This window comes from Helicobacter cinaedi PAGU611, from assembly GCF_000284635.1.
In the GTDB taxonomy this organism is placed as follows: Bacteria; Campylobacterota; Campylobacteria; order Campylobacterales; family Helicobacteraceae; genus Helicobacter_C; species Helicobacter_C cinaedi.
On the sequence record NC_017761.1, the window covers coordinates 57,672 to 115,342 of the forward strand.

At 38.9% G+C, this 57,671-nt stretch carries 48 protein-coding genes and 1 pseudogene (2 of these 49 cut by a window edge); 35 read left to right on the forward strand and 14 right to left on the reverse strand.

Translation table 11 applies throughout. The features are described from left to right. Positions 1-1,837, reverse strand: partial view of a dynamin family protein gene (locus HCN_RS00290; protein WP_002956125.1) — the 5' portion only. Its footprint begins 467 nt before the window's first position; the window shows 1,837 of its 2,304 coding nt (coding positions 1-1,837); the start codon lies at positions 1,835-1,837; its stop codon lies off the left edge, out of view. Between the two features lie 230 nt (positions 1,838-2,067). Between HCN_RS00290 and HCN_RS00295 the strand changes: the two genes are divergently transcribed. From HCN_RS00295 to cydB, 3 genes are read left to right on the forward strand one after another with little or no spacing between them, the layout of a single operon-like run. Next, positions 2,068-2,334, forward strand: a complete 267-nt coding sequence (locus HCN_RS00295; protein WP_002956128.1) for a DUF4492 domain-containing protein — start codon at positions 2,068-2,070, stop codon at positions 2,332-2,334. Between the two features lie 15 nt (positions 2,335-2,349). After that, positions 2,350-3,912: a cytochrome ubiquinol oxidase subunit I gene (locus HCN_RS00300; RefSeq protein WP_002956129.1), complete on the forward strand. Its 1,563-nt coding sequence runs from the start codon at positions 2,350-2,352 to the stop codon at positions 3,910-3,912. Then, complete coding sequence (gene cydB, locus HCN_RS00305; RefSeq protein ID WP_014666193.1) at positions 3,912-5,039, forward strand: cytochrome d ubiquinol oxidase subunit II; 1,128 nt, start codon at positions 3,912-3,914, stop codon at positions 5,037-5,039. Before HCN_RS00300 ends, cydB begins: the two co-directional genes overlap by 1 nt. 306 nt (positions 5,040-5,345) lie before the next feature. Here cydB and HCN_RS00310 read toward each other — a convergent pair whose 3' ends face one another. After that, positions 5,346-6,668 (reverse strand): aromatic amino acid transport family protein, encoded by a 1,323-nt coding sequence (locus HCN_RS00310; RefSeq protein ID WP_002956131.1) that lies wholly within the window; start codon positions 6,666-6,668, stop codon positions 5,346-5,348. An 89-nt stretch (positions 6,669-6,757) separates the two neighbouring features. Further along, positions 6,758-7,735: a UDP-3-O-(3-hydroxymyristoyl)glucosamine N-acyltransferase gene (gene lpxD / locus HCN_RS00315; protein WP_002956132.1), complete on the reverse strand. Its 978-nt coding sequence runs from the start codon at positions 7,733-7,735 to the stop codon at positions 6,758-6,760. A 199-nt stretch (positions 7,736-7,934) separates the two neighbouring features. On the opposite strand from lpxD, the gene HCN_RS00320 reads away from it, so the two are divergent. From HCN_RS00320 to HCN_RS12640, 6 genes and pseudogenes are all read left to right on the forward strand, one after another. Then, entirely contained in the window at positions 7,935-9,773 is a 1,839-nt protein-coding gene (locus tag HCN_RS00320; RefSeq protein WP_014666194.1) for a saccharopine dehydrogenase family protein, read from the forward strand. Between the two features lie 98 nt (positions 9,774-9,871). Next, the gene (locus HCN_RS00325) at positions 9,872-13,009 is read left to right on the forward strand and encodes a site-specific DNA-methyltransferase (protein WP_014667497.1); all 3,138 of its coding nucleotides are present in this window, start codon (positions 9,872-9,874) and stop codon (positions 13,007-13,009) included. Then, complete coding sequence (locus HCN_RS00330; protein WP_014666195.1) at positions 13,009-14,775, forward strand: ATP-binding protein; 1,767 nt, start codon at positions 13,009-13,011, stop codon at positions 14,773-14,775. Before HCN_RS00325 ends, HCN_RS00330 begins: the two co-directional genes overlap by 1 nt. 8 nt (positions 14,776-14,783) lie before the next feature. Next, complete coding sequence (locus tag HCN_RS00335; protein WP_041309575.1) at positions 14,784-15,785, forward strand: virulence RhuM family protein; 1,002 nt, start codon at positions 14,784-14,786, stop codon at positions 15,783-15,785. After that, positions 15,782-18,637, forward strand: coding sequence for a DEAD/DEAH box helicase family protein (locus tag HCN_RS00340; protein ID WP_014666197.1), 2,856 nt, complete (start codon positions 15,782-15,784; stop codon positions 18,635-18,637). Before HCN_RS00335 ends, HCN_RS00340 begins: the two co-directional genes overlap by 4 nt. A gap of 224 nt (positions 18,638-18,861) precedes the next feature. Beyond that, positions 18,862-20,618, forward strand: a pseudogene (locus tag HCN_RS12640) (methyl-accepting chemotaxis protein). Positions 20,619-20,711: 93 nt separating this feature from the next. Here HCN_RS12640 and HCN_RS00350 read toward each other — a convergent pair. The 4 genes from HCN_RS00350 to moaA form a co-directional block, all read right to left on the reverse strand. Then, positions 20,712-21,827: a Cj0069 family protein gene (locus HCN_RS00350; RefSeq protein ID WP_014666200.1), complete on the reverse strand. Its 1,116-nt coding sequence runs from the start codon at positions 21,825-21,827 to the stop codon at positions 20,712-20,714. A gap of 110 nt (positions 21,828-21,937) precedes the next feature. Then, entirely contained in the window at positions 21,938-24,484 is a 2,547-nt protein-coding gene (locus HCN_RS00355) for a heavy metal translocating P-type ATPase (RefSeq protein ID WP_231900481.1), read from the reverse strand. Positions 24,485-24,489: 5 nt separating this feature from the next. After that, complete coding sequence (gene mqnE / locus HCN_RS00360; RefSeq protein ID WP_002956142.1) at positions 24,490-25,578, reverse strand: aminofutalosine synthase MqnE; 1,089 nt, start codon at positions 25,576-25,578, stop codon at positions 24,490-24,492. Between the two features lie 103 nt (positions 25,579-25,681). Then, a complete protein-coding gene (gene moaA / locus HCN_RS00365) occupies positions 25,682-26,656 on the reverse strand; it encodes a GTP 3',8-cyclase MoaA (RefSeq protein ID WP_002956143.1) in 975 nt (324 codons plus the stop codon). Positions 26,657-26,754: 98 nt separating this feature from the next. On the opposite strand from moaA, the gene mobA reads away from it, so the two are divergent. From mobA to HCN_RS00415, 10 genes are all read left to right on the forward strand, one after another. Beyond that, positions 26,755-27,336 (forward strand): molybdenum cofactor guanylyltransferase MobA, encoded by a 582-nt coding sequence (gene mobA / locus HCN_RS00370; protein WP_002956144.1) that lies wholly within the window; start codon positions 26,755-26,757, stop codon positions 27,334-27,336. Between the two features lie 3 nt (positions 27,337-27,339). Next, positions 27,340-28,473, forward strand: a complete 1,134-nt coding sequence (gene flhB / locus HCN_RS00375; RefSeq protein WP_014666202.1) for a flagellar biosynthesis protein FlhB — start codon at positions 27,340-27,342, stop codon at positions 28,471-28,473. A 170-nt stretch (positions 28,474-28,643) separates the two neighbouring features. Next, complete coding sequence (locus HCN_RS00380) at positions 28,644-30,020, forward strand: M23 family metallopeptidase (protein WP_014666203.1); 1,377 nt, start codon at positions 28,644-28,646, stop codon at positions 30,018-30,020. Between the two features lie 29 nt (positions 30,021-30,049). Then, the gene (gene minC / locus HCN_RS00385) at positions 30,050-30,640 is read left to right on the forward strand and encodes a septum site-determining protein MinC (RefSeq protein WP_014666204.1); all 591 of its coding nucleotides are present in this window, start codon (positions 30,050-30,052) and stop codon (positions 30,638-30,640) included. Next, positions 30,637-31,527, forward strand: coding sequence for a UDP-3-O-acyl-N-acetylglucosamine deacetylase (gene lpxC, locus HCN_RS00390; RefSeq protein WP_002956149.1), 891 nt, complete (start codon positions 30,637-30,639; stop codon positions 31,525-31,527). Before minC ends, lpxC begins: the two co-directional genes overlap by 4 nt. A gap of 38 nt (positions 31,528-31,565) precedes the next feature. Then, positions 31,566-32,060, forward strand: a complete 495-nt coding sequence (locus tag HCN_RS00395) for a hypothetical protein (protein WP_002956150.1) — start codon at positions 31,566-31,568, stop codon at positions 32,058-32,060. Between the two features lie 84 nt (positions 32,061-32,144). Further along, positions 32,145-33,083 (forward strand): homoserine kinase, encoded by a 939-nt coding sequence (thrB, locus tag HCN_RS00400; RefSeq protein WP_014666205.1) that lies wholly within the window; start codon positions 32,145-32,147, stop codon positions 33,081-33,083. Between the two features lie 18 nt (positions 33,084-33,101). Further along, the gene (locus tag HCN_RS00405) at positions 33,102-33,359 is read left to right on the forward strand and encodes a DUF448 domain-containing protein (RefSeq protein ID WP_002956152.1); all 258 of its coding nucleotides are present in this window, start codon (positions 33,102-33,104) and stop codon (positions 33,357-33,359) included. Then, positions 33,341-35,992: a translation initiation factor IF-2 gene (infB, locus tag HCN_RS00410; protein WP_014666206.1), complete on the forward strand. Its 2,652-nt coding sequence runs from the start codon at positions 33,341-33,343 to the stop codon at positions 35,990-35,992. Before HCN_RS00405 ends, infB begins: the two co-directional genes overlap by 19 nt. 63 nt (positions 35,993-36,055) lie before the next feature. After that, complete coding sequence (locus HCN_RS00415; RefSeq protein WP_014666207.1) at positions 36,056-36,706, forward strand: hypothetical protein; 651 nt, start codon at positions 36,056-36,058, stop codon at positions 36,704-36,706. Between the two features lie 104 nt (positions 36,707-36,810). On the opposite strand, the gene bcp is transcribed toward HCN_RS00415, so the two are convergent. The 3 genes from bcp to HCN_RS00430 all read right to left on the reverse strand — a co-directional run bounded on the left by bcp (position 36,811) and on the right by HCN_RS00430 (position 39,128). After that, positions 36,811-37,269 carry a thioredoxin-dependent thiol peroxidase gene (gene bcp / locus HCN_RS00420; protein WP_014666208.1) on the reverse strand — a complete coding sequence of 153 codons (459 nt, stop codon included), beginning with the start codon at positions 37,267-37,269 and terminating at the stop codon, positions 36,811-36,813. Positions 37,270-37,350: 81 nt separating this feature from the next. Further along, entirely contained in the window at positions 37,351-38,274 is a 924-nt protein-coding gene (locus HCN_RS00425) for a tetraacyldisaccharide 4'-kinase (RefSeq protein WP_014666209.1), read from the reverse strand. An 8-nt stretch (positions 38,275-38,282) separates the two neighbouring features. Further along, the gene (locus HCN_RS00430; RefSeq protein ID WP_014666210.1) at positions 38,283-39,128 is read right to left on the reverse strand and encodes an NAD+ synthase; all 846 of its coding nucleotides are present in this window, start codon (positions 39,126-39,128) and stop codon (positions 38,283-38,285) included. Positions 39,129-39,295: 167 nt separating this feature from the next. Here HCN_RS00430 and petA point away from each other — a divergent pair, with 167 nt between their 5' ends. Genes petA through HCN_RS00445 form a run of 3 tightly spaced genes read left to right on the forward strand, consistent with a single transcriptional unit; the run spans position 39,296 to position 42,150 of the window. Next, positions 39,296-39,805, forward strand: coding sequence for a ubiquinol-cytochrome c reductase iron-sulfur subunit (petA, locus tag HCN_RS00435; RefSeq protein WP_014667498.1), 510 nt, complete (start codon positions 39,296-39,298; stop codon positions 39,803-39,805). A gap of 9 nt (positions 39,806-39,814) precedes the next feature. Then, positions 39,815-41,044 (forward strand): cytochrome b, encoded by a 1,230-nt coding sequence (locus tag HCN_RS00440; protein ID WP_002956159.1) that lies wholly within the window; start codon positions 39,815-39,817, stop codon positions 41,042-41,044. Then, positions 41,044-42,150, forward strand: coding sequence for a c-type cytochrome (locus tag HCN_RS00445; RefSeq protein WP_014667499.1), 1,107 nt, complete (start codon positions 41,044-41,046; stop codon positions 42,148-42,150). The genes HCN_RS00440 and HCN_RS00445 overlap by 1 nt, the downstream gene beginning before the upstream one ends. A gap of 212 nt (positions 42,151-42,362) precedes the next feature. On the opposite strand, the gene HCN_RS00450 is transcribed toward HCN_RS00445, so the two are convergent. After that, positions 42,363-42,914 (reverse strand): YceI family protein, encoded by a 552-nt coding sequence (locus HCN_RS00450; protein WP_002956161.1) that lies wholly within the window; start codon positions 42,912-42,914, stop codon positions 42,363-42,365. Positions 42,915-43,100: 186 nt separating this feature from the next. Between HCN_RS00450 and HCN_RS00455 the strand changes: the two genes are divergently transcribed. The 5 genes from HCN_RS00455 (at position 43,101) to HCN_RS00475 (ending at position 48,820) form a co-directional block, all read left to right on the forward strand. Further along, a complete protein-coding gene (locus tag HCN_RS00455; protein ID WP_014666211.1) occupies positions 43,101-43,751 on the forward strand; it encodes an ABC transporter ATP-binding protein in 651 nt (216 codons plus the stop codon). A gap of 114 nt (positions 43,752-43,865) precedes the next feature. Continuing rightward, the gene (locus HCN_RS00460; protein ID WP_014666212.1) at positions 43,866-44,438 is read left to right on the forward strand and encodes a DedA family protein; all 573 of its coding nucleotides are present in this window, start codon (positions 43,866-43,868) and stop codon (positions 44,436-44,438) included. A 352-nt stretch (positions 44,439-44,790) separates the two neighbouring features. Then, positions 44,791-46,209 (forward strand): MBOAT family O-acyltransferase, encoded by a 1,419-nt coding sequence (locus HCN_RS00465; RefSeq protein ID WP_014666213.1) that lies wholly within the window; start codon positions 44,791-44,793, stop codon positions 46,207-46,209. Further along, a complete protein-coding gene (locus HCN_RS00470; protein ID WP_014666214.1) occupies positions 46,209-47,582 on the forward strand; it encodes an SGNH/GDSL hydrolase family protein in 1,374 nt (457 codons plus the stop codon). The genes HCN_RS00465 and HCN_RS00470 overlap by 1 nt, the downstream gene beginning before the upstream one ends. Before the next feature lie 14 nt (positions 47,583-47,596). Next, the gene (locus tag HCN_RS00475; protein WP_014666215.1) at positions 47,597-48,820 is read left to right on the forward strand and encodes a GDSL-type esterase/lipase family protein; all 1,224 of its coding nucleotides are present in this window, start codon (positions 47,597-47,599) and stop codon (positions 48,818-48,820) included. A 40-nt stretch (positions 48,821-48,860) separates the two neighbouring features. On the opposite strand, the gene HCN_RS00480 is transcribed toward HCN_RS00475, so the two are convergent. The 3 genes from HCN_RS00480 to flgG form a co-directional block, all read right to left on the reverse strand. Then, positions 48,861-49,040 carry a methyltransferase gene (locus tag HCN_RS00480; RefSeq protein WP_230197855.1) on the reverse strand — a complete coding sequence of 60 codons (180 nt, stop codon included), beginning with the start codon at positions 49,038-49,040 and terminating at the stop codon, positions 48,861-48,863. Positions 49,041-49,047: 7 nt separating this feature from the next. Next, positions 49,048-49,428 carry a methyltransferase domain-containing protein gene (locus tag HCN_RS11525; protein ID WP_162129468.1) on the reverse strand — a complete coding sequence of 127 codons (381 nt, stop codon included), beginning with the start codon at positions 49,426-49,428 and terminating at the stop codon, positions 49,048-49,050. Between the two features lie 252 nt (positions 49,429-49,680). Then, complete coding sequence (gene flgG, locus HCN_RS00490; RefSeq protein ID WP_002956170.1) at positions 49,681-50,469, reverse strand: flagellar basal-body rod protein FlgG; 789 nt, start codon at positions 50,467-50,469, stop codon at positions 49,681-49,683. A gap of 176 nt (positions 50,470-50,645) precedes the next feature. Here flgG and HCN_RS00495 point away from each other — a divergent pair, with 176 nt between their 5' ends. The 8 genes from HCN_RS00495 to rpsB all read left to right on the forward strand — a co-directional run. Then, a complete protein-coding gene (locus HCN_RS00495) occupies positions 50,646-51,296 on the forward strand; it encodes a trimeric intracellular cation channel family protein (RefSeq protein WP_002956171.1) in 651 nt (216 codons plus the stop codon). Positions 51,297-51,361: 65 nt separating this feature from the next. Continuing rightward, complete coding sequence (locus HCN_RS00500; RefSeq protein WP_014666217.1) at positions 51,362-53,050, forward strand: DNA polymerase III subunit gamma/tau; 1,689 nt, start codon at positions 51,362-51,364, stop codon at positions 53,048-53,050. After that, positions 53,016-53,477, forward strand: a complete 462-nt coding sequence (gene tsaE / locus HCN_RS00505) for a tRNA (adenosine(37)-N6)-threonylcarbamoyltransferase complex ATPase subunit type 1 TsaE (protein WP_230197859.1) — start codon at positions 53,016-53,018, stop codon at positions 53,475-53,477. The genes HCN_RS00500 and tsaE overlap by 35 nt, the downstream gene beginning before the upstream one ends. Then, the gene (lptB, locus tag HCN_RS00510) at positions 53,474-54,196 is read left to right on the forward strand and encodes an LPS export ABC transporter ATP-binding protein (protein WP_014666218.1); all 723 of its coding nucleotides are present in this window, start codon (positions 53,474-53,476) and stop codon (positions 54,194-54,196) included. Before tsaE ends, lptB begins: the two co-directional genes overlap by 4 nt. Further along, positions 54,193-55,500, forward strand: coding sequence for an RNA polymerase factor sigma-54 (locus HCN_RS00515; protein WP_014666219.1), 1,308 nt, complete (start codon positions 54,193-54,195; stop codon positions 55,498-55,500). Before lptB ends, HCN_RS00515 begins: the two co-directional genes overlap by 4 nt. A gap of 21 nt (positions 55,501-55,521) precedes the next feature. Further along, the gene (locus HCN_RS00520) at positions 55,522-56,205 is read left to right on the forward strand and encodes a type II restriction endonuclease NlaIII (RefSeq protein WP_014666220.1); all 684 of its coding nucleotides are present in this window, start codon (positions 55,522-55,524) and stop codon (positions 56,203-56,205) included. Between the two features lies 1 nt (position 56,206). Further along, a complete protein-coding gene (locus HCN_RS00525) occupies positions 56,207-57,214 on the forward strand; it encodes a DNA adenine methylase (RefSeq protein WP_014667500.1) in 1,008 nt (335 codons plus the stop codon). 216 nt (positions 57,215-57,430) lie between these two features. Then, on the forward strand, positions 57,431-57,671 hold the beginning of the coding sequence (gene rpsB, locus HCN_RS00530) for a 30S ribosomal protein S2 (protein WP_014666221.1). 548 nt of this gene lie beyond the right edge of the window; 241 of the gene's 789 nt are visible here — the first part of the coding sequence; the start codon lies at positions 57,431-57,433; the stop codon falls past the right edge of the window.

Below are 57,671 nucleotides of genomic sequence, written 5' to 3' on the forward strand. Positions count from 1 at the left end.
TCTTGCGACTAAGCTTATACTTATACTCACGCAAAATATCGGCAAAGCAGTCCTTTAGCCCCTGCTCTATCATCACGCAAAAGGCTTGAGCTTGGGGCTTTGCCCCTCGTTCAAAATCATAGAGAATATCATTTAGCACCTTGTCTTTTATAAGTGTGGCGGATTTTGATAGGGTATTGTGGCTTAGAATCCCAAGTGAGTTAAGAAAGTCCGCTAAATCCGTATTCAGCACGGATAGATGAGATTCAAAGTTTTGAAGTGTATCTAAAAGGGCTTGGTTTTGAGCGGTATATTTGCTAATAAGAGAATCTAGCTCTTCCCCACTCGCACAAAGCAAGGCAGATTCTATTTCTATCAGTTCTTTCTCATCTTGGGCGATTTTTAGCATTGCTTTAAAGGCAAGATAAAGCTTGTCTTTTGCCTTAAGGCTATCCTGCCCTAAAAGCATTGTTTGGAGATAAGATTCAATCTCTAAAATCCCGCTTTCTTCAAGGCTCATTGTGGGCTTATCTTTAGAATCTGCTTTTTGTATGCGATGAAGCAATGCCGCATACCCTGCTAGTGGGATAAAATCAATCCTTTGGATAAGGGATTGTATATCGCCTTTGTATTTGGCATTTTTAAGCTGGGATATAAGGCTTGATTTGGTGTATTCAAGGCTAGATTCTAGCTCCTTTTGTGTCAGCAAATCAATGCGTGTAAGCACCACAAGCAGACGAGAGATATTCTGCTCTAAAAGGGCTTCTAAAATAAAATCAATATCTTTTTGTGTCGCCGCACAGCTAACATTCATAATATGTATAAGCATATCACAATGCTCAATATATTCCCGCGTAATATCCTCTCTTTTTGTGATAGGATCATCAAGCCCGGGCGTATCTACAATCTCTACGCCATTTTCCAAAAATGCTAAGGGCATAAAAAGCTCCACCTTTTCTACGAGATTACAAAACTTGCTTGTGTGATTAGCCGAAGTATAGGCACTAAGATCATTTAGCTCAATGTCTTTGCTGTATTTTGGTGAAGTGATAAAATCTTGTAATGTATCCTTAAAATGCTCTTTACTCTCTTTTACAAATGCTTTAAGATTAGAATCATACGCACTTTGGGATTCTAAATCCTCCCATTGCTCCTTACTCCAAAAATGCACCCTTGCCCTTGGAGTTTCTCCATAACGCAACACACTAAGATTTGCTGTCTCTGGCACGCTTGAAGTCCCTAAAACTTCCTGCCCTAAAAGAGCGTTTAAAAATGTAGATTTCCCCGCACTTAAAACCCCCGTAATGCCTATGCAAAACCGCTGCTCTTCTAATTTAGTAAGATTCTTATCCATTGCCTGAAGCAAGGAATCTTTACTTAAAAGTGGTGTGAGAAGCTCAAAAAGGGCGTGGAATTGCGTGTGAAATGTTTTTAAATACTTTGTTTTGCTTGACTTATTTGTGCTTATGCTTATGTGTGAGGGGGTGGTGTGTTTGAGCAAACTAAAAAGCCGCAGTTGCTCATCATCAATCACCCCTGCGAGATTAAGATTAGCAAAATAAGGCATAAGCTCTTCAAAAATGTGTGGATTTTGCGTAATGATACTTGTCTGCATAGCAAGGATATAATCAAGCGGATTAGAAGTATAACCAAGAGCTAGATTTGATGGAATCTGCCTTGAATCTGGCAGGAGATTCACAAAACTTGGACATTGCATAAAAAGCTCAATATTATTGGCATTGACGCATAAAACAATGCTTAGAGCATTGTTTGAAGAATCTACGATAAAGGGGAGATTTCTCTGCATTGGCGGGGGCAAATGATGAAAGCTATTAAAAAAATGTTGCAAAACAGACATTTGAAAAACTCCATAGAGAATGAATAGAAATTTGATTTGGGAATTTTACCCCAAAATGTAAAAAGTAAAATAAAAGCATAATTATCTTAGAAAATGCAGGGAGTTTTTTGCAAAAAACGCACATTTTACCATTTTCAAAGCCGTATAAAATTTGATACAATCACTCTTGCATTTTGTGCTATGGGGTTACAAAGGCATAAAAAAATGAAGTGTGAAATCTGGAGGTTTGTGTGGGGTTTTTCAAAAAGGCTTTGCTGCTCTATGTCGATGGATTTAAAAATCTAAAAGTCGGCAAGATTCTATGGAAAGTCATTTTTATTAAACTCATTGTGATTTTTGCCGTGCTAAAGGTTTTTGTATATGATAAGAATCTTTCACAAATGGGCGATTTTGAAGAAAAAAGTGCCTTTGTTTTGGATAATCTCACGCAATCACAGAGACCTATACAGAATCTTGCACCTTCACATAACTTCACACAATCCCCCACAAAACCTTAAGGAGTTGTTATGGATATGGTAAATGAACTTGCAAGTGTGGATTGGGCGAGAGCACAGTTTGCTTTGACGGCGTTATATCATTTTTTGTTTGTGCCTTTGACTTTGGGACTTTCTTTTATTGTGGCGATAATGGAGACTATCTATGTCAAAACAGATAATCCACAATGGCGTAAAATCACGCGTTTTTGGCTTACACTTTTTGCGATAAATTTTGCCATTGGCGTGGCTACGGGTATCATTATGGAGTTTGAGTTTGGCACGAATTGGGCGAATTACAGCTGGTTTGTGGGCGATATTTTTGGCGCACCTTTAGCGGTTGAAGGCATTATGGCATTTTTCTTGGAGGCTACTTTCTTTGCCGTAATGTTTTTTGGCTGGGATAAAGTCTCTAAAAAATTCCATTTACTCTCTACTTGGTTTGTAGCTATTGGCAGCAATCTTTCAGCCTTTTGGATTCTTGTGGCAAATGGCTGGATGCAATACCCCATTGGCACGATTTTTAATCCTGATACTGCACGAAATGAAATGAGTAGCTTTGCTGAAGTAGCACTTTCACCCGTGGCTGTTTCAAAGTTTTTACACACTGTGGCAAGTGGCTATGTTATCTCTGCTCTTTTTGTAATGGGGATTTCTGCCTTGTATCTTTTAAGGGGGAGATTTATAAGTGAGGCGAAAAAGAGCTTAATTGTGGGGGCGAGTTTTGGGCTTATCACTTCAATGTTTTTATTCTTTAGTGGTGATGAGAGTGCTTATCGTGTAACACAACATCAGCCGATGAAACTTGCCGCAATGGAGGGCATTTACCAAGGAGAGCATAGAGCAGGAATCACCGCATTTGGAATCTTAAACCCCGATAAAAAACCCGGCGATGAAAAGGAAGTATTCCTATTTGATATTACTATTCCTTATGCGCTTTCAATCCTTGGCAATCGCAGTCCAAATAGCTTTGTGCCGGGTATTGAAGACTTATTGCACGGCAATGAAAAGCAAGGCATAACCGGCATAGATTCTAGAATCCAAAGTGGCAAACTAGCCCTTTCAGCTCTCAAAGACTACAAGGAAGCAAAAGCACAAAATGATACCGAAGCGATGAATTTTAATCGTGGGATTTTAGAATCTAATATGCCAAACTTTGGCTATGGGTATTTAGAAAAGCCCGAAGATGCTATTCCGCCGATTGCTTTGACATTTTATAGTTTTCACATAATGGTGGCTTTGGGAAGTGCATTTTTTGTGCTATTTATCGTTGTGCTTTACTTGGCAATGGCAAATAATGTCGTGCAGTTTCGCAAGATTCTGTGGCTTTGTGTTATTGCTATACCTTTTGGCTATATCGCCGCAGAAGCGGGGTGGATTATCGCCGAAGTTGGGCGGCAGCCTTGGGCGATACAAGACTTGCTCCCTGTGGGTATTGCCGCTACGCACCTTTCAAGTGTGCATATTCAAGTCTCATTCTTTATTTTTGCGTTTCTTTTTACGACTTTGCTTTGTGCGGAGATTGGCATTATGATTAAAAGCATTAAAAAAGGCTTTGTGGAAGAGCATAGCGTGGATTCTACGCATAAAGGGGGCAAGTGATGTTTTTTGGACTTGAATTGAGTGGGCTACAAATTTATTGGTGGATTATTGTAAGTCTGCTTGGCGGACTTTTGGTGTTTATGTTTTTTGTGCAAGGCGGGCAGAGTTTATTGCATATCATCGCAAAAGATGAGCTAGAAAAGACTATGCTTATCAATTCTTTGGGGCGAAAGTGGGAGCTAGGATTTACCACATTGGTGCTATTTGGTGGAGCGTGTTTTGCGGCATTTCCATTGTTTTATAGTGTAAGTTTTGGCGGAGCGTATTGGGTGTGGTTGGCAATTTTATTTTGCTTTATTATTCAGGCGGTAAGCTATGAATATCGCAAAAAAGAAGGGAATCTACTTGGCTCAAAGGTGTATGAAATCTTTTTGTGGATTAATGGTGTATTTGGCGTGTTTTTAATCGGTGTGGCGGTAAGCACATTTTTTAGCGGCTCACATTTTGTGCTAGATTCACGAAATTTTGTAGAATGGAGCAAGGCAAGTAGGGGGCTTGAGGCATTGCTTGAGCCGGCAAACTATCTCTTGGGCTTAAGTTTGGTGTTTTTAAGCCAGATTCTGGGAGTGAGTTATTTTCTCAATAATATCAATGATGAGATTATTGCTAAACGCGCAAGATTGGCTATGTTTGTAGCGACTTTAGCGTTTTTGCCTTGTATTTTGGGCTTTTTAGCGTGGATATGCTTTAAAAGTGGATTCTATGTGGGTGAAGATGGCAAGGTAAGCTTAGAATCTTATGTGTATTTACATAACTTTTTATCCCAGCCTTATTTGATTGTGGGGCTATTGCTTGGTATGGTGGCGGTGCTATTTGGGATTTTTCTTAATGTCTTTAAGCGTAGCACAAAGGGTATTTTTCCGCTTGGGCTAGGCAGTGTGCTTGTAGTGATGATGGTGTTTTTAAATGTTGGCTTAGGCAATAGTGCATTTTATCCTTCCATTGCTGATTTGCAAAGCTCTCTCACCATACAAAATGCCTCTTCAAGCTATTATACACTTTCAGTAATGGGCTATGTCTCCCTGCTTGTGCCTTTTGTGTTGGCTTATATTGCGTATGTGTGGCGTGCAATGGATAGAGTTAAAATCACAAAAGAAGAGATGAGTAATGACACTCACGCCTATTAGAATCTTAGGAATATTGTAAGGAGAAACACAATGGGAACTTCAATTTTTATGCTTGTCTTGTGGCCTGTGGTGATTTATGTGTGCTACAAGTTTATTATGCTAAACATCACTCACACCGAAAAGCAAGAAAAACAAGATTAAGATTCTGTATTTTTTTGACACTTTTATAAATGCAGGGTTGCTTTGCTACGCGAAGTTACCTTGTCGCAAATTTATCTGTCTCAATTTCTCACAACGCTTTTAAACTGATTTATTGCACTTAATGATTTGCTCTAGATTCTAAGGGATAGAATCTAGAGAGAAGTGTTAAGCGATAAGCTTATAAGCCACGGTGAAGATTGTCAAAAGCCCTGTGATAAACACAAAGGCATCTAGGGCTGGGTTTTTGAACTGCTTCATTTTTGACACGCTATAAATAGCGATGATTGGCATAAGGAATAAAATCGCTGCGATGATTGGGCCGCCTAAGTCTTCAATAAAGCCAAGCACACTAGGATTGATATAGGCTACAACAAGCATTACCACATACATCACACTTGTGCTTGCCACAGCTATGACTTTCAGGTTTGGAGTTTCATTCCCTACGATTTTACAGCACTTACGCACGATACCATACGCTCCTTCACGCGCTCCAAAATAATGCCCAAAAAATGAGCTAGAAATCGCCAAAAATGCTATCAAAGGACCGCCATAAGAGATGATAGGATTATCAAGCTTATTAGCAAAGTAGGATAGCACAGGGATATTTTGCACTCTCGCTTCTGTAAGCTCCGCTGGACTTAGACAAAGCACACAAGAAAAGACAAAAAACATCACAAAAATTAGCAACATAGTAGCCGTGCGGAATAGAATTTGATTTGCTTTTGCCACAGAATGATCCCCATACTCACGCTTCACACTCAAAGAAAATGTAGAAATCGCCGGAGAGTGATTAAAGCTAAAGACAAGCACAGGTAGGGTAAGCCACACGATTGTAAGAAACTCTTTAACATTTGGCACTTCGCTTAAACTGCCTAGATTCCAGTGCGGGATAAGATAGAGCGAAAAGAGAAAAAGTATCGCACACAGCGGATACACAAGCCATTCGCATACTTTGGTAATAAACTCTTCGCTAAAAAGCATAATCAACATAAACGCACTTACACCTAAAAATACCAAAATCGCCCGCCATAATGGCAGCAAATGTGCTACTTGTGTGCCTTTGTCATTGAGTTCGGTTGTGTAAATAGAGCTGATAAACATAGCTAGAGAGCCATTAGAATCTAGCAGGGGCAAAAGCTGATTGTAAATAAAGCTTTCAAATGTGTTTGTAATCCCTACACAATACGCCAAGCAAATAGGGAAAATCGCAAAGAAATACAAAATAGAGATAAACACGCTCACATTGCGTCCAAAATACTCTTCTGCGGCGTGAGTGATGTCTCTGTCATTACCATTTGCTTGACAGACAAAGCGACTTAACGCTCTGTGGCTCAAATACACCATAGGAAAGATGACAAAACACATCACTACAACAGGCCAAAAGCCACCGCCTCCAGCCTTAATAGGCAGATATAAGATCCCAGCTCCTACTGCCGTGCCAAAGAGAGAGAGCATCCAGCGGGTATCAAAAGCATTCCATTTTTGCATAACGCTCCTTTGTAAATTGTGAATGTGGATTTATTCTATACTAGAAATCTTGCTATTTCTTTAACTTTTTTCAAAAGATTCTAAAAAATTTAGCGTGGCGTGGATTTTTTTAACATTCTGCGTAAAGAGACATAAAATTTCATCCACTCATCAAGCTCCATAAGCGGATGTCCGCCCCATTTTGTGTTGGCAGGGAGATTTTTGCCTACCGCTCCCCTTCCAGCTACTTGCACAAAATCGCCGATATGGATATGCCCTCCTGTCCCGGCTTGTCCGCCAAAGATGACATTGCGTCCGGTTGTGGTAGATCCAGCCAAGCCCACTTGCGAGACAAGAATGCTATGTTCGCCAATGACGCAGTTATGCCCAATTTGCACGAGATTATCAATCTTTGCTCCTTTTTTGATAATCGTCTCTCCAAACACCGCCCTATCAATGGTATTATTCGCTCCAATCTCTACATCATCTTCAATCACCACTCTGCCATTATGTGTGATTTTGATATGCTCTCCCTTATCGGTATGTGCGTAGCCAAAGCCATCGCAGCCGATGATACTTCCAGCGTGGATAATGACATTATCGCCGATATGTGTATTGCCATAAATTACAACATTTGGGTAGATTTTGCAGTTTTTGCCAATGCGGACATTATCGCCTATTACCACGCCGGGCATAAGGCTAGAATCTTGCCCTATGCTAGAGTTTTCTCCTATGCTGACATTGGGGGCTAGTTTCACGCTTGGGTGGATACTGCCCTGTGTCTGCTGACTAAAATCGCTTGAGGCAAAGAGATGTGAAAGCAGAGCAAAGGCAAGATGTGGATTTGTTACGATAAGGGGCTGAATGTGGCTAGGCACTTGTGATTCTAACTCTTTGCGGATAAGCACCGCTCCAGCTTGTGAATCTGCAAGAGAAGAGATATATTTATCCTGATCTATGTAGCTTATTTGCGTGTGGGTGGCAGATTCTAATGGGGCGATACCGCTAAGTTCAAAGTCATTTTGTATGGTATTTTGCAAGGTAAGATAGCCTTTGAAAGCTGTGCTTGTGGCTTGAGATAGGAGCATTGCTAATCCTTATCAAATGTGGAATAAAGACGCAATCATAGCATAAACATTACAAAAATCTTACAAACCGATAAGTGGGTGTAAAAACCTAATGCTAAGGGTTTTGTAGTCATAATTGAATGAAATTGTGTATAATTCAGCCACTCGTATAAAATCGTATGAAATGGCGTATTAGAAAATATCTACATAAGGAGCAATTATGGCTTGTGTTTTACAGATTGGTGCAGGTGGAGTTGGCGGTGTGGTAGCGCATAAAATGGCGATGAATAGGGAGAGTTTTACTCGCATTATCTTAGCTTCTCGCACCCTTAGCAAATGCCAAGCGATAGCAGATTCTATCCGCCAAAAAGGCTTAGGTGGGATTGAGATAGATTCTGTCGATGCTGATAGCGTAGAATCTGTGATGGCTTTGATTGAAAAATATCGCCCAAAGCTTGTGGTAAATGTCGCATTGCCTTACCAAGACTTGAGCGTTATGGAAGCGTGTCTTCGCACAAAAACGCATTATTTAGACACGGCAAATTACGAGCATCCAGATTCAGCGCATTTTGAGTATAAGGAGCAGTGGGCGTATGATACACGCTATAAACAAGCAGGGATTTTTGCACTGCTTGGCAGTGGCTTTGACCCGGGCGTTACTAATGTGTTTTGTGCTTACGCACAAAAGCATTATTTTGATGAGATACATAGCATTGATATTTTGGACTGCAATGCGGGGGATCACGGCTATGCGTTTGCGACAAACTTTAACCCTGAAATCAATCTAAGGGAAGTGAGTTCAAAGGCGAGATATTGGGTAAAAGATATTAAGGATTCTAATGTGGAATCAAATAGACTTGTTTCACAAGCTGACTTAGCCTTAAATCCAGACTTAAAACAAGATACTATCTACCGCAAGTTTGAGCGAGAAGAAAAGCATTGGCGAGCAGAAGTGGAGACAAAAGAAGCACAAAGAGAGCAACAAAAAGAAGGAAATTCTAAGATTTTTGATGAGAAAGGTGTGTTTTGGAGCGAACAAGCAAGGAGTTACCTAAGCGGTAATGACGCCGCTTGTGAGCGAACAATTGCACCTTTATCGCAAAAAGCTGAATTTCCATACGCAGGGGGGCAGTGGCGAGATATTGCGCCCCTAGCTTTGATGAAAGAGTGGGACTACCCAGAAGTTGGCGTGAAAAATAGCTATTTGCTTTACCACGAAGAGTTAGAATCGCTTATCCGCAATATCAAAGGTTTGCGAAAAATCCGCTTTTTTATGACTTTTGGCGAGAGCTATCTCACGCATATGAAATGCTTAGAGAACATCGGCTTTTTACGCATTGATGAGGTGGCACACAAGGGTGGCAAAATCGTGCCTATTGAAGTGCTAAAAACACTTTTGCCAGATCCTGCAAGTCTAGCCTCTCGCACAAAGGGGCAAACGCACATTGGCTGCTATATGAAGGGCGTGAAAGACGGCAAAGAACGCACGATTTATATCTATAATATTTGCGATCACGAGGCGTGTTATAAAGAAGTCAATGCGCAAGGTGTGAGCTATACCACAGGTGTGCCAGCGATGATTGGAGCAAAGCTCATCTGTGAAGATAAATGGGGGCTAAATGCGCCTAAGGGGCATTTAGCTTGCACTGCTATTTCGGCGGAGTCTGCGAAAATCGCTCAATCACTTACCTCTAGTAAGCTCAATCGCGATTTTCTTGACAACCACCAAACTAGCAGCACAATCTTAGAATGCCAAGATTCCAAAAAAGACTCTAAAGTAGAATCTCAAAAAGTGGATTCTGCCCCTTGCCATACTGAACGCAGTGGAGCTTCTAGCATAGAATCCTACAATGTAGAGCGACTAAAACTCAACGCCGATATGCCAAAAGGTGGAGAGCATCAGGGGATAGATTCTAGTAGTGGTAGTGGCGTGTGGAATATGGAGCAAAACGACCCCGACCCCTTTATGCAAGAATTAAACGCTCAAGGACTCCCATACATCGTCTGCGAGATAGAATCTAATGGCAATTTAAAAGTGCTAGAAGATGGGAGAAAGTAGAGAATCGCAATACAAAATAAATCGCTTAAGCAAGATATGGGGAAGTTTTACTAAGCTTTATACCTAACAAAAAGCACATAAAAACACAAAGGCAAATAATGGACTACAAAAAAGCATTTTATAGCAAATTAGAGGAATGTTATCTGGGTGCAAAGATAAAAGCCTATGAAAAGGCTCATACAGCACAAAATACACAAAGCAATACAAGCAACGCACAAAGCGGTTTTAGCAATCTTTTAAGCATAAAAGAGCAGTATTTCTCTCACATAAAAGCCTACCTAGATTCTGCTATCCCAAATGATGATTTTAACTCACACGATATTTACAACAAGCTTTACACTTTCTTTGATAGCTATCTTAATGATACAGGCACGCCATTTTTCCACGATACACCGCTGTATAAAAATATTTATGCAAAAGTCTATACCAATTCCAAAGATACAAGCCTTTTTTATAAAACAAAAGATTTATACTATGTCAAAAGTGATACGCTTTATACTAGCCTTACTTTAAGCGATGAAAACGAGCTAGCCCAAATCCACTTTGATACAAGTGAATATACGCAAAACGCTGATAATACCAAGCGAAAGCTTATTTTCAAACTTGATAAAATCGAGCAAACAAGCACAGATAAACAAGATTCTATACCCACCATTTATATCAAGATTTTAAGTCAAAAGGATTTATTCCCAGAACTTAATGCTGTGTTTAAAGAAAATAGCAATGAGTTGAGCGAAGATTTTATAAAATCCCTAAAAGCACATAAATTCCCCCTAGATGAAGCGACCATAAAAAAGCTTTTTACAAGTTATAAAAAGCAAAATGAAGTTGATTTTTTTATCCACAAAAATGCAATGGCATTTTTACAAGAGCAGTTTGACTTGTGGTTTTATCATTATCTTTATAAAGACAGCGAGTTTCAAGAATGGAGTGTAAAATCCATTTCACATTTACAAAGGATTCGCAATATCGCCTTAGAGTTAATAGGGCTTATAGGCGATTTTGAAGATGAGCTAAAGGCTGTGTGGTTAAAGCCTAAGTTTGCTAAAGCAGTAAATTATGTCTTTAGCCTTGATTTAATTTTAAGGCATTCAGTATTGAGTGATAAATCGGCGATTCTGTGTTCGCCAACTGCGGCACTTACGACTAGTAAGCTTCTTGTTGGCTCACTTGAAAACGCCGATTTCTCATCTCAATCCTTAGAATGCCAAGATTCTACTAATGCTTATTTGCATAATACAGCCCTTTTAGATTCTATATGTAAGGACAAAGGCTTTGAATCTCAAATCAAAGAATGGCAGGATTTAGGGCTTATTGATGAGAGTTTTAGCAAAGAAGCCTTTATGGATTTTTGTTATACTTATCAATTTCAATATTCTCTCCACCATACTAAATCTTTTTCTTGTCATACTGAAGTGTTAGCTGAAGTATCTAAAAATACAGAAACTAAAAAAGATATTTCGCTGCCACTCAATATGACAAACTTACAAAAAGATATTTCGGCTTCGCCTCAATATGACAAAAAAACACAAAATGTAACTAAAGAATCTACAAACGACAAATACCGCTATTTGCCCCTTGATACAAAGCATTTTAGCAAAGAGATAAAATACAAGATTCTAAGCGTGTTTGATGATATAGAATCTATTCTTAATGGTGAGCTAATAAAGGCAGATAATTTTCAAGCCTTAAATTCCCTAATGCCAAAATATCAAAACAAAGTGGATTTAATTTATATTGATCCGCCTTACAATACAGGCAATGACGGCTTTATTTATAGTGATAAATTTAATCACTCATCGTGGCTTTCAATGATAGCTAATCGCTTAGAATTAGCAAGGGAATTTTTAAAGGATAGCGGAAGCATTTTTATAAGCATAGATGATAATGAACAAGCAAGACTTAAAATTTTATGCGATGAGATATTTGGGGAAGGGAATTTTATGGCAAATATAATATGGGAAAAAGTTTTTTCTGCTGTTAATTTAAGGAAGGATTTTTCTCCCAACCACGATTTTATTAGCGTCTATTCAAAAAATATTGATAAAACATTGTTAAACCCATTACCACGAACAGAGGAAGCAAACGCAAGATACAAAAACCCCGATAACGACCCAAGAGGTATTTGGACAAGTGGTGATATGAGTGTAGGACCTGCAGTAGAAGCGAATATTTATGAAATTACTCTGCCTAGTGGTAGAAAAATTTTACCGCCAAAAGGTTATTCTTGGAGACTTTCAAAAGAAACATTTGAGGAATATTTAAAGGATAATAGAATTTATTTTAATGGTGGAGATTCTGTGCCTAGAATTAAAAGATTTTTAAGTGAAGTGAAAGATGGCATTACACCGCTTACGATTTGGAAACATAAAGAAGTAGGACATAATCAAGACGCTGCAAAAGAGATTTTAGCCTTATTTGACGCCAAGCTTTTTGATACCCCAAAACCCGAAAAACTTTTAAAAAGAATTTGTGAAATAGCCAGCAATCAAGATTCTATAATTTTAGACTTCTTTGCAGGAAGTGGGACGAGTTTAGCTACCGCACAAAAGCTAGGGCGTAAATGGCTTGGCATTGAAATGGGAGAGCATTTTTATAAAGTCATTATCCCACGCCTTAAAAAAGTTATCGCAGGATTCCAAAGCGGGATTAGCAAAGAGTGCAATTATCAAGGCGGTGGGGCATTTAGATACTATGAGTTGGAATCCTATGAAGAAGCATTAAAAGAATGTGAATATGTGCTTATAGATTCCAAATATACTAAGCCTTTTTCTTGTCATACTGAAGCGTTAGCTGAAGTATCTAAAAATATAGAATCTAAAAGAGATATTTCGCTATCGCTCAATATGACAAACTCACAAAGAGATATTTCGGCTTCGCCTCAATATGACAAAGAAGCACAATGCACAGCAACTTATAAAGATAGTCAAAGCATTTACCCTGCTAAAGATTATCAAAAAGCACAAAAAATCATTGATTACAGAAAATCCCGCAAACTCATTAAAAAGCTTAATAAGGGCGAAACAATCACACTAGATATGAGCGGATATAGAAAAGAATTTGATTTATTCCACACTTTAGCAAACTTACAAGGGCTAAAAATCAAGCGATTATTTTTAGATTCTAAAGGTATAGAATCTTGTGAGTTTGACAATGGCGATATTGTATCGCTAGACCAAATTGACTTACATACATACCCAAAACTTAAAAATCTTTTGTGGTGGGAGAAATTGTGATGAAAATAAATATACCAGAGGTTGTAGATCAATTAAAAAATGTCAAGCTTGAGAATGTGATATTTGAATTAATAGTAAATGCAATGCAAGCAAATGCCACATATATTGAGCTTAAAATTATAGCCTCCAGCTTAGACAATAAAAACATAACTCCCTATGTAGATAAAATTGAAGTGATTGATAATGGTGATGGCTTTAATGAGGACAATTTGAAGTCTTTTGGGGAATATCGTAGTAATTATAAAAAATCATTAGGCTGTAAGGGTATAGGAAGATTTATATATCTTAAACTTTTTAAAAGCGTAAAAGTTGTAAGTAAAAATAAAGAATTTGATTTTGCCTATAATGGTATGACAGAGCCTAAGGAGCAAGATTTTTTTGATAAAACTAAAGTGATTTTATCAAATCCAAAAGATAATTTTTCGGTTGATTTTTCTAAGATTAAAAAACAAATCAAAGAGCATTTTCTGGCTTATTTTAAGATAGAAAACAGGGATATTAAAATAGATATTTATAGAAACGATGAATGTGTAGATAGTGTTAAGAGTATTGAAATACCAGATTTTGAAAAGAAAGAATTTAAAATTAAAAATTATTCTTTTAGCATATCATATATTTTTGGGGAAAGTGATTTTAGAAATGAAGGATTTTATGTTGCAAATAATAGGGTTGTTATAAAAAATTCAGATTTAAACCAAGAAAGTAAATATAATTTGCCAAAAGAAAAAGATTTAAGAATATTTTATATTTTAGAATCCGATTATTTTGATAAAAATGTTAATGATGAAAGAAATGAATTGCAAATTTATCCCAAACGAAAAAATTCGCTTGAATTTGAGGATTTGAGTTGGAATGATATACACGATGAATTAGAAAATCAGCTCAAAGCAATTTATGTGGAACATAATTTTGATGTAGAAAATACAATTAAAGAAAATAGAAAACAATCAATTAAAGAATCACCTTATCTCGGAGTATATTTTGAAAATAGGAATGAATTCAATGTAAATGATATGTTAGAAAATGCAAAAAAAGAATTTAATGATGATAAGGATTTTTTAAGAGATGATAATAATAAGGTAAAAACAAATTATGAAGCTAAATTAGCTAAAGTAACACAAACGGAATTGGCTGAATATGTGTTTGATAGGGATAAATTAATCCAAAAATTAAAAAACTCTGTTGATAAAGGGAGTGTAGAAGCTGAAATCCATAATTTATTTATGCCTAAAAAAACATTTGATGATAAAAAAAACTATAGAACTAATAATGTTTGGTTATTTGATGATAGATTTATGTGCTATGATAAAATTTTTAGCGACATACAGATTAAAGATATTTTTCCAGAGCTGCATAAAAACATAGAAAGACCTGATTTATTAAGTATCATTTCAAATACTTATGAAAAAGAGAAAATTACTGATATTTTATTGATAGAATTTAAAAAGCCAGAAAATGATAGGGATTATTTTCCAAAAGCAAAGCGTCAGATATTAAGCTATGCTTCCTATATCAATGAGGCATATGCACAAAAGGGTTTAAGAATTTGGGCTTACGGTTTTTTAAAGTTTAGTGAAGAAATATTGAGAGATCTTATCAATGATGATTACAATCAGATATACACAAGCACTAACTTTCCTATTTGTTACAAATATAATCAGGCTAATAATACGATAGTTAATTTTATGGATTATAGTTCTTTAATTTACGATGCGGAAAATAGAAATCAGTTATTTTTAGATATTTTAAGAGGCAAATATTTATGACAACTAATATGCCAAACATCCTTCTCTACACTACACAAGATAAAAAAATAAAAGTAGAACTCTATGAGCTTGGGGAGAGTGTGTTTTTAGCCCAAGATTCTATGGCAAAACTTTTTGACACCTCAAAATCTAGTATAAGCGAACATATCACAAATATCCTAAAAGATGGGGAATTGCAGGCAAATTCAGTTATTCGGGAAATCCGAACAACTGCTAGTGATGGTAAATCATACAAAGTGAAATTTTATTCCTTAGAGATGATTTTGGCTGTGGGCTTTCGTGTCCGCAGTAAAAGGGGAGTGCAGTTTAGAATCTGGGCAAATGAACATTTAAAAACCTATTTGCAAAAGGGCTTTTTAATAGATAGTGATAGACTTAAAAATCCAAATGGCAGAAGTGATTATTTTGATGAGCTGTTAGAGCAGATTAGGGATATAAGGGCGAGTGAAAAAAGGTTTTATCAAAAAGTGCGAGAGCTTTTTGCTTTGAGTATAGATTATGATTCTAGCGATAAAGCAACGCAAATGTTTTTCGCACAAACGCAAAACAAGCTTTTATACGCTATCACGCATAGAACTGCCGCAGAGCTGATTTGTGAGAGAGCAAATGCAAAAAAGCTGAATATGGGGCTTACAAGCTGGAAAGGTAGCGTTGTGCGTAAGGGCGATGTGATTGTGGCGAGAAATTATCTAAAAAAAGAGGAGCTAGATAGTTTAAATCGTTTAGTTAATGTGTTTTTAGAATCCGCAGAACTTAGAGTGAAAGATAAGCAAACTTTGACTATGGACTTTTGGAGACAAAATGTGGATTCTTTGCTTATCTTTCAAGGAATGCAAATTTTAAAAGATAATGGCAGTATCTCTAACGCACAAATGGAGCAAATCGCTTATAAGCAGTATGAGCTATTTGCTACACAACGCAAAAAGGAAGCGTTGCTAAAGGCAGAACAAGAAGATGAAGAGATATTAGAATCTACCTATAAAACACTTAACACGAGAGCAGGAAAATGACTAAAAAGCAATCACTGATTTTAAAAGATATTACAGACAAAAAGATTCAATCTTTCAGCGATATTTTTGAAAGACTTGATTTAGTAAGCTTTAATGGCAGTATTAGTCTGCAAGAGTATCAAGTAGCGGCATTGCAAAAGGCATTATGCAGTTTAAAGCTGTATAGAGATGATACAAAAGAGCTATGCTATGAATACAAAGAGGCTTTTAAATACAACGCTATAAAATTAGATTCTAAAAAAGGCTTGGATATAAAAGAGTTTTGCAATATGGCAAGCTTTTGGATGGCGACAGGCAGTGGCAAAAGTATTGTGATGATAAAGCTTATAAGCCTTATGCAAAAACTTATGAAAAATGGCGAGATAGAATCTAAGCCCATAATGCTACTTGTGCCAAATGATAAGATTTTACATCAGTTTAAAACGCATATACAAAGCTTTAATGCGTATCAGCCGATACAAATCACTTGCAATGAGATAAAAGCGTATGATAATCAAAGTTTGCCAGATTTTGAAAATGTCGTATTTCTTGGTAGAAGTGATTTGCTAGATATAAAGGAAAATGTCGGTAAAGATTCTAAGGCAAAAAGGCTAAATTATAATAATTTAATGCGTGAAAAAGGCTGGTATATCTTGCTTGATGAAGCACATAAGGGCGATAGCAAAGATTCTATAAGAAAAAGCTATATAAGAGACTTAGCAAAAGGGCGAGAGAGGCAGGAGTATCCGCACGGATTTATCTTTAATTTCTCTGCGACTTTTGATAATGATATAGAGCTTTTTACTTGTGCTTTTAACTACAATTTAGAGAAGTTTAATAATGATGGCTATGGGAAAAATATCGTGGTGCTAGATAGCAATCTCAAAGCCTTTAAAGATTCTAAAGTGGATTCTAGCGATGAAAAGTTAGAGCGGATAATGGAAAGCTTTATCCTTTTTGTGGGGATAAAGCAGGAATTAAAAAGCTTAAAAGCAAAGTTTGAAAACCTGCATTATCATAATCCTTTAATCATCGCCGTGGCTGATAAAGTCAATACCAAAGATGCGGGGATTAAGCTATATTTTGAAGCGATTATGAAAATCTTACAAGATTCTAAAGATATAAGCGAGATTGCAAAAAACTTAGCAAAAAAACTAGAATCTAACAATATATATTTTGCTGAAAAAGAGATGAATAAAGACTTTTTAGAGAGACTTGCAAAAGTGGATTCTAAAGACTTAAGAGAGCAAATCTTTTATGCTAAAGAGACTTCAAGTCTAGAGTGCTGTAAGATTAAGGGAAATAATAAAGAACTTGCCTTTAAAAGTAAAAATGCGACAAAACCCTTTTTGCTTTTAAATATCGGTAGCATTAAAGAGTGGGAGAAAAGCTATCTTGATGGGCTAGGCATTGAGAGTGGGGAGGATATGGCAAAGGGGTATTTTGAAGAGCTAAATCACAAAGAATCACCCATACAAATTATGATGGGAAGCAAGGTGTTTAGCGAGGGGTGGGATAGTAACCGCGTGAATTTCATTAACTTTATCAATATCGGTAGTAAAAATGCAAAAAAATATGTCCTGCAAACCATAGGACGAGGGGTAAGAATTGAGCCTTTTAAAGATGTCCGCAAACGACTAAAAGCAAGTGGTAAGCTAGAGTATAACGCAAAGGATTCTTTAGGTGATGGGAGTTTGGGGGTTGAGAGTGTGTTTATTATGGCGACAGAAAATGAAGCGATTGAGTGGATTTTAAAGGGGCTTGAGGGCTTTAGATTCCAAAGTAAGCTTGCTGGCTTTAAGAGAAATAAAACGCTAGAACCACTGCTTGTGCCAAGCTATAAAAACTCTCACAAACAAAATGAAACCTTTGTGATTTCACATTATGACTTTGAGAGATTAAGCAAATATATAGAATCTTATGATGAAGATATTTTGCTTGTATCAAGTGGGATAAATAGAGCGGATTTGGGCTTTAGCACTTTGCAAAAGATACAGCAAAAAATGCGTGATGAAGCAAGTGTAAGCTTAGAGATAAAGGGCAATATGCCAAAACTTAAACCACAAAATGCCCTGCACAGTATGGATAGATTTTTCCACGCACCTTTGCAGGAATTAGACAAGTTTGTGCCTTGTGAAGATAGCATTACGCATTTTAAAGATTTTATGCTAAGTGGTGATGGGCTTAGTGAGATGATTATAAAAGAGATGAATAAAGTGGTTAAAGAACTAGCACAGATAAAACAAGCTAAAAGCATAGATGCGCTTAAAAAAGAATTTGAAAAAGGCAAAATCTCACTAGATGAATACACCGAGCAAATCCAAGCTAAACCAGCACAAAGCATAGAAAAACATAGCTATGTTATCACAGCAGAGCTTGCAAAGCACTATTACAGCCCTATGGTTTTAGAATCATATAAAGATTCTGCAATCCATATTAACTATGCCATTAGCGAAAGAAGTGAGCTAGAATTTTTAGAGGATTTACAAAAATATTTACAAGATTCTAAGAACGCATTTAAAGATTATGAGTGGTGCTTTAGCAGGATTGTAGAAAAGCTAGATTCTATTTTTATCCCCTATTTTGACACGCAAAGCCAAGAGCAAAGGAGATTTTACCCCGATTTTATCTTTTGGTTAAAGCATAAGCAAAGCGGGAATTATAGAATCATTTTTGTAGATCCTAAGGGCTTAAGCTTTGAAGCAAACGCAAGGGATAAATTGCAAGGCTTTAAAGAATTATTTTGTAATAAAAAATTAGATTTTCAAGGCTTAGATATAGAGATGGATTTGTATTATTACAACAAAGAATCTAGCGTACCAAAGGATTTTGAAGGGTATATTGCTTCAAGGATTTGTGAGCTATTTACATAATAAGTAGAGCAACATACTTATATGATATTTATATGGAGTTATCAATTCTAAGTTTTCAACCTTTTGCAAAGATTGAATCTGGATCCAAGTGTGTTTGACTTTATCACTAGCAATTTGTAAAGATTCTGCAACGATAGGCAAGACTATGTCTTTTTGTATACTGATTTGTAAAATTTTGTGTTACTCTTTGTGAAAGCATACATTAATGCAATAAAGGAGCGGTTATGAAGTTTTATAAGAATCTCTCACTTAAATCAAAATTCCTAAGCCTTGTTATCGGCTTTTTTATAGCATTTGTCATATTTTTGGTGCTGACAATACTAGGAGAAGAAAAGTCCTCCAAAGCTACACAAGAACAAATCATCGCAATGTTACAGCAAGAGATTGAAGCAAAAATCAAGCTTAGCACAGATTCTATGGCGAGTGCGCTTGGTGAGCTTGTAAAAGGGCTAGATGAAAAGGAGCAGATACAAATCATTTCTAAAGCCATTAGCAAGATGTATTTTGAAGATGATAAATCAAGCTATTATTTTGTGTATAAAGAAGGAGTTGCTTTAGCATATCCACATCAAACAGACATTATAGGCAAGTCTCTATGGGATACAAAGGACATTAATGGCACTTATTTCATAAGGGATCTTTTTGAGAGTGCAAAAGATGAGAGCAAAAGGGGTAAATTTGTCTATTATGTTTTCCCTAAGCCTCTGCCAGATGGAAAGTTTGTTGATGTACAAAAAGTATCTTATGCACAGCTTATCCCCAACACCGCAAATATTTGGATTGGCACAGGCGTGTATATTGACACACTAGATTCCCACACACACGCTACTTCACAGGGGATTTTGAGTAATATCTCTCAAACGATATACAGCAATATCGCCATTTCAATGGTGGCGTTTTTGCTTATTTTTTCCCATCAATGTGGCTATTTTACAGCACCCATTTGCGTGGAATCTTAAACTTACAGCACAATGTCTTTGCCTTTTTTGCTTATCTTAACCACGAGAGCAAAACAATGGATTCTATCCCACTAGATTCTAAAGATGAGATCGGTCGTATGGTAAAGGCGATTGATGAGAATGTCAAACGCACACAAGATTGGCTAGAAAAAGATTCTAACCTTGTGCGTGATGTGCTAGGTGTCGTAGAGGAGGCAAAGCAGGGGCGATTTGGCTCTGTGATAGAAAATACAAGCCTAAATCCGCAAATCAATGAGCTAAAAGATGCGATAAATCAAATGTCGCACACGCTTTTAAATCTTGTCGGCGAGAATCTCAAAAATACCGCAAGAGTGTTTGAAGCTTATAAAAATAATGACTTTACTGACAGGATAGAAAACCCTAGAGGGCTTGAAAATGCCGTAAATAGCTTAGGGGATTCTATGGTGAGTATGCTTTCAGTCTCTAAAAACTATGCCAACGAACTTGAAGTAAAATCTAAAGAATTAGAATCTTCTGTGCTTGAGCTTACAGAGAGTGCCAACACTCAAAGTGCATCATTGGCACAAACTGCCACTCTCACAGAAGAGATTGCCCAATCTATGCAAAATGTGAGTGATCGCACAAACGAAGTCATCGCCCAAAGTGAAGATATCAAAAATGTCATCGGTATCATACGCGACATAGCCGATCAAACAAACCTTTTGGCTTTGAATGCCGCTATTGAAGCCGCAAGGGCAGGAGAGCACGGCAGAGGATTTGCGGTTGTTGCTGATGAGGTAAGAAAGCTTGCCGAACGCACACAAAGAAGTTTGGGTGAAATTGAAGCAAATACAAATCTTTTGGTGCAGAGTATCAACGATATGGCAGAATCCATTAAAGAACAAGCACAAGGTGTCAATCAAATCAATGATACCATTTCACAGCTTGAATACATCACGCAACAAAATGTAAAAATTGCCAATCATTCACGCGATATAAGCACCGCACTAGATAATGTCGCAGTAAAAATTTTAGACGATGTGAATAGTAAGAAGTTTTAAGGGGATTTTAGAATCTTGCCCAACGCTTAAAGAATAGTCTAAAATGGGGTATGCGAGATAAGAGAATCTCGCATAAAGACTTGAAAGAATGAGTTAAGATTTCGCATCTTCCACAATGTTAATAATTGTGTTTGCTACGCGTCTAGCGGTTTTATCCAAAAACTCAACAGGGGAAGTAAAGCCCACACAAGAGCAGTTAATCTCGCCTAGCACATACTTATCCTTACCATTTTCATCGGTATCAAGGATAAAGTCTGCTGTCCAAATCAAAGGCAAGTCGTAATTACCAAGCTTTGTTTTGATCTCTGGCAAGTTAGATAAGAAGTAGCTTACTAACTCATTCCATTGCTCTGGCTTATCATAGCGGTATTTTGCCCCGCTAAAGAGTGTCGCTGAAAACGCATCCGCCCCTTCAGCTGGTTTTTTATGTACGACATAAATTGGGTCTTTATACAGCATTAGGATTCTAATCTCACCCTCTTTAATGCGTGGCAAGAAAGTCATATCCACAAGCATACCATTATCGCCTGTCAAATACTTCTCGCAGAAATTCATAAAATCGCCTAGTTTATGCTCTTCTACATGGTTATCCACCGCTTCTGTGCATCGCACGATGGTATCAAGTGGGACAGAAGAAACTTTACCATATTGACTTTTATCTTTTAGCTGCACACGCCAGATTCCCTCCCCTGTGCTACCGCGATTTTGCTTTAGCACTCTCTCACCTTTTGCTAGAGTTTTTGGGAAGTTTGCCTTAAAGTCGTGCTCTTCTCCTGCTACCCAATTCACACCAATGCGTTCTGCTTCAGCGGGATCATAGTAGGCTAAAGTATCTGTTGGTACAAGCTCTGTATTGCGAAGTTTTGTGAGGGCATCTTTTGCCCCATAGCCTATCATCGCATCAGGGTGAGGCATACCAATCACGCCACTATCACAAAGCTTACGCAACACATCAAAGTAAAGCTTCTCTTCTTTCAAATTGCCCGGATTCACACGCGATACATACGCATCAGCCACACCTTTAACATATTCAAAAATCTCATTTGTTTTCGCAGAATCTTTTAAAATCTCATCTGTGAAAAACACAACTTCCGCACTCCAACCAAGCTTTTTGAGATAGTCCATCATTGGCACAGTGTCTTTTCTGTGCCCATCTCTGCCCTTATCACTACCGCCTACTGCTTCGAAAAAAACGATATGCTTTTTCATCATACGCCTCCCTATGTAAGATTAAAAACAAGCTTATGTTACGCTAAAAATTTGCAATATAAGCTAAAAAAGCATAAAAATATTACACTTTTTTACTTCTTTTTCAGTTTCTACTCATTTTTGTTTTCTTTAAAAGCTTTAAAATTTCTTAATCTTAATGAGTTTAGCACCACAATGATGGAGCTAAGGCTCATTGAGAGTGCGGCAAAAAGTGGTATAACGAGTCCAGCAAGGGCTAAAGGCACACTCAAGGCATTGTAACCTATGCTTAGAGCGATATTTTGCTTAATAGATTTGTATGTGCCTTGTGCGATTGCAAAGGCGTTATGCAAAGTGCTAAGCTTGTCATCAAGGATAACAATATCACTGCTTAAAATCGCAATATCGCTTCCCGCCCCCATAGAAATGGCTATGTCGCTTTGGTTTAGAGCTGGAGCGTCATTAATGCCATCGCCTATCATCACAAGCACAGAATCTTTATGTGTTTGCTTATAGGTGCTAATCCACTCCGCCTTTTGTAATGGGGATAAAGCGTGTTTAGCTTGGCGGATATGAAGTTGATTGCTTATAAGATTCACACTCTCTTGCCTATCGCCACTTAGCAATGCACTCTCAATCCCACTTTTATGCAGAGATTCTATGAGTGTTTTGGCATAGGGTTTTAGCTCATCATAAAGCTCAAAAACTTCGCATAATTTTTTTTCTCCATTGTCTATTATCCCATAGGCAAAAAGCATACCTTGAGAGATGTTTAAAGGTGGAATAACAAAGCCTTGTTTTTCTAAAAAGGCAAGATTCCCCCCCACGAGTTTAATACCCTCCCCACTCTGCGATAAACTATGAGCGGTAATGCCTTGTGCGTCAAACTGCTGAAAGCTTTCAAGATTCCACATATTTTTTTGTATCCCCGCTTCATCAACTGAATCTGCTAAAAACTCCGCAATGCCTGACGCCACAGGGTGTTTGCTTGAACGCACAAACTCACGCAAAAGCAACTTGTCATAATCCCCTTGTATGTGGCAGTGCTGCACTTTTGGCTTGCCGATAGTGAGTGTGCCTGTCTTATCAAAAACGACCATATCCGCTTTTGCTAGGCTTTCAAGGAATTTGGCTTGTTTAAATAGCACATTATGCTTATAAGCCTCGCCAATTCCAACGACTGACGCTATGGGGGTAGCGAGAGCTAACGCACAAGGACAGGCAATGATAATCACAGATATGGCTATCATCAGCGATTTTTCCGCTCCAACATCGGCTAGAAAATACCAAAATACAAAGCATAGGGCTGCTAGGCTTAAAATCACGCGTGAAAAATATTGTGAAAGGGCATTAGCAAGATTTTGAATCTGCGGACGATGAGAGAGAGAAGAGCTTACAAGCTCAATAATATGACTCATAAGGCTTTGTGAAAATGCCTTTGTAGCGGTGTAAAAGATTTGATGATGAAGGTTAATATAGCCAGAAAGCACCGCCTCACCCTTTTTAGATTCTAAAGGCAGGGATTCCCCGCTAATTGCCTTGGTATCAAACAGGGCATATTCACTCTCTAAGATTCCATCAATGGCGATTTTATCCCCCGCTCTCACTAGAATCTTATCTCCCACTTTTACACTCTCAAGGCTTCTTTGCTCGTATGTTTCGCCATTGCTTACTTCCACACTTGTAGGCAAAAGATTCTGCAGACTATCAAGGCTATCGCCGGCATTTTTCCTTGCGCGCACTTCTAGGAATTTCCCCACTAGCACAAAGGTAATAATCATACTCACAGATTCAAAGTAAGTCTCGCCACTGCGTGTAATAGCCGCATATATGGAGTAGAGATAAGTTAAGCTTGAGCCTACACTTACAAGCAAGTCCATTCCAATAAAGCCATTTTTCAGCCCATAGTAGCTTGAGCGGTAAAATATCCAGCCAGAATAAAAGAGTGTAGGCGTACAAAGCACAAATGAAGCAAGATTCAAAATATCCTTTGCATCTGCTTGTATGCCTAGAAAGTATCCGCTATATTGTGCGATAGCCACCCACATAATATTCATCGTGCAAAAAAGGGCAACAATCACGCGGATATAATAGTCTTTCATCTGTGCCTTATCCGCATTCTCTTGGATTCTACTATCATAGACATACGCATCATAGCCAATGGAACGGATAAGGCAGATAATCTTGCTTAAAGGCAAAATCGCATTATCCCAAGTGATAGTGGCTTTATTATTTGTGTAGTTTATAGCCACATCATATATGCCTTGTGTTTGACTTAGAATCTTTTCATTCAGCCAAATACACGCCGCACAATGAATCCCGCTTAGAATCAAATGCACTTGGCAGAGCTGCTTATTGCCTTTAGTAATGGAATGGATATATTTATCATAAAAGCCCTGTGTATCAAAATGTGCTACATCACTTTGTTGAGTGAGATTTGGAGGTGTGATACTCATATTTAGCTTATCATAAAAGCTTGTAAGCTCACAAGATTCTAAAAGCAAATACACGCTTTCACAGCCATTACAGCAAAAATACAGCTCCTGCCCCTTATCATCTATGCGTTTAAAGAGCTGAGATTCTTCATAGGGCAACTGACAATGGCTACAACATCGCTTAGATTCCTTAGCGTGTGTGGAAGTGTCAGAAGTGGAATGCGTGTGCTTAGAATCTCCCACAGCCCTTAATACTCCGCTAATTCATTATAGATAGAATCTCGCTCTATGGCGACAAACCCCGCATCTTTAATCTGCGAGATAAGCTCATCTTTGCTTAATCCGCCTTTGCTTTTTGCTCCTGCGGCGGATTGTATAGATTCTAGTTGTATTGTGCCGTCCATATCATTAGCACCAAATTCCTGTGCGACAATCGCCATGTTCAGCCCCAAAGTCGCCCAATACGCCTTGATATGCGGGATATTATGTAATAAGATTCTAGCAATAGCAATAGTTTTTAGAATCTCCTGTCCGCTTGGGAAGTCCTTGATATTAAGGAAGTTATTTTCTTTTTGGTATAACAGCGGGATAAAGGCATTAAATCCCCCATTTTTACTTGCCACCTTAGAATCTTCACTTTGAATCTCCCGCAAACGCAGCATATGATCTATTCTATGCTCCCTTTTTTCTATATGTCCAAAAAGCATAGTGGCATTACTCATTTTGCCTAAGCCGTGCCAATAAGCGTGGATTTCAAGCCATCGCTTAGAGCTTACCTTGCCCTTACAAATATAGCTTCGCACACTCTCATCAAAGATTTCCGCCCCACCTCCGGGCATAGAATCAACTCCTGCTTCCACCATATCTTCTAACACTTTTTTATAGCCCTTGTTTGAGATTCTATCTATATAATCCACTTCCGCCGCCGTTAGGGCTTTTAAATGCACCTGTGGCAATGCCTTTTTAATCTCCCTAAAAAGTTCAAAATACCACTCATAAGTGTAGTTTGGATTATGAGCGGATACGATATGAAGCTCTTTTGCACCATTTTCATAGGCTTTGTGAGCTTGGGTTAGAATCTCATCAATACTCATTGCATAAGGGTTTGGATTCTTGCGACTTGCTGAAAACGCACAGAATTTACACACATCAGCACAGATATTGCTGGGATTAATATGGCGGTTGTTATTAAAAAACACCTTTTTCCCATAGCGTTTTGTCCGCAGCTTATTAGCGACTTTACCAAGGGTAAAAATATCATACTCATAGAGTTTGCTTAGCTCTTGTGGGCTAAGAGAAGATTCATTATATTCTAGGGCTTTTTGTAAAATATCCATTGTAAATCCTTATGCTTGTGATTTATAAAAATAAGCAAAACATTGAGAACACATTCTAATGTGCTTTTATTTAGAATCTTATTTTGCTTTTGCTCCTTTGTTTCTATCCGCCGGTGTAGTAAAATGCACGGGTTGAAAGCAAATTAGGATTCATATTCTGCTCCCATTGGTTTTTCTCGGGCTTATTTTTTATGGCTTTTTCTAGTAGGCTTTGCATTGCTTTTATATCTTCATTTAAAATCGCTTCTCTTAAGCTTACGCTTTCTTGGTAATACAAGCAAGGGCAAATCACACCATCGCTTGTTAGGCGGATTCTATTACAGCTTTGGCAGAAGTCATCTTCGTGTGGCGAGATAATCCCAAAGCTATATGATGTTTCATCATTAATCGCATAGAGTTTTGCCGGACCAAAGCAGTCTTTTTTGAGTAGTGTAGTTTTATACTTTGTATTGATATGGGCTAGAATTTCATTCGCCCTTAGCCCTTTGAGTTTGTCTTTTGCGTGGATATTTTCCATAAATTCAATAAATCGCACCCCAAAATGATGAGTCTTAGCAAACTCTAGCATATCTAGGATTTCATCTTCATTTAGCCCTTGCAGTGGCACCATATTGAGCTTAATGCCAAATTTGAGCTTGTGCGCTTTATGGATTCCACGCAGGATTTGGGGCAGGGCATCGCGTTTGGATATACGCTTAATCCGCTCATCTTTTAATGAATCTAGTGAAACATTTATGCGTTTTAGTCCTGAATCTTTTAGGCTTTGGGCGTATTTTTCAAGTAAAAAGGCATTGGTTGTAAGGGTGAGTTCAATATGTGGGGCGTAAGCATAAACGCTACCTATAAAATCGCATAAATCCGCCCTTAAAAGTGGCTCTCCACCGGTAATGCGGATTTTTTTAATCCCATTATCAATGGCAAGTTTAATAAAAATTAGCATTTTAGGCAGTGGCAGGGCGGTTTTATCAATAAAATCTTCAGGCGTATCTGGCATACAATATTGACAGCGGAAGTTACACTGCTTGGTAACTGATACACGCATATAATCAATTGTGCGTTGAAATGAATCTATAAGCATATATGTCCTAAGGATTATAAATTTATTGCTACTTTATTGTTACAATGGGGGATTATACAAAACAAGTTACAATACACTATAAAGGCTAAAGGTTTTTTATGCAAAAGATTACAACACCTTGTGTGATTCTCGCTGGTGGGAAAAGCTCTCGTTTGGGACAGGATAAAACACAGATTCATTTTGGTGGCTATCCGCTTAGTCAATGGCTTGTAATGCGTTTTGAAAATATGTGTGAAAATCTCTATGTGAGTGCAAAGCAAAGGGATAAGTTTAATTTTCACGCGGAGTTTTTAATAGAAAAAAGCTCCATTTATGCTCCGCTTGTAGGAATGATAAATGCCTTTGAGCTTTTAGATTCTAAAGAGATTATTTTTCTAAGTGTGGATACACCTTTTATCTCACAAGAGACACTTTTAGCCCTAGATTCAAAGGATAGCCCGATTGTGTATGCGCAAAGTGAGTTTAAAGCACATTATTTGGTTTCAAAATGGCAACGCTCCACTTTAGATTCTCTTCTATGGGCGTATAAGTCTAAAAGCTATGCCTTGCATCGCATTGTTAAATCTCATCTGCACGAGATTGTCCCTATCAGCGAAGAAGAGGGTTTAAACATTAACACAATGCAGGATTATGAAACCGCACTCCACAAGCTAGATAAATTAAATGAGCTAAAGGGCTAAAAAATGGCTAATGAAGAAAAGACACAAGCCCCCTCCACCCATAAAATCGCTAAAGCACGAGAAGAAGGTAATGTCAGTAAAAGCCCGGAATTAGCGGGATTTTTTATTCTGCTTGTGGGGCTTGGGGCGATGTTTTTACTTCTGCCTTTTTGGGTGGAGCATAGCCAAAAGATTTTTATCCATATCAATTCACTTATCACACAAGAAGTTGATGTGCGAATGCTGGGGGATTTGATGCTAAGTATCGGGCTTGAAGTATTTATTATGTTAGCCCCGCTTTTTGTAGCCCTTATGGTAACAGGTGTGATTGCTAATATCGCACAATTTGGGCTATTGCTCTCCCCCAAAGCCATTAAGCCAAAGCTCTCTAAAATTAATCCCATTACGGGTATAAAAAATGTCATTTCGCTCAAAAAACTGCTTGATGGCTTTATGATTACACTCAAAGTCTTTGTGGCGTTTATTGTGGGATTTGCTGTGTTTGTGAGCTTTTTTAATGAACTGTCTAGCGTGTCTATGAGTGGGCTATATGGGCAGATTATGTGGTTTAGACAAAAGGCGTTAATTCTCATCGGTGTGCTTTTAATCTTATTTTTCATAATGGCGGTGAGTGATTATCTCATCAAACGCTATCAATACATTAAAAGCCTTAAAATGAGTATCAAAGAAGTCAAAGATGAGTATAAGCAATATGAGCAAAGCCCCGAGATTAAAGCTAAAATTCGTCAAATGCAGCAAAAAATCGCTAGTAATCGTATGATGCAAGAGATTCCAAGTGCTTCTGTGGTGATTACAAACCCTACGCATTATGCTGTGGCGTTGCGGTATGGTGAAAAAGAGATTGAAAAAGGTATGCCGCCTGTGGTGGTGGCAAAGGGGATTGATGAGTTGGCTATCCGTATAAAGGGTGTTGCTAGGGAGTATGAGATTAGGATTATTGAAAATCCCCCTTTAGCACGAGAGCTATATCGTCAGCTAGATTTGAATCAAGCTATTCCGCACGATCTTTTTGCCGCGGTTGGTCAAGTCTTGCAAGAAGTAGCATACCTTGATAGCTTGGAAGGCAAAAACACAATGAGCGAAATTCTCCAAGCCGCAGGTGCTAAGGCTCACCAAGCACAAGCAAACACAATGTAGTGTAAAAGTTTATAGAATCTTGCTTTTATTCTATAAAAAGTCTCAATATAGCCCTATCTTTACGCATAAGCCTTGCATAAGCTTATTTGGGATTTAAAAAGATTTGTTAGAATATCGCCTTTCTTACTTAAATTTCTTAAAGACAGATAGGGAAACTTGGGGCGTGTGGTATGGATAACAAACGATTGATTGGCTTAAGCGTTGGGCTTGTAATTCTTATTTTGGTAGGCGTGGTTGCCTTTAGTTCTATTATTTTTGAAACTCAAGAGCCTAGTTTAGAATCTAGCTCAATCCCAACGCATTGGAATTTACAAGATGAGATTCAAATAGACTTTAGTGATGAAAGCGGGATACGCGATTATCGTGTGCAAGTGGTATTTGATAATGAAATTTTGAGTGATGAAAAAGAAGTGGTTTTAAGTAAGCCAAAATCAGTAAAGATTCCATTGCCAAAGCCTTCAATGACATTGAAAAACGGCACGAGTATTCAGTATAAAATTGAAGTAACTGATTGGAGTAGCTCACATTTTTTCACCGGTAATACGGCAAAGATTGATTTGAATCTCATCGTAGATACGACACCGCCAGAAGTTACGCCCATTGCTTCATCATATCAAATCGTGCGTGGGGGCAGTGCGGTGGTGGCGGTTGAAGTCAAGGATATGGCATTAGAAGATGTGCGTTTGAGCAATGGCACAGATGAGTTTGCCCTTTTTAAATACCTTGATGACAATATTTATATTGGCATTATCGCTTGGCCTTTGAAAAATAAATTTTTTAGCACTCAGCTTGTGGCTAAAGACAAAGCAGGGAATATCACAAAGCATAATATTCCACTTGTACGGAATATCAATGCCCCTTATTATCGCTCAAATATCCGTATTAAAGAGGATTTTTTAAGTGGTAAGCTTGATGAGCTACTCTCTCAAATTGATAAAAAGCATTTGCGGGAGTTTGACAATGATATAGAAAAATTTGCGTTTTTTAATGAAGAGATTCGCAGTGAAGATGAAAAGAGAATCTTAAAGGCGTGTAGCGATTTAGTTGGGGATAAAAGCTTTATTGATGAAGGCTTTCACGCTTTTGTGCCACTTAGAGGCTCAAAGCTTGTTGGGAGTTTTGGGGATTTTCGCACTTATTTTTTAGGGAAAGAAAAGATTAGTGAAGCCATACATTTAGGCATTGATGTGGCAAGTGTGAAAAATGCACCCGTTATTGCAAGTAATAATGCGGTGGTGCTGCTTAAAAGTCATCTTGGGCTATATGGAAATACTTTGCTTTTGTATCACGGCTTTGGCGTGTCATCAATTTATTCGCATTTGCAGGAGAGCTATGTGGAAGTAAGCGATTTGGTGCATATAGGACAAGAGATAGGTAAAACCGGCACGACAGGTTGGGCTTTTGGCGATCATTTGCATTTTGGGATTCTAATACAGGGGCATTTTGTGCGTTTGAGTGAGTGGCTTGATCAAAAGTGGATTGATGAAAATGTGGTGAGTGTCTTAAACAAAGCACGAAGCTTTTATCAAACAAGAGCGGTTCCTTAAAATGCTTTTTGTCTAAAGGGTGCAAGGCTATGATAAAGACACATCAGCGGACATTAAAGCTATTTGAATTTGAAGCTGGAGCTAACACGGAGGAATATATCGCTTTTATCACAAAGCATTTGCCCCTTTTGCGATACCACACGCTTGGCTTTAAAGGCGAGATAGATTCTGTTTTAAAAGAGTTTTTGCAATCTCATCAGCTAAGTTTTAGCACACTTGATACGATTTACACTTTTCAAAGCCCACAGCAAAAGGAGTCTAAAGATTCTAAGCTCAATGCAGAATCTCAAAAGATTTCATCTGCCCCCACATTGTTTGTCTCTAAAGTGGTGCGGAGTGGAGAGGAGATTATCCATAATGGTGATGTGGTGATAGAATCTCAAGTCAATGATGGTGCTAGGGTGGTAGCAGGTGGGAATCTTGCTGTTTTTGGTGAATGCAAGGGGAGCGTTGAAGTTGGCGGGGAATATATGATTTGCAAAAAGATTCTAGCTTCAGCGATCATTTTTCAAGATAGGTTGCTTGATGAGCCTTTTTTACATAAAATTAACCAAAGCAGTGCATTATTCAAAATAATTTTTAAAAAAGACGATGATATAGTCATAAAGGACTTGCTATGAAACAAAAAACGATAAAGAATAAGGTTGAGATTGTGGGCGTTGGGCTACATAAGGGTGTGCCTGTGAGAATGGAGCTAGAGCCATTAGATGTGAATAGTGGTATAGTGTTTTATCGTAGTGATTTGAGGGCAAGTATTGAGCTAAAGCCCGAAAATGTCATTGATACCACAATGGCAACCGTGCTTGGCAAGGGGGAAGCTAGAATCTCTACCATTGAGCATTTGCTTTCAGCCATTCACGCTTATGGGATTGATAATATTAGAATCTGCTTAAATAATGAGGAAGTGCCGATAATGGACGGAAGTTCCATTGGATATTGTATGCTTATTGAGGAAGCTGGGGTTATTTCACAAGATGCTCCAAAAAAAGCTATCGCTATTAAAAAGCCCATTGAGATTCAAGATGATAAAAAGTTCGTGCGAGTTGAGCCTAGTGAGCGGACAATTTTTGATTTTAGCATTGATTTTAGCCACCCTGCTATCCGTCAGCAACACTATAAATTTACCTTTAGCACAAAGGCGTATAAGCAAGAGATTGCCCGTGCTAGGACTTTTGGATTTTTACACGAAGTAAATTATTTACGCTCTATTGGACTTGCTAAGGGCGGGGATTTGAGTAATTGTATCGTGCTTGATGAGAGTGGGATTTTGAATAAAGATGGGTTGAGGTATAAGGAAGAGTTTGTGCGACATAAGATTCTAGATGCTATTGGCGATATGGCATTGCTTGGAATGCCCCTGCTTGGCACTTATGTCTCTTATGCGGGAAGCCACAAGCTTAATCACTTACTCACAAAACAGCTTTTAAGTGATGAAAAAGCCTATGAGATTGTAAGCCTTGAAGATAAGGCTATGGAAGAAGCCTTGGAATACGCCTATGAGATGTAATTGTTGAGATGTAAGCCTTAAAAGTTTAAGAGATAAAATTGAAAGAAATTGATATAGCACTTGTGAGTGTTGGTGGGACTATAAAATGTGGATTATATGAGAATAAAGAGCTTTTTGAAGAGATAGTAAGCAATGAGCTAACACTTACCGCCTTGCCTAAAATCTTTGAATCTTTACTCCCAAATCCCAAGCAAGATTCTAAATATGCAGATATGAAAATAAACACCATTTACTATGCCAATGGTCCCGGGAGTTTTAGTGCGTTGAAGCTTACACATATTTTTTTGCACACGCTAAGCTTACTTTATGAAGTGAAGCTATTAGCTACTTCTAGCTTTTATTTCACTCAAGCAAAGTATATTAAAGCCTTTGGCACAACTTATTTTTATGAAAATGAAAATGGCGAGATTACCCTTGCTTATGGTGTAGATAGCCCACAAGAGAGTGAGTTTTATCTCCCAAAGATTCTAGATACGCTCCGTTTTCATCATAAGATAGAGCCATTGTATATACTGCCACCGGTGCAAAGTTAGAATCTAGGGGCTTTACAAGCGGAGTTAAGAGAAAAACATTATAATGCGAGTTTTTTGATGTTTTAAAAGGGAAGGAGAGAAGTTTTGGTTGTTCGTGTTCCTGCTACAAGTGCCAATCTTGGACCGGGCTTTGATACGCTGGGTTTGGCTTTGAATCTTTATAATACTTTTAGCGTTACTCCCGCACGACTTAGCAGTATCCATATTGCAGGAGAAGGTGAAGATCGCCCAAAATTACGCGTGGATAATGTGTTTGTTAAAATTTTTAATGAAGTGCTTGAATTTTATGAATATCCGCGGAGACATTATAAGTTTAGCTTTCACAATGATATTCCTATCTCAAGGGGGCTTGGCTCTAGCTCGGCGGTGATTATCGGGGCGATTGTGAGTGCATATCATATAATGCAAAAGCCTTTGGATACAAATGAGATTCTAAACCTTGCCCTTTGCTATGAAAATCACCCTGATAATATTACTCCTGCACTCTGTGGGGGCTTTAACATCGCAATGCTAGAATCTAATAAACAGCCCACCAAAAATACCCATAAAGATTCTATTTTTGGCAGTCAAAAAACAAGGGTTGTGAGTATGAAAACGCCAATCTCTAGAGATATTAAAGCTGTTGTTGTTGTGCCAAATACGACTATTTCTACAAAATTTTCTCGTCGCACTTTGCCTAAGAAATACAGCACAAAAGATGCGGTTTTTAATCTTTCTCACGCGTGTATGTTAAGTGCTGCATTTTTAAAAGGGGATTATACACTACTAAGGGAAGCAAGTGGGGATAGATTCCACCAAGATGTGCGTATGAAGGCTTTGCCGATTTTATTTGCTATCCAAAAACTTGCTTTAGAGAATAACGCTCTCTTAAGTACGCTCTCTGGCAGTGGCTCATCATTTTTAAATATTTGCTATGCCGATGAGAGTAAGAATCTTGCAGAGCTAATGCAAAAGAGCTTTCCAAAATTCCGCGTGTTTGAGCTGGAGTTTGATAATATGGGCGCGACACTGCTAGAATCATAAAAATTAGGTATAATACAAATGAAACAAGCCAAGCAAACGCGTATGTGTGTCAAATGCCGCAAGAGATTTCATCAAAAGGAGCTTTTAAGACTGCAATGTGATGGTGATTCCCTATGTGAGTTTAGCGGGAAAGGACGAAGTTTTTATGTGTGTTGGGAGTGCGTAGGGCAGCCAAAAACACTTCAAGTGATACTCAAAATCAATAAGCTCAAACCAAATGAGAACTATGCTGTAAGACTAAAGGAGATAAGCAATCAATGGAAAAAATTAGACTAGCACAAATTGGGCAGGAATTTGGCAAAGACGCTAAATTTGCCTTTGAAAAAGCCAAGGAAATGGGGTTAAGTGTCAAAACGCCTTCGAGCTCGGTTACGCAAGAAGAGGCGGCAATGCTCTATGAGTTTATGACAACAGGTGTAAATCCTTTGCCCCCAAAGCCTGAATCTAAAAAGTCAAAGGCAACTAAAAGTAAAGATTCTGCTAAAAAGACTTCATCTCAAGCTAAAGATACAAAAGCCCAAATAGAAAAAAAACAAATGGTGGAAAAAGAGAAAAAGCCATCTAAAACCAAAAAAGAAGCTCCATTAGAGCAAGAATCTAAAAAGATAAAGCAGGATAGCCCACAAACTGAAGCAACAAGCCCTAAAGAAAGCCAAGATTCTACTCAAGATCCTGAAGCCACTCAAGTTGTGAATGCAGAGCCAAAAGCCAAGATAGGCTTAAGGATTGTCCGCAAGAATGATAAGCAAGAGCTAAAAAGTAAAGAGCAAAGCCCTATTGAATCTAAAAAAGACGAGAGTAAAAAGCATACGCTAAGCTATAAAGAGCTTCTCGCACAAAGTGCCGATGAAGAGCATAAAAAGCACAAAAAAGATAAGCATAAGCCAAAGGTAGCCCATAAGCATACAACAGATCAAAAGATTCATATTTTAGATGATAGGGATATTAGCTTTGATTATGATGATGAGCAAGATGAGATTATGCTTTTTGATTTGAATGAAACGCAGGTGCGTGATGAAGATGAAGAAAATAAAATCCGCCAAGCTATCACAGATAGAGTGCAGATTCACAGAAAGAATCCGTGGATGAATGAAGGGAGCATTAAACGCGGTGGTAAAAGACGCAAACCGCCAAAAGTAGTAAAAAATGTAGATAAAGTCAAAGGGGCGATTTCTATCCCAGAAGAGATACGCGTATATGAGTTTGCTGAACTTATTAGAGTAGAACTTAAAGAAGTCATCAAGGTGCTATTTAATCTTGGACTTATGGCGACTAAAAATGATTTCCTTGATCGCGATGCTATTGAGATTCTAGCAGATGAGTTTGAGCTAGAGATTTCTATCCACGATGTGAAAGAACATAGTGAAATAGAAATGGAACTAGAAGATGCACCACAGCTTGAGCGTCCGCCTGTGGTTACGATTATGGGGCACGTGGATCACGGCAAAACTTCACTACTTGATTATATCCGTAATTCTCGCGTGGCAAGTGGTGAAGCGGGGGGCATTACCCAACATATTGGGGCATATATGGTGGAAAAAAATGGCAAAAAAATCAGCTTTATTGACACGCCCGGACATGAAGCCTTTACACAAATGCGAAGCCGTGGAGCGCAGGTTACGGATATAGCTATTATTGTTATTGCTGCTGATGATGGCGTGAAGCAACAAACCATAGAAGCACTCAATCACGCCAAGGCTGCTAATGTGCAAATCATCATTGCGATGAATAAAATGGATAAGGAAAATGCTAACCCCGATAAGCTTAAGGCTGAATGTGCGGAGCTTGGATTCACGCCTAATGAGTGGGGTGGGGAATATGAGTTTATCCCTATTTCTGCTAAGAGTGGGGAGGGGGTTGAAAATCTGCTAGAGACAATTTTAATCCAAGCTGAGGTCTTAGAGCTTAAAGCTTCTCATCAAGGTAAAGCTAGAGCTATCGTATTAGAGGCGAGTTTGGAAAAAGGCAGGGGTCCGGTGGCAACTATCATCGTGCAACAAGGGGTGCTGAATGTCGGGGATTCTGTCGTGGCGGATACGGCTTTTGGGCGTGTGAGGGCATTGCTTGATGATAGGGGGCAGAATATCACACAGCTTTATCCTTCTGGTGTAGCGGTTGTTACGGGGCTTTCACTTGTGCCAAGTGCGGGGGCAGTGCTTCAAAGTGTGGAAAATGACACGATTGCACGAGAACACGCACAAAAACGAGCCCTATATCTGCGGCAAAAAGAGCTAAGCAAAAGCACAAAGGTTACTTTTGATGAGCTAGGCGAGATGGTCGCTCAAGGGAATCTTAAAAGTCTGCCACTTATTATTAAGGCTGATACACAAGGCAGTTTAGAAGCGATAAAAGCAAGTTTGGAAAAGTTAAGTAATGATGAAGTGCGTGTCAATATTATCGGTTTTGGCGTTGGGGGGATTAGTGAAAGTGATATAGATTTGTCTGCGACAAGTGAAAATAGCTTGATTCTAGGATTCAATATTCGCCCAACAGGGAATGTCAAAGCAAAGGCAAAAGAGCTTGGCGTTGAGATTAAGACATATTCCATTATTTATTCATTGCTTGATGATGTTAAGGCGTTGCTTGGTGGGCTGATGTCGCCTGTGATTGAAGAAGAAAACACCGGACAAGCTGAAGTGCGTGAGACATTTAATATTCCTAAGGTTGGCGTGATTGCTGGGTGTATGGTCGTTGATGGGAGTGTTCAAAGGAGTATTAAAGTGCGGCTTATACGCGATGGTGTGGTGGTGCATACAGGATCTATTAGCTCACTCAAGCGGTTTAAAGATGATGCTAAGGAAGTGTCAAAAGGCTATGAATGTGGCATTATGCTAGAAAACTACAATGACATTAAAGTGGGCGATGTGTTTGAGACCTACAAAGAAATTGCTAAAACAAAAACCTTGTAAAGATTGTGAAAATTTACCTGCTTGGATTGGAATCTCGCCCACTTTTTACAAAAAGGAGAGAGAATGAAAAAGTTAGCTTTTGTTTTATGCGGATTTTTCTTTTTGAGTATTGCACAGGCTGATGAAATGGCTGGGCAAAATAAGTTTATGATAGGTGCGTCTGGGAGCTTTGGCTTTATGGATCGGTCATCAGAGTATTTTAACAATCAAGGCTTTGAGATAGATCAATTTGATGGCGATAAGAGCTTAAGTGGCTTTGGTGGAAGTGCTAGGCTAGGCTATGATGTGTATTTTAAGCCAACACAAGCTATTAGAATCTATGCTGATTATATTGGGGCGAGTTTTAATAAAGATGAGATTCTAGGCAGAATGAATCTTAATCATATCGGTGTAAATGTGGATTATTATCACTATGATTTTGCAAGTGGCTTTGGCGTGTTTACTGGAGCTGGTGCGGTGTATAATATGGGTAAAACAAACCTAGGCAATATAGATGGCATTGGTGTTGGATTTAATGTGGGCGGTGCGTATGTGATTAACGACTATGTTGAGCTAGAATTGCGTATGAAGTTTATTTTAGCTGAATATTTTAATAACAAAGCGGTGAATCCTGTAAAACTCCCTAATGGTGCAGGTGCTGGGACTATCACGGCTCAAAATCTTGACCTAGATGCTCCAATGTATCTTATGCTAGGGCTAAATGTAAGATTCTAAGCTTACTTTTGAGCGAGATAGAATCTGAATCTAAAGGTAAATTTTATTCTTATAGCCCTAATAGTTTTATGTGCTATGGGGTTTGTTTCCCCCAAGCTCACGCATTATTCCAAACTCTCTAGCACCTTTTGAGCGTGGTCTTTAGCCTTGACATTATAAAAGCTTTGTTTAATCACACCATCTTTACCAATGATAAATGTGCTACGGATAATCCCTTGCACTTCCTTGCCATACATCATTTTTGTGCCATACGCCCCATACGCACTTGCCACACTTTTATCCGTATCGCTAAGAAGCAAAATCTTAAGATTCTGCTTGGCAATAAAATTTTGATGACATTTTGGGCTATCTGGACTAATGCCTACAATCACATAATCTTTGGCGGCAAAAGATTCCAAAAGCGCACTAAAGTCTTTTGCTTCAATCGTACAGCCGGGCGTATTGTCCTTGGGGTAAAAATACACAATGATATTTTTGCTTAATAAATCCTGCAAGGCAAATTCTGTCTCATCGCTACTTTTTAGCCTAAAAAGCGGGGCTTTATCTCCTGCTTGAAGTTTCATTGTTAAATCTCCTTTATACAAATTTCAGCTCACCAAGTCTTTTAACTCACAAGGCAAGATTCTAACATTTTTACAATAATGCTAATTTACTTGTGTTTGCGTTTCGAAACTTTTCACATAGCCCTGAATCTGCCCTAAAACTTTAGAATCTATTTTCAAACGCAACCGCATAACGCTTAAATCTAGTCCGCTTTTCATTAGCTTCACCTCATCTTTGCTTGTTACAAGTAGTGAAGTGGCGTTATGCTTTTTTTGTAGCTCTTGCAAGGCTTGTATATCAAATCGTGCGTGGTCATTGAGCGTGATTTTCCCCACCACAGAATCTGGCAAAAACGCATCAAGCCTTGAAGGATTAGCAATAGCAGTAAGCAAAAGCATTCGCTCACTTGGAGATTCTATACTCACCTCCCTTTCATACTCTATCCCCTCACGCACGAGTATATCGGCTTCCTTTACCGCACTTTTTACTTCGCGGTAAATCCCACTTGGCAAACAAAATGGAAAATACGGCTTTAAAAGCGGCTCTAGCACGATATTGAGTTTTTTAAATCTAAATCTAAATCCATCATCTAAAAATATAACTTTAGCCCCTAGCTCTTTTGCTTTATGTATAGCTTCTATGCGGTTTTTAGACACAATCACACTTGCATTTTTTAGCTCTCTTGCGATGAGATGAGGCTCATCTCCGGCTTCTTCTTGTGAGATTTGAATCTCACCATTTAAGCTCACTATAACAAGCCCTTTAGATGAGCGTTTATAGCCACGAGAAATGACACAGGCATTTTGAAAATCTTTTGCTATCTCAATGATAAAAGGTGTCTTGCCACTGCCCCCGGCGATGAGATTCCCCACACTCACAATGGGGATATGAAAATCGTGGAATTTGGAAAATTTTCGCCTTACAATTGAGCCTATGGCATAAAGGAGTGAAATAGGTAAAAGAGTGATACTTAGGCATTTTTGCGGGAAGTTGGGATTATAAAAATATGAGTCAATAAAACGCATTGTTTTCCTTAGTTTTGATGTGTGATACAAGGGGGGTTGCTAAAGGCAAACACGCTTGGCATAGTGCGTTTAAAGGCATTTATCCAGATTCTTGTGCAAAGTGATTTTACCATTTGGGATTTAAAGCCTTGAGATTCTAAAGCGTTTTGAATGCAGTCTCGCTCATCTTTTTGCCCTGCCTTTAAACCGCCTAGATTTTCAAAACACATAAGAAAAGAATCAATCTCTTCATAGCTATATCCCAAATCATTCTCATCGCTTTGATTAGCAAATAAATCCGCACTTGGCTTTTTATTTATGAGATTCTGCGGAAGATTGAGATGCTTGGCTAGGGTAAAAATTTGTGTCTTATACAGGCTGCCGATGGGGTTTATCGCATAGGCTAAATCGCCAAAAATCGTCCCATAGCCAAGCACAAGCTCACTTTTATTGCTTGTGCCAAGCACAAGGGCATTTTCCGCACTTGCATAATCATAGAGTAATGCCATTCTAAGCCTAGAGCAAAAATTCCCCATACGCAACTTTTGCCTATCATCTAAATCGCTTTTGAGTAAGTCGTTTTCAAATCCCAAATGCGAGGCAAAATGGCTTTGAAAGCTTTCAAGCTTTATTACTTGCGGGGTGAGATTTAGAATCTTAGCAAGATTAAGTGCATCATTAAAGTGTATGGGACTTGAACTAAGAGAGGGCATAAGCAAAACTTTTAGATTTTCACTCCCCAAAGCCAAAACGCCAAGAGCTGCTACCACAGCAGAATCTATCCCGCCGCTTAAGCCTAAAACCCCTTTTTTAAACCCGCGTTGGCTAAACTCCTTTTGTAAAAAAAACACACAAGAATCTACAAAACCCTTCATTATATCCCTTTTGTTATACCCTTTTATGATGTCATTTATTTTCGTGTCGCACATTATAACATACTCTAAAAATAAACAAAAAGTTTAACAAAAATAAACAATATTTAAGCCTTTTTTGCATACGATACTAGCTTTTTAAACTTCAAATAAACACGAAAGGAGAAAAGATGCAAGACACAAAAAGACGCGATTTTCTGGGAATGGCTCTAGGTGGTGTTGCAGCTGTGGGAGCTGTGGCTTCTTTGTATGCGATGAAACGCTCTTGGGATCCATTGCCTAGCGTTGTTTCGGCAGGATTTACAACATTTGATTTGAGTGTATTGCAAGAGGGTGTGCTTCAAACGGTGGAATGGCGAGGTAAGCCTGTGTATATTCTTAAAAAACAAGCAGGTAGCCAAAAAACACCGGGCAGAGATTTTGAAATAGATGGTGCGGTTTATACGGTTGGGATTCAGATTTGCACGCATTTGGGCTGTATCCCAAGCTTCAATCAAGGCTCACAAGAGTTTGCTTGTGCGTGCCACGGCGGAAGATTCAACTCTTCTGGTATAAATGAAGCAGGCACTCCACCACCGCGTCCTATGGATATTCCACCTTTTAAGATTGATGGGACAAAAATGGTGCTAGGCGAAGAGGGGCAAGAGTATAAAGCCCTGCTTGAAACAAAACAAGCATAAGGAGAAAGTATGGAAGTGAAAAAAGCTGAAGGCTTGGTAGATTGGCTTGATCAACGCCTTGCCATTAGGAAATTAATGGAAGTGATGATGACGAAGTATTGGGTCCCTAAAAACATCAATTTCCTTTGGGCGATGGGCGTTGTGTTACTCACGCTCTTTTCGTTGCTCGTGGTGTCTGGATTCTTCCTTTTGATGTATTATAAGCCTGATGTGAATCTTGCTTTTGATAGTGTCAATCATACGATTATGACTGAAGTGGCATTTGGCTGGTTGTGGCGGCATATCCACGCTGTGGCAGCAAGTATGATATTTTTGATTATCTATATTCATATGTTTGTGGCTATTTATTATGGCTCTTTCAAAAAAGGGCGTGAAATGGTGTGGATTGGCGGAATGTTGCTTTTTGTGCTTTTCTCTGCTGAAGCTTTCAGTGGCTATATGCTTCCTTGGGGGCAAATGAGCTATTGGGCGGCTGCGGTTATCACAAACCTTTTTGGTGGGATTCCATTCATCGGTCCTGATGTGGTTGAGTGGGTGAGGGGGAATTTTGTCGTTGCAGATTCTACTTTGACACGCTTTTTTATGCTTCATGTATGTTTGTTGCCGATTGTGATTATTGGTGTGATTGCATTGCACTTCTATACGCTTAGAATGCCACACGTGAATAACGAAGATGGTGAGCATATTGACTTTGAAGCGGAGGCAAAAAAATACGAAGAGGGCAGAAAAAAAGAATCTAAAGTTATTCCTTTTTGGCCTGTATTCTTGTCAAAAGACATTTTTGTTGTGTGCTTGTTTATGATAGGCTTTTTCTATCTTGTGTGCTTCCACTTTGACTTTGCTATGGATCCTATTAACTTTGATCCTGCAAATAATATGAAAACTCCAGCTCACATTTACCCAGAGTGGTATTTCTTGTGGAGCTATGAGGTGTTAAGAGGATTCTTCTTTAGTGCGGATTTGGGGCTTATTGCTTTTGGTATCGCACAAGTGGCATTTTTATTCCTGCCTTGGCTTGATAGAAGCTCTGTTATAGCGCCTGCACATAAGCGTCCGGGCTATTTTGTGTGGTTCTGTCTGCTTATTGTAGATATGATTGTTCTTACAATCTTTGGAAAGCTCCCACCTGAAGGGGCAAATAACTTCATCGGTTTTGTAGCATCTATTGGATTTTTGTTTCTTATCTTTGTGGCATTGCCGATTGTAACCATACTTGAAAACAAGAAAGGAGCACACTAATGAGAGAGATTAAGATTCTAGGCATTATTGTAGTTATCGTAGGTGTGCTGTATTGGGGTGTTGAGCCTTTGGCACACGCCACTTTTCACCCCGAAGTAGCAAAGGCGGACTTTGAGTTTAAAGATTTATCTCATAATGTTGATGTAAGCAAGGGCAATGCAGAGCGTGGAAAAGCTCTTGTAGAAGCAAATTGCGTGGCTTGTCATACGCTCAATGATGTTGGCATTGCTGGTGGGGATATGGCTGTGTATTTCCGCGATGATAAGGAAGCGACTATTTTCACACCCGATCTTTCAACGGCTGGGGCGATTTATGATGAGAAATTTTTGGCAAATCTCATCATTGATCCTGCAAATACGCTGCATTTAGCTCATAAGTTCCCTAATGGCGATTTTCCTATGACACCTTATGTAACAGATGGAGATTTGAATCAAGAGGTAGCCGACATTGTAGCCTATCTTAAGTCTATTGGCTCTGTGTCTTTGAAAAAGCAAGTTTTAGAATCTCAAGAGTTTGTTGCTAAAAAGGGCAATATTGAAAACTCAACGCTAAGTGAAGGGCAAAAGCAAAATGAGATTGCCAAGCTTGAAGAGAGTCTTACAAATAAAGCCACTTTCCTTAATGCTTGTTCTCGCTGCCACACGATGAAGTATGATGGTGTTAGCTCTCGCACGACGCCAGAATCTCTAGGCGTGTATCTTGGCTCTGCCGCACCTGATTTATCAACGATGATTCGCAGTAAGGGATGGCATTATTTGGAATACTTCATTAATGATCCACAAAAAGTGTCTTATAAAGCGATTCAAGAAGCCATCATCAAAAAAGAAGGCTCACTCCCAGCCAATGATAAAAAGAGTGAATGGCAAGATGACAAAGATTATAGCAATCTAGCAAAAGAGCTTGGTGTAATGCCTGTGGGACTTTCTATGCCACGCGTAGGCTTGACACACGAAGCTCAAGAGCGAGTTGTAGCGTATTTAGAATCCATAGGTGATGCTAAAAAGGCGGAGAGAGAATCTCTAGGTATATATTTGATGATTTTCTTTGGTGTGCTTAGTGTCCTTGCGTATCTTTGGAAAAGACGCATTTGGAGTGAGATTCACTAATCTTTACTTATCTAGCAGATTCTACAATCTGCTAGAATCTTTTAAAATCTGCTAATTCTTTCAAATCTCTAAACAAAGTGTGCTTATAAGTCTAATGCTTTAAAAATAAGATTTAAAATAATGTAAGACAAAGAAGTAAGATATTTTCAAAAGGACTTATAGAATCTCGTCTCCCTAAGCTGCTTAAAGACTAGGAAGACAAAGTAAGAACACTATTTTTGCATAGCTTCAAGCTCAATATGCACATCAACATTATCGCTTACCATTGCATTGCCTGTGTCTGTGCCTACGCCAAAATCTTTGCGATTAAGTTTGCCCTGCAATGTGATTGCTACCAAGTCTTTTCCTGTTTTTGGGTGCTTTACAGGACCATTAAGCTCTACATCAAACACCACCTTTTTTGTAACACCTCGCATTGTGATATTTGCTTCAAGCTTTTTGCCATTGTGTTTTACAAGCTCTAAAGTCGCCTTGCCAAACTTTTTGGAATCAAAAAAATCTGGGGCATTTAGGTGCTTATCACGCGCACTTGAATTTGTGTTGATTGAAGAGATTTCTACTTCTCCATTTAACGCCTTGATAGTCTTGCCCTCAACATCAAGTGAGCCACTGAATTTATCAAAACTCCCTTTTACATTGCTTACAGACATATGTTTCACGCCAAAGCCCACTGATGAATGGCTTACATCAATCTCATAAGGCACTGCCAACAACGCCGCACTACACGCTACACTTAAAGCAGTAGCAACAATAATCTTTCTCATAAAGACTCCTTATTTATGATTTAAGCAAGAATCTCTTGCCTATTTGATTGTAATCCTAGATTCTAAATTGTGGGTAAATTTTGCCTATATAGCTGGGCTTGGTAGCAAATAGGGTTTGAGAATAAAAGCTTTTTTTTATGCTACAATACACCCTTTTATGCGACACAAAGACATAAAAGGATAATTATGAATCTGCTCAATACCACATCTCTAGCCCATAGCTTTGAAACAACGCTATATGAGAATCTTAGTCTAAGTGCGAATGCGGAGGAAAGCATAGCCATTCTTGGTGTAAGTGGGAGTGGTAAATCTACCATTTTAAATAATCTTTCCACTCTCCTGCCCCCAAAGGCTGGGAAAGTGAGTTTGCTAGGTATTGAAGATATTTATGCTATCCCTGCAAAGAAGCAGCTCCTTTTAAGGCGGCTTGAGCTTGGCATTGTGTTTCAGTCGCATTATTTGTTTCGCGGATTCAGCGGAGTGGAGAATCTCAAAGTCGCCTCCATTTTATCTCAACAAAGCATTGATGAAAATCTTTTAGAGGCATTTGATATTGCTAGTGTCGTGCATCAGCCTATCGGGCAGTTAAGCGGCGGACAGCAGCAAAGGCTATCTATCGCAAGGGTGCTGACAAAAAAACCAAAGATTATTTTTGCTGATGAACCAACGGGGAATCTTGATAAGCAAACGGCTTTGCGTGTGATGGAGATTCTTTTTTCATATATCCGCACAAATGGAGCAGCCCTTATCCTTGCGACACACGATGAGGAAATAGCAAGGCTTTGTAGCAAAACTTATCGCTTGTATGATAAGGTATTGCATAGCGTGAGTGCGTAAAATAGGGGATAAGCCTTAAATTTTAAAGCATAATGCTAATATATATGAGATTTATTATTATAATTATGTTAAAATCCCTACCACATCAATAAAAACAAGCATAAAGGCAAAACAATGCAAGATATGATAGATTCACTTGAGAAATGGGGCTATGTGATTTTGTTTGTATATTCGCTAGGGGGCGGATATGTGGGGCTTATCACCGCTGGGGTGATGAGTGCTTTGGGTAAGATGGATTTATGGCTTGCCGTGCCTATTGCGTGTGTGGGGAACATTATTGGCAGTTCGCTTTTAGCCTATCTTGCAAGGTATCAAAAAAAAGATTTAAACGCCCTGCTTCAAAAGCACAGACGCAAAATCGCTCTCGCACAAATCTGGCTTAAACGCTATGACGCGTGGCTGATTGTGCTAAGTAAATATCTCTATGGGGTGAAAACCATAGTCCCCCTTGCCATTGGCTTTAGTCGCTTTAATCTCTCTAGATTCTATTTCATTAATGCATTCTCTTGCGTGTTGTGGGCGGTTATTGTGGGTGTAGTTGGGTATTATGCAAGCAGTGGGGTGATTGCCCTATTAGAAAAGATTGACACGCACTCTTATGTCTTGCCCTTTGTGCTGCTTGGGCTTTTAGCTCTGCTCTTTCTTATCATTTCGCAAGTGTCTAAAAAAGTCAAAAAGACATTGTAGGTTAGGGGCTTATAATGGATTTGCAAGTGCATATTTGCTCACTTTAAAGAGATTCTACATTTAATTGATAAAGCTAGAGGTTTTGTAATAAAAGCGTGGGCAGATGAGAAGTCAAAGCAGTTTTATATAGAAGTGTTGCAATGCAATGTTGAAGCACAAGGATTTATTCTGCATTTACCGCTTAGAATCTTAACTTTACATTAAAGGCAAAGCAAGGCAAATTAAGCCTTATACAAGTTGTTTGCGTTGTGTAGTCTAAGTTTTGCCATAATGGCTCTGCTTGTAGCACTATTCTTAAAATCACAGATTCACACAAAAAAAGCAAAAAAGGTCAAAAAGGTAAAATAGAGATATGAGTTTTTTTTCCATTGAATTTAGTGTTCTTTTGCTTGTATTTTTCTCGCTCTATTGGGCTGTGAAGTCCTTTAAGATTCAAAATCTTTTGCTTTTAGGCTTTAACTATCTTGTGATTTATTTTTTTAGCCCTTATTTTGCACTTATTGTGGGGATTTATACCTGCCTTGTGTATGTTCTAGCTCTTTTTATTGACACTGCAAGGTTGCGGTTTGTGTTTTTAAGCTGTGTTAGCGTATGTGTGTTATTTTTGTGCTTTTTTAAATATTATGCAAATATCAAAGATGAGTTTGACACCCTGCTTGTGCTTTTGGGGCTTGATTTTTTAGAATCTGTTATTATTTTTCCTTTGGGCTTAAGCTTTTATACTTTTAATTCCATTACCTACCTGCGTCAAGTATATGAAGAGGGCAAGAATCTTATGCGATATGAAGATGATGGGGAGTATTATGAAGAGCAAAACCCTGCCTTGCAAAGTTTTATTGCATTAGCAACTTATCTTTCATTTTTTGCTACCTTTCTTGCTGGTCCTATAATGCGAAGTCATTTTTTCTTTCGTCAATACCACGCAAAGCGGGAGCTTGGCTACATTGATTTGATTATCGCGTTAATACTTTTTGGCGTGGTAAAAAAGGTCTTTATCGCAAATTACGCACAAATCTATGCCGCCCCCATTTTAAACGCCCCTTTTTCCTACCATAGCCTTGAATTGCTTTGTGCGATGTTTGCGTATAGTGTGCAGATTTATTGTGATTTTAGCGGATATGTGAATCTTGTGTGTGCTTTTGGGTTAGCTCTAGGCTTTACCTTACCGCCAAATTTTAATATGCCCTATATGGCAAAAAATCTCAAAGACTTTTGGAATAGGTGGCATATTAGTCTTTCAACCTTTATTCGTGATTATATTTATATTCCGCTTGGGGGCAATAGAAATGGCTTTGTGATGACACAGATTCTAGTGCTTTTTTCCTTTGGGCTTTCAGGCTTGTGGCACGGCGATACTTGGACTTTTCTCATCTGGGGGCTTTTACACGGCTTTGGGCTTGTGGTGTTAAACTGCTATAAGCAGCTAGGACTACCTAAACTGCCTTTTGGAGGGGCTAGTTTGACATTTTTATTTGTGAGTTTGTGCTGGATATTTTTTTATTACCATTCACTTGAAGAGGCGATAAACTTTTTTTTAGCGATGTATCAAAATTTTTCACTCACACCGCCTGTTTATGCGTATAGTGTGCTTATGGGCTTTGTAGCACTCTTTTTAATCTATCCTTTTATAGCTCACACTTTAGAATCTACGCAACGCATTTTTAGCCTTATTCCCCTTGTGCTAAAGCCCATTATCTTAGCGGTGATTTTCACGCTCATTGTGGGCTTTATGCCTAGTGGGATTCCTAATTTTATTTATGCGAGTTTTTAATGCGTGCGTGGCAGTTTGTTTTCATCGCTCTTTTTACATTTTTGCAGCTACTTTTTTATTTGCATAGTTCCATTGTGAGCTATGTGGAGCAGCAGTATCATAACTTTAGTGAGAGTGAAAATATCTTTATGGAGTTTGTGGGGAGTGCGTATAATGCCCTATATTTGCAAGATAACGCCCTTTTTGCTCTAAGTGATAAGCTAATGGACGAGTTAGAATCTCTGCGTTCAAAAGTCTTTGGTTTGCTTGAAGTGGGGCAGATTGAGCAGGATATGGGAGAGCTAGATTTTAAGCAGGATTCTGCTTTGCAGGGGCGAGATTTACAAAAAGATTCTAGTGATACAAATTTAGACAAAAAGGCAGAATCTCAACCCCACGATTTGGATTCTAAAACGCTAGAATCTAGCCCACAAGATTCTAATCCCCAAGATTCTACTTTACAAGAAAATCACTCTCTAGATTCTGATTTCAAAGAATCTAACCCCATAGAAGCGGTGCTAAAAAATATCGCTACCACAGATGATTCTGCTCCAACATTGCCTAAAGATTTACAAGATTTATCTAACTCGCCTACACCAAACCCACAAATAGAATCTACTCTAGATTTTTCAAAGCCTTTCCCACAAGATTTGTCTCATTCCACTCCGCCCACACAGCCCACACCACCGCCATTGCAAGAAAGCTACACGCCCTTAAGAAGTATTAACAATCCTAGAATCCAAGTGAGCGAGGGAGATAGCATCTTACTCATCGGCGATTCTATGATGCAGGGCGTTGCACCCTATTTGCTAAGGACTTTCAAAAAGGTAAAGATTCAAGGGATAAATCTTAGCAAACACAGCACAGGGCTGACTTATAAGCATTATTTTAATTGGGAGTTAGCCACAAGAGATGCTTTAGAAAAGAATCCGCACATTTCGCTTGTAGTCGTGCTTTTGGGGGCAAATGACCCGTGGAGTATGAAAAAAGGTATAGCGTTTAAAAGCCCTTTGTGGGAGGAGATTTACACGCAACGCATTGATGAGATTTTACAAGTGGCTAAAGCATATAATGTGCGTGTGGCTTGGTATGAAGTGCCAAGTGTGCGTGAAAAATCGCTCAATGATAAGATAATGTATCTTAATAGTTTGTATGAATCTGCGGTAAAACAAAGTGAAGAGTATTTCTTACAGAGCAATGGCATTGTTACGCAAGGTGGGAAATATTCTGCGTTTATCAAAAATGCTAAGGGTAAGAGTGTGCAGGTGCGTGCTGATGATGGGGTGCATTTCACCACAAGGGGCTATCAAATAATGGCAAATATTTTGCTAAATAGCCTTGAAGTGTTGCCGCTTGAGAATGCCCCGCAAGAGAGTGAGCCTACACAGGAGTAAATGGGGGTAATGGAATGAAAAAGCTCATCACTGCCCTTATACTTTGCGTGAGTGCGTGTGTGAATGTGTGTATGGGTGAAGAATATCCGCTCAAACTCATTGCAAAGGCTATAAGTGAGCAGAGTGAGCCTAAGATTGCCAATGTGAGCAAAAAGCTTTTAGAATCCACACAAGGCATTGTGAATTATCAAGCCGATATTCCAAAAGCTTTACAGCAAAAGCTTGAAAGTAGGCAGAATCTTAGCATTCGTGTTTTGGGGGATTCTCACATTGCGGGGGATTTTTTCTCTCATCGGTTGCGTGGGCTACTCTTTAAGGACTACACGCTAGGCTTTGTGTATCCGCTCTATCCAAACTATCATCAAAATATCGCCCTAAAATATGAGAGTGAGAATTTTGAGATTCTAAACTCCCGCTTACACGAGCTTGATGAATATCCGCTAGGTGGCGTGGTAGCTAAGCCCCTTGAGCTTCCTGCCTCCATCACACTTAGTCCGCAAAAATCCACAAACCCCATAGAGACAAAAATCATTTTTAAATCTCCCAACAAAGAATCTGCTTTAATCGTGGAAGATTCTCATAATCAACGCTTTATTATCAATGCTAAACGCCCTTTTGTGTGGCAGTTTTTGAGCCTTAGCCTACACTATCCCGCCACAATCCGTGCGTTAAATGAAAAGGTGTTGCTTGGCGGATTTTTCCTTACAGATGAAAATAATAATCTTGTTGAGAATCTTGGCATAAATGGGGCGCGTTCAAATTTATGGCTGAAATGGGATAAGGCACTTTTTATGCAGCAAATGCGTTTTCTTCCTGCGGATTTAGTTATCCTTTGCTATGGTTCAAATGACGCGTTGTATGATACCTTTAACGAATCGCTTTTTGTGAAAAATTACAGCGATTTGATTGACAATATAAGGGAGGCTAATCCAACTGCTAGTATTTTGCTCCTTACCCCGCCCCCTGTGGTGCAAAAGGTAAGCAATGCCTCAAGGCGTAAAAAAGCAGTGTATAAGATGAGTAAAAACGCTAAGGGCGTGAGAGAGGCGGTTATCAAAGTGGCTAAACAAAAGCAAACAATGCTCTTTGATCTGGAGGGCTTTATCAATCAAAGTGGGGGTAAGAAAAAGTGGGAGGAAGCCGCCTTAGCCAAAGCCGATGTGCATTTACTGCCAAATGGCTACAAGCTTGTAGCGGATAAGATTTTTTATGAGCTGCAGAAAATAAAATATTTCTAAAAACAACACACCAATATAAAGCGGGATTCTAAAAATTGAGCTAAGACTTAAGCAGGGCGAGATAATCCTTTACCCTCTGTCTGTTTGGCTTCCTGCAAGAAAGGTGCGTGTAGATTGAAAGCTCATCACACATGCCAAAAAGCGACTTTTTCACAGAATCAAAGAAATAATCGCATATTTCAACAATTTCAGCTTGTGTGTTGATATGCTCATAATTCATAATGACATCATAATCTAGCTTGGCTTGGGATAGCAGCGGAAAACACGCCATCATCTTTCAGCAACAAGCACGGGTGTGCTACTATTTCAGGCAAGTTTGCAATATGTTCTAAAACCGCACAAGAGATGATTCTGTCATAAAATGGGCTTTGGATTTGGGATTTAATGGATTGCGTGGATTCAAGGGAAGCAGGGGATTCTATGTGGGATTTAGCAAATGCACTTATTTTATCGGCATTTGTATTTACCCCCCCCCCGTTAATATCACTGCTTTGTGCTATTTCTGCAATATCTTTATATATGGCATTGATATGTTGGAGTTTTGGGGAATCTTTATAAAGGGCTTTGAATGGCTCTATAATATCATACATGTGTGAAATCGCTTTCATAGGATATTTGATTAAGCGTTCCTGCACCTATTTCTAGGGTTTTATGCCCACTAATGCCTTGTGTGTCATTGGCTACTTTGTAATGTAGCCAACGCTCTAATTTTTGGGCTAAGCCACTTGCCGTTCCTTATCCATCTCTATTGTTCTTATAATGTTGCTCATAGATAGCCTGATAAGTTTGTGGCAATGGACTTCTAGTCTTTGGAAAATTATCAAACATCACTCACTCCTTTTACTTGCTTTTTACTCAACCTATCGTTTTAAGCCATTAACGGTTTGTAGCATAGAATCTGCGGTTTGAATGCTTTTTGAGTTGGCTTCATAGGCTCTCTGCCCCGTGATAAGATCCGTCATCTCTTCTACAAGCTTTACATTACTTAGCTCTAAAAATCCCTGTCGCAACTGCCCAAAGCCATCTAATCCGGGCACTCCCGCTACGGGATCGCCTGAAGCATTGGTGTTGATAAAAAGATTATCGCCTAGAGAGTGAAGCCCAGCAGGATTAATGAAATTCACAATCTCAATCTGCCCTAGCACATTAACTTCTGTTTGATTGCCTTCAATCACGCTTACCGTGCCGTCTGTGCCGATATTAATCTGTGTCGCCCCCTCTGGAATGGTAAGCTCGGGGATAAGCCGATAGCCCTCTGCATTGACGACATTGCCATTATTATCAAGCTTAAAGCTCCCTGCTCTTGTGTAGGCGATATTGCCATCGGGCAACTCAATTTGAAAAAATCCATTGCCGGTGATGGCTACATCAAGGTTGTTTTCCGTCTCTTTGGGGTGTCCTTGTGAAAACATCTTTTGCACTGCTACGGGTCGCACACCGATACCCACTTCAATGCCTGTTGGCGAAATGGTGGTTTCACTCGTGCTTGTCCCAGCGTATTGCAACACTTGGTAGAATAAATCCGCAAACTCCGCCCTTTGCTTTTTATATCCTGTGGTATTGACATTAGCGATATTGTTTGAAGTGTTGTCAATTTGCATTTGCTGTCCTAGCATACCGGTGGTGGCTGTGTAGAGTGATCTCATCATAGGGCTATCCTTTATCTTAATCTCGTGGAATTGTTACTTTTATGAAGCAATTTGTGGGTTTAAAAGCAAAAGTGATTCCACACTAAAGATTTTTATAGCTAGATTTTAATATAGTTTGGCTTCTACTTTGAGAGTGTAGCTCCATAGATTCAAATGAGCTTCAAAAAAGGGAATTTATGCTTTTAACAACGCTTTATATCATCGCCATTACAGCAGAAGGTATGACAGGTGCTCTTGCGGCTGGAAAGCATAGAATGGACTTGTTTGGCGTGATGTTTATCGCACTTGTTACGGCTATTGGCGGTGGGTCAATCCGCGATATTTTACTCAATCACTATCCGCTCACTTGGGTAGCCCACCCTGAATATGTGATTCTTATCTGCGTAGCGGCATTGCTAACTACGCAAGTCCCGCGAGTGGTGAGCAAATCTGAATCTGTATTCCTTACACTTGATGCGGTGGGGCTTGTGGTCTTTAGTATTTTAGGCGCACAAGTAGCCATTGATAAGGAATATGGCTTTATCATAGCAGTAAGTGCAGCGGTGATAACAGGCGTCTTTGGTGGAATCTTGCGTGATATTTTGTGTATGCGGATTCCCCTTGTGTTTCAAAAAGAGATTTATGCAGGCATTGCTATCATTGCTGGGGGAATGTATTACGCTCTGCTTGAATATGCGAAAATAGATATTATGCTGGGGACAATCTTAACGCTTTTTGTGGGCGTATCAGCTAGACTTTTGGCGATTTTTTATAAGCTTTCATTGCCGGTTTTTAACTATCAAGATGAGGGTGAAAAAAAGCAAGATGAGCAGAAAAAACAAGAATAGAGCGGTGTAATGTTAGTTTTTGGATTCTTTTTATACAATACTGACTCTTTCATAAGGAATACACTATGAGTTCAATCGCCCTTGCTTTGAAGTATCGTCCAGCGAGTTTTAGCGACTTGGTTGGGCAAAATGCTATCTCTCAAACGCTCTCCCTTGCCTTAGATTCTAAGCATATTTCTCACGCGTATCTTTTTAGCGGACTGCGTGGGAGTGGGAAAACAAGCTCGGCTAGAATCTTTGCTAGAGCATTAGAATGCGAGAGTGGTCCTATCAGCACACCTTGCGGGAGTTGTGCGAGTTGTGTAGCGGCATTAGAAAATCGGCATATAGATATTATTGAAATGGACGCGGCGAGTTCTAGGGGGATTGATGATATTAAAAAGCTCATTGAGCAGACAAAATACCGCCCTAGCTTTGGACGCTATAAGATTTTTATCATAGATGAGGTGCATATGTTGAGTAAAGAAGCGTTTAATGCCCTATTAAAAACGCTTGAAGAGCCACCGGAATTTGTGAAATTTATCCTTGCGACAACTGATCCGCTTAAGCTCCCTGCGACTATCCTTAGCCGAACTCAGCATTTTAGGTTTAAGCAGATTCCCCATAGGCTTGTTGTTGAGCATATCACAAATATTTTAAATAAAGAGGGTGTGAGCTATGAGCAAGAAGCCCTTGAGATGATCGCACGGAGCGGATCTGGGAGCTTGCGAGATACACTCACCTTACTTGATCAAGCTATTATTTTTTGTAAAAATCATATTGAAGTTGCAAGTGTGAGTGATATGCTAGGCATAGTGGATCCGCAGGTTTTGAAAGAGTATTTTCAAGGCATTTTGCACCATCAGCACGATAAAGTCAGTGGGATTTTACAAGTGCTGTATGAATATGAATGCGAGATGATACTTGATGAAATGATGCTCTTTTTAAAGGAGAAACTTTTGCAAAGGGATAGCGACTTTCCGCCTTTGCTGCTAGATAGGTTTGCTAGGATTCTCACAGAATCTAAAAGTTTGTTAAATCTTAACACCGATGGGGCGTTTGTGCTTTTACTCTGTGCGATGAAAATGCAAGAAGCCATAAAGGTAAAAGATATAGAAACTATGATTGAAGAGCTAGAAAATGAGATTTTTGGAGCAAATCAAAATAAGGTGCTAAATTCTACTTCTGCTTTATCTTCTTTGCCCTCTTCGCCACAGAATCCACAAGCCCCCCAAACTCCAGCAGATTCACAGAATCCCCAAGCTTTTGAATCTCCACAAGCTCCCGCCCAAACACCTTCTTTAGATTCACAAAAAACGCTAGGGGCTTTGCATTTTCAAACCTTGATACAAAAGATTACAGATCGCAATGCCGAGCTAGGCGAGATTTTTGAAAAAAATGTAAAATTTGTGGAATTTAGCAGAGAAAAGTCGCTGTTGCGTTGGCAGAGTGTAGCCCAAGGGGAGCATAAGGAAAAATTGCGTGAGTTTGGTAAGATTATTGTAAGTCTTGTGCGGGAGATTTTTGGTGCAAATACGCATATAGAGCAAGTCCAAGACAATATCCAAGATTCTAACTCACAAGCCACACAAGATTCGCAAAGTCCGCAAAATTTGCAGAATCCACAAGCCCAAAGCCCACAAAATCAACAAGAAGGGCTACAAAAATTTACAAGCCAAAATCGCGATGTGATTGAAGCTATTCGCGATAGTGTGGGGATAAAGGAAGTTCTCGTGCAAAATGACAAACAAGATAAGGGCGATGAGAATGCGTGAGCTACAACTCCAAGAAGATGAGCTTTTTAGCCTATGTGAGATTCTGCAAGAGAATGTAGCTAAATCGCCTATTGTGCTTTTGCGTGGGGAGCTTGGCAGTGGGAAAACAACGCTTGTTCGCTCTTTTGTAGCCTATTGCGGTGGGGATACAAGCGAGGTAAGCTCCCCTACCTTTAGCCTATCACAAGGCTATGAATGTCAAAAATATGGGGTGATTTATCATTATGATATTTATCGCAAGGAGCTAAGTGAAATGCTTGAGCTAGGATTGTTAGAATGCTTAGAGCTTCAAGGTGTGCATTTTGTGGAATGGGGGGGAAATGACTTGCAAACACTGCTTAGACAAAATGGCTTTACGCCCATAAGCATAGACATAGAGCTAGGGCAAAACAATAGAATCTACAGAATCTATAAGGTGGGCGTATGAATAAGCTTACAGCACACAATCTTAGCAAACAGATTAAAAAAACAAAAATCGTCCAAGATGTCTCACTTGAAGTGAGTAGTGGTGAAGTAGTGGGGCTTTTGGGTCCTAATGGTGCGGGGAAAACGACAACTTTTTATATGATTACGGGGCTTTTGCACCCAAGTGAAGGCAAAGTAATGCTTAATCACACAGATATTACAAAGCTTCCCTTACATAAGCGTTCAAATCTAGGCATTGGCTATCTGCCACAAGAATCTAGCATTTTTAAGGATTTAAGCGTTGAAGAAAATTTGATGTTAGCCGCTGAAATTAGCATTAAAAGCCCTAAAGATAAGCAGATGAAAATTGAAAAGATGTTAGAAGAGTTTAATATTGAGCCTATTCGCGCTAGAAAGGGCGTTAGCCTAAGTGGGGGAGAGAGAAGACGCGTAGAGATAGCTAGGGCGTTAGTCAAAGATCCAAAGTTTATTTTGCTTGATGAGCCTTTTGCCGGGGTAGATCCACGCGCGGTAAGTGATATTCAAAATATTATTTTAAAGCTTACACAGCTTGGCATAGGGGTATTAATCACAGATCATAATGTGCGAGAAACGCTTTCAGTTTGCTCCCGCACTTATGTGATTAAAAGCGGGGCGTTACTAGCAAGTGGGAATGCTGAAGAGATTTATGGTAATGAGCTTGTGAGAAAATACTATTTGGGAGAGCATTTTAAGGTATGAGTATAGGCGGGAAATTACGCGGGAATCTGCAGGTTAAAGCTCGGCTTTCTACGACTTTAAAAAGCTGGTTGCCGATTTTGCAAAGTGGTGTTACCGAGCTTGAAGAAACGCTTAATGCCATTGCTGATGAAAATCCTTACGCAAGCGTGCAAAGCCAAATGACACAAAGCCTGAATGCCAAGATACCTAAAAGAAATAAAGCTCAATCTAGCGGTGCGTCTAATGAGCGATTTGAACAAAATTATATCAGTGAGCAAAGCTTATATGAAGTGCTTGAATCTCAAATAGATTCTAAACTTTTTCCTACTAGCATTTCTCAAAGTATTGCTTTTAAGATTCTAGAAAATATCAATGATGAGGGCTATTTAGATGTGGCGGTGGCGGAGCTTGCCTTAGAAATGGGAGTAAGTGAAGGTGAATTTGAAAGGGTAAGACAGCGATTTGCGTATTTAGAGCCTTATGGTGTGGGGGCAAGAGATGTACTAGAATCTTTTCTTTTTCAGCTTAATAATACTGATTTAGAAGGGGAGAGTTATGAACTTGCAACTAAGGTGATTAAGGACTTACACAATCACAGCAAGTATAAAAATCACAAAGATTATAATCTTGTGATGAAAACTATTAAGAGTTTTAAAAATCCCCCTGCCATTGAGTTTAGCCCAAGGGAAGCGGAGATTATCCCTGATATTTTTATTTTTGAACGCTTAAAAAGCGATAGCTTGAAAAATACGACTTATGAGCTTGAAGTGGCGATTAATGATGCGTATTATCCCAAGATTGTGATTGAAGAGAATTTAAAGCTTAAAGACAAGCAGGGGGCGGAATTTTTAAGAACAAAGCTAAAAGAAGCTAAGGATTTGGTAGATGCACTAGATATGCGTAAGGCTACGATTCTAAAAATTGCCATTGCGTTGCGTGAAAATCAGTATGATTTCTTTATGGGTGGGGAGATTCGCCCAATGAAGCTTAAAGATATAGCCCAAGATTTGGGCTATGCCCCAAGCACGATTTCTCGTGCCATAGCGAATAAATATTTGGAATGCGACAGGGGCATTTTCCCTATAAAAAGCTTTTTTACCGCTGCTATTGATGGGGATACTTCAAATGCGTCAATTAAGGATTTTATATTGAATCTTGTGAAAAACGAGGATAGAAAAAAGCCTTTGAGTGATTTGAAGATTCTAAAAATTGTAGAAGAGAAATTTGAGCTTAAAATGGTAAGACGCACCATTACTAAATACCGCCAACAGCTTAATATCGCAAGCTCTAGTGAGCGTAAAAGATTGTATGAAATGAGCGTGTGAGAGTAAGTTAGGATAAAAAGAATGAAACAGAGCAAGATAGATTTATTTTTAGAACTTGCTAAGCCTGATGAAAAAGGCTTTTCAAGGTGGGTTAGAGTAAGTGAGTTTGTGGGAGCATACAAGACTTTGCGGCTTGGCAATGGCGGAAGCTGGTGTCGGGCGAGTAGTAGTTTAGCTAAAACATATATTGTAGAGCTTGATAAATCGCTCACAAGCAGCAGTGCCATTGATGCTATAAGGTTGCAAGGATTTAATCCGCAAAAAGCCTTTAATCAAGCTATACGAAAAGATATTAAAGATTTTTACAAATCACAAAAATGTGTAATGCTAGGCGTTTGCGGTAAGAGTGAAAACACGACAATTGAGATTGATCACAAAGATGGGCGGAAAGATTCTGCTAGAGTGAGTGATTTGCAAAGCCAAAGCCTACAAGATTTTCAGCCTTTATGCAAAGCGGCAAATGATATAAAACGCCAAATTTGCAAAACCTGCAAGGAGACAAATACCCGCTGGAGTGCGAAAAATATCAAAGGTAATCCTTATGACTTTTATGCTGGTGATGAGCGATATATTGCCCAAAGTGAAGGTGGGCTAGGCTGTGTGGGTTGCTATCAATACGATCCTGTGGCATATCGTAAGGAAAGTGTGAAAAAAATCGCGAAAGAAGCGGCAGACTTTATCTCAAAGAAACTTTATAAAGATTAGAATGAACTACATCGGCTCAAAGTTTAAGCTACTGCCATTTTTGCAACAAAATATAGAATCTACGCTCAAAAAGCATAATGCTAAATCTTTGCAGGATTCTATTTTTTGCGATTTATTTGCAGGCACAGGGGCTGTGAGCAAGGCTTTTAAACTTAAAGTCAAGCAAGTGATAAGCAATGATAAAGAGTATTATAGCTTTGTGCTAAATCAAAATTATATTACCAATTACACTCCCATTATCCGTGCAGATGAGCTATTAAAAACACTCAATAACACGCCCTTAAAAAAGGGAAAGATTTTCACACATTATGCCCTTGGTAGCGGGAGTGGGAGGCAGTATTTTAGCGATGAAAATGCGATGAAAATTGATGGGATAAGGGAGAGAATTGCTGCGTGGCGACAAAGTGGGTTTATCAATGAGGCGGAGTTTTATTTTCTCCTTGCTTCACTGCTAGAATCTGCCGATAGCGTGGCAAACACAGCTTGTGTGTATGGGGCGTTTTTAAAATGCCTTAAAAAAAGTGCGACAAAAGAGCTTGTGCTAAGCCCTGCAGTGTTTGAATCTGGCCACAATAGCCATAAGGTTTTTAATGAAGATTCTCAAAATCTTATCACGCAAATTAGTGGCGATATACTCTATCTTGATCCGCCTTATAACGCTAGGGAATATGGAGCGAACTATCATTTGCTTAATACCATTGCGTTGTATGATGACTTTATACCAAAGGGCAAAACAGGACTTAGGGAATACAAAAAATCAGCGTGGTGCAAAAAGAGTTGTGTGGAGAATGCACTTGATTTTTTGCTTCAAAATGCACAATTTGAATGGATATTTGTAAGCTACAACGATGAGGGACTTTTGAGTTTAGAAAAAATAGAAAAGCTTATGAAAAAATATGGGCGGTATGCTTGTGTCAAGCAGGATTACCAACGCTTTAAAGCAGATTCTATGCGTCAGCAAAAGCAGAGTAAAACTACTGAGTATTTACATATTTTGCATAAAGCTTAAATTGTGGTGTCGCGGATTTAAGCTACAAAATAAGCCAACTTTTAGCCAAAAAGAGTTACAATCTCGCCCTTTTGTGTGCTTTTACTTTTAAAATTGTTTTAAAATAAGGCGACAAAATTCACACATACCAATCCTTGTTAGGGTTGCTGGATTCTGCAGATTGTGAGAATCTTGCTAAGGGGTATGGAGGACAAACCAAAACTTTAAGGAGAACCTATGGTAACAATGAAAGATTTGCTTGAGTGCGGTGTGCATTTTGGACATCAAACACGCCGCTGGAATCCAAAGATGAAACGCTTTATCTTTGGCGTGAGAAAAAATATCCACATTATTGACTTGCAAAAGACTTTGCGTTATTTCCGCTACACTTACAACATTGTCAAAGAAGTCGCGAGTGAAGGCAAGGTGATTATGTTTGTAGGCACAAAAAAGCAGGCAAGTGAAACGCTAAAAGCTT

Bases quoted from the DNA above. Each gene is read 5' to 3' on its own strand.
- HCN_RS00300 (WP_002956129.1), top strand. From the start codon at position 2,350: ATGGTAAATGAACTTGCAAGTGTGGATTGGGCGAGAGCACAGTTTGCT.
- HCN_RS00440 (WP_002956159.1), top strand. From the start codon at position 39,815: ATGGAAGTGAAAAAAGCTGAAGGCTTGGTAGATTGGCTTGATCAACGC.
- lpxD (WP_002956132.1), bottom strand. From the start codon at position 7,735: ATGCTCCTATCTCAAGCCACAAGCACAGCTTTCAAAGGCTATCTTACC.
- HCN_RS00350 (WP_014666200.1), bottom strand. From the start codon at position 21,827: ATGAAAAAGCATATCGTTTTTTTCGAAGCAGTAGGCGGTAGTGATAAG.
- HCN_RS00450 (WP_002956161.1), bottom strand. From the start codon at position 42,914: ATGAGAAAGATTATTGTTGCTACTGCTTTAAGTGTAGCGTGTAGTGCG.
- infB (WP_014666206.1), top strand. From the start codon at position 33,341: ATGGAAAAAATTAGACTAGCACAAATTGGGCAGGAATTTGGCAAAGAC.
- minC (WP_014666204.1), top strand. From the start codon at position 30,050: ATGATAAAGACACATCAGCGGACATTAAAGCTATTTGAATTTGAAGCT.
- moaA (WP_002956143.1), bottom strand. From the start codon at position 26,656: ATGCTTATAGATTCATTTCAACGCACAATTGATTATATGCGTGTATCA.
- tsaE (WP_230197859.1), top strand. From the start codon at position 53,016: ATGACAAACAAGATAAGGGCGATGAGAATGCGTGAGCTACAACTCCAA.
- lpxC (WP_002956149.1), top strand. From the start codon at position 30,637: ATGAAACAAAAAACGATAAAGAATAAGGTTGAGATTGTGGGCGTTGGG.
- HCN_RS00425 (WP_014666209.1), bottom strand. From the start codon at position 38,274: ATGCGTTTTATTGACTCATATTTTTATAATCCCAACTTCCCGCAAAAA.
- HCN_RS00325 (WP_014667497.1), top strand. From the start codon at position 9,872: ATGGACTACAAAAAAGCATTTTATAGCAAATTAGAGGAATGTTATCTG.
- flgG (WP_002956170.1), bottom strand. From the start codon at position 50,469: ATGATGAGATCACTCTACACAGCCACCACCGGTATGCTAGGACAGCAA.
- HCN_RS00525 (WP_014667500.1), top strand. From the start codon at position 56,207: ATGAACTACATCGGCTCAAAGTTTAAGCTACTGCCATTTTTGCAACAA.
- HCN_RS00405 (WP_002956152.1), top strand. From the start codon at position 33,102: ATGAAACAAGCCAAGCAAACGCGTATGTGTGTCAAATGCCGCAAGAGA.
- HCN_RS00335 (WP_041309575.1), top strand. From the start codon at position 14,784: ATGCCAAACATCCTTCTCTACACTACACAAGATAAAAAAATAAAAGTA.
- HCN_RS00520 (WP_014666220.1), top strand. From the start codon at position 55,522: ATGAAACAGAGCAAGATAGATTTATTTTTAGAACTTGCTAAGCCTGAT.
- HCN_RS00480 (WP_230197855.1), bottom strand. From the start codon at position 49,040: ATGAATTATGAGCATATCAACACACAAGCTGAAATTGTTGAAATATGC.
- HCN_RS00465 (WP_014666213.1), top strand. From the start codon at position 44,791: ATGAGTTTTTTTTCCATTGAATTTAGTGTTCTTTTGCTTGTATTTTTC.
- HCN_RS00495 (WP_002956171.1), top strand. From the start codon at position 50,646: ATGCTTTTAACAACGCTTTATATCATCGCCATTACAGCAGAAGGTATG.
- HCN_RS00415 (WP_014666207.1), top strand. From the start codon at position 36,056: ATGAAAAAGTTAGCTTTTGTTTTATGCGGATTTTTCTTTTTGAGTATT.
- HCN_RS00340 (WP_014666197.1), top strand. From the start codon at position 15,782: ATGACTAAAAAGCAATCACTGATTTTAAAAGATATTACAGACAAAAAG.
- HCN_RS00455 (WP_014666211.1), top strand. From the start codon at position 43,101: ATGAATCTGCTCAATACCACATCTCTAGCCCATAGCTTTGAAACAACG.
- HCN_RS00500 (WP_014666217.1), top strand. From the start codon at position 51,362: ATGAGTTCAATCGCCCTTGCTTTGAAGTATCGTCCAGCGAGTTTTAGC.
- HCN_RS00320 (WP_014666194.1), top strand. From the start codon at position 7,935: ATGGCTTGTGTTTTACAGATTGGTGCAGGTGGAGTTGGCGGTGTGGTA.
- bcp (WP_014666208.1), bottom strand. From the start codon at position 37,269: ATGAAACTTCAAGCAGGAGATAAAGCCCCGCTTTTTAGGCTAAAAAGT.
- mqnE (WP_002956142.1), bottom strand. From the start codon at position 25,578: ATGGATATTTTACAAAAAGCCCTAGAATATAATGAATCTTCTCTTAGC.
- petA (WP_014667498.1), top strand. From the start codon at position 39,296: ATGCAAGACACAAAAAGACGCGATTTTCTGGGAATGGCTCTAGGTGGT.
- lptB (WP_014666218.1), top strand. From the start codon at position 53,474: ATGAATAAGCTTACAGCACACAATCTTAGCAAACAGATTAAAAAAACA.
- HCN_RS00310 (WP_002956131.1), bottom strand. From the start codon at position 6,668: ATGCAAAAATGGAATGCTTTTGATACCCGCTGGATGCTCTCTCTCTTT.
- HCN_RS00445 (WP_014667499.1), top strand. From the start codon at position 41,044: ATGAGAGAGATTAAGATTCTAGGCATTATTGTAGTTATCGTAGGTGTG.
- HCN_RS00460 (WP_014666212.1), top strand. From the start codon at position 43,866: ATGCAAGATATGATAGATTCACTTGAGAAATGGGGCTATGTGATTTTG.
- HCN_RS00515 (WP_014666219.1), top strand. From the start codon at position 54,193: ATGAGTATAGGCGGGAAATTACGCGGGAATCTGCAGGTTAAAGCTCGG.
- HCN_RS00470 (WP_014666214.1), top strand. From the start codon at position 46,209: ATGCGTGCGTGGCAGTTTGTTTTCATCGCTCTTTTTACATTTTTGCAG.
- HCN_RS00330 (WP_014666195.1), top strand. From the start codon at position 13,009: ATGAAAATAAATATACCAGAGGTTGTAGATCAATTAAAAAATGTCAAG.
- flhB (WP_014666202.1), top strand. From the start codon at position 27,340: ATGGCTAATGAAGAAAAGACACAAGCCCCCTCCACCCATAAAATCGCT.
- HCN_RS00475 (WP_014666215.1), top strand. From the start codon at position 47,597: ATGAAAAAGCTCATCACTGCCCTTATACTTTGCGTGAGTGCGTGTGTG.
- cydB (WP_014666193.1), top strand. From the start codon at position 3,912: ATGTTTTTTGGACTTGAATTGAGTGGGCTACAAATTTATTGGTGGATT.
- mobA (WP_002956144.1), top strand. From the start codon at position 26,755: ATGCAAAAGATTACAACACCTTGTGTGATTCTCGCTGGTGGGAAAAGC.
- HCN_RS00380 (WP_014666203.1), top strand. From the start codon at position 28,644: ATGGATAACAAACGATTGATTGGCTTAAGCGTTGGGCTTGTAATTCTT.
- HCN_RS11525 (WP_162129468.1), bottom strand. From the start codon at position 49,428: ATGAAAGCGATTTCACACATGTATGATATTATAGAGCCATTCAAAGCC.
- HCN_RS00430 (WP_014666210.1), bottom strand. From the start codon at position 39,128: ATGAAGGGTTTTGTAGATTCTTGTGTGTTTTTTTTACAAAAGGAGTTT.